The organism is Streptomyces sp. NRRL F-5755 (assembly GCF_001279365.1).
GTDB classification, from domain to species: domain Bacteria; phylum Actinomycetota; class Actinomycetes; order Streptomycetales; family Streptomycetaceae; genus Streptomyces; species Streptomyces rimosus.
Window position 1 is genome coordinate 1 of record NZ_LGCW01000184.1, and the last position, 56,062, is coordinate 56,062.

Here is a 56,062-nt window from a genome sequence, read left to right on the forward strand (position 1 = left end):
CAGCAACCCCCGCGCCGCCTCCCCCGCCTCGCCCGGAGTCCATCGGCCCCCCTTGTCGGCGGTGGGGCCGGGACGCCAGCCCTCCATGACCGTGATCCGGCCGCCTTCGGCGGCGAAGACGCGGCCGGTGACGCCTTCGGAGGCGGCGGAGCCGAGCCAGACGACGAGCGGGGAGACGTTCTCGGGGGCCATGGCGTCGAAGGTGCCGTCCGTCGGCGCGGCCATGGTCTCGGCGAAGGTGTGCTCGGTCATCCGGGTGCGGGCGGCCGGGGCGATGGCGTTGACCTGGACTCCGTACCGGCCCAGTTCGGCGGCGGCCACCAGGGTGAGGCCGAGAACGCCGGCCTTGGCGGCGGAGTAGTTCGCCTGGCCGACGCTGCCCGCTAGGCCCGCGCCGGAGCTGGTGTTGACCACGCGCGCCCGCGGTGTGCGGCCCGCCTTGGCCTCCGCGCGCCAGTGCGCGGCCGCGTGCCGGAGCGGCAGGAAGTGGCCCTTGAGGTGGACGCGCAGGACGGCGTCCCACTCGTCCTCGGTCAGGTTCACCAGCATCCGGTCGCGGACGAAGCCCGCGTTGTTGACCAGGGTGTCCAGGCGCCCGTACGTGCCGAGCGCGGTGGCGACGAGCGAGGCGGCGCCCGCGGGCGTGGCGATGTCCCCGCCGTGGGCGACCGCTTCGCCGCCCGCCGCGCGGATCTCCGCGGCGACCGATTCGGCGGGTCCGCCGGCCTCCGCCGCCGCGCTGCCGTCCGGCCGTACGCCCAAGTCGTTGACGACGACCCGCGCGCCCTCGGCCGCGAACGCCAGGGCGTGGGCGCGCCCGAGGCCCCGGCCCGCCCCGGTGACGACGACCACGCGCCCGGCGCACAGCCCCGCCCCGGCCGCTTCGTCCCGCACGTTCTCAGTCATCTGCGTCCTCCTGGTCGGTGGTTGCGGGCGTACGGGACGTGGGCGGCGGCCCGCTCGGAGTACCGGCGGCGCCCAGGAACGCCGGCCGTTCGCCCCCGCCGTGGACGGCGAGGCTGGCGCCGGTCACGTACCCGCACCGGTCCCCCGCCAGGAAGGCGCAGACCTCGCCGATCTCGTCGGGCGTCGCGAGCCGGCCGAGCGGGACGGTGCGGCCGACGGCAGCGACGCCCGCCGCGTCGCCGTAGTGCAGGTGGGAGCGTTCGGTGTGCACCATGCCGACGACGAGCGTGTTGACGCGGATGTGCGGTGCCCATTCGACGGCCAGGGTGCGGGCGAGGTTTTCCAGGCCCGCCTTGGCGGCTCCGTAGGCGGCGGTGCCGGGCGAGGGGCGGGTGCCGCTGACACTGCCGATCATGATGATGGAGCCGCCGGCCGGCTGGTCCGCCATGACGGCGCGGGCGGCGAGGGATGCGGTGAGCGGCGCGACGAGGTTCAACTCGATGATTCGGGCGGCCTGCTGCGGTGTGGAGTCGGCGAGGAGCCGGTACGGGGTGCCGCCCGCGTTGTTGACGAGGATGTCGAGACTGCCGTACCGGTCCCGTACGCGGGCGAAGCAGGCGGTGACCGCATCCGAGTCACGTACGTCCACCGGTTCGAAGGCGGCGGCGCGCCCGTCCGCCCCCTCGACCGGCCGTTGCGGCGGGCGGCGCGCGGCGGCGACGACCGTGGCGCCCGCCGCGAGCAGGGCCCTGGCAATGCCGGCGCCGACGCCCCGCGTGCCGCCCGTGACGACCGCGACGCGCCCCGACAGGTCGATGCCGATCGCCAAAAGGCCACCTCCGCCCTCCCGTTGCGGGCGCCGCGCTGCTACCTTCTCAGACACCCGGCACCTAACAAACGTTTGGTGGAAAGGTAGCTGATCCGCCCATGGGTGTCTCCACCGCCGTCACACTGTCCCGTCCCGGGAACGGCATCGCGCTCGTCACCGTCGACCGGCCGCCGGTCAACGCCCTGCCCGTACAGGGGTGGTTCGACCTCGCCGACGCGGTACGGGCGGCCGGCCGCGACCCCGGCACCCACTGCGTGGTACTCGCCGCCGCCGGGCGCGGGTTCAACGCCGGGGTGGACATCAAGGAGTTGCAGCGGACGCCGGGGCACGGCGCGCTGCTCGGCGTCAACCGCGGGTGCCACGCGGCGTTCGGGGCCGTGTACGACTGCGAGGTGCCGGTCGTCGCCGCCGTGCAGGGCCACTGCCTGGGCGGCGGGATCGGGCTGGTCGGCAACGCGGACGCGATCGTGGCGAGCGAGGACGCGACGTTCGGCCTGCCGGAACTGGACCGTGGCGCGCTCGGCGCGGCCACCCATCTCGCCCGGCTCGTCCCGCCGCACCTGATGCGCACCCTCTACTACACCTCGCGCACCGTGACCGCCGCCGAACTCCACCGGCACGGCTCGGTGTGGGAGGTGGTGCCGCGCGACGCGCTGCTGGCGGCGGCGCTGCGGCTGGCCGGGGAGATCGCCGCCAAGGACGGGTACCTGCTGCGGCTGGCCAAGGCCGCCATCAACGGCATCGACCCCGTCGATGTGCACCGCAGCTACCGCTTCGAGCAGGGCTTCACCTTCGAGGCCAGTCTCAGCGGAGTGGCGGACCGGCACCGGGACGCGTTCGGGAGCGGGACGCCGCGCCCGGCGGACCAGTCCGGCGCGGAAGCCGTCAACCCGCCCTCGAAGGAGCCGAGTTGATGGACAAAGTCATGACCGCCGACGACGTGGTGGCCCGGCTGGCGAGCGGGATGACGGTCGGCATCGGCGGCTGGGGCTCGCGGCGGAAGCCGATGGCGCTCGTACGGGCCCTGCTGCGGTCCCCGCTGACGGACCTCACCGTCGTCTCCTGCGGCGGCCCTGACGTGGGCCTGCTGGCCGCTGCCGGGAAGATCCGCCGGCTGGTCATGCCCTTCGTCACCCTGGACTCGATCCCGCTGGAGCCGCATTTCCGCGCGGCCCGCGAGCGCGGCGCCTTCGCGCTGACCGAGCTGGACGAGGCGATGTTCATGTGGGGGCTGACGGCGGCCGGACAGCGGCTGCCCTTCCTGCCGGTACGGGCCGGGCCGGGGTCCGACGTGCTGCGGGTCAACCCCCACATCCGTACGGTGACCTCGCCGTACGCGGACGGCGAGGAGCTTGCGGCCGTCCCCGCGCTACGGCTGGATGCGGCGCTGGTGCACCTCAACCGGGCGGATGCGCGCGGCAACGGGCAGTACCTGGGGCCCGATCCGTATTTCGACGACCTCTTCTGCGAGGCGGCGGACGCGGCGTACGTCTCGTGCGAGCGGATCGTGGACGGCGCGGAGCTGAACCGGGCGGGCGGCCCGCAGACGCTGCTGGTCAGCCGGATGTTCGTCAGCGGTGTCGTCGAGGCGCCGCACGGCGCGCACTTCACCTCGTGCGCGCCGGACTACGGGCGGGACGAGGCGTTCCAGCGGTCGTACGTACGGGCGGCGGCGGACCCGGACGCCTGGGCCGGGTTCGTCGAGCGCTTCCTGTCGGGCGACGAGGACGACTACCGGTCCGCGGTCGCCGCCTTCACCGAGGAGACCGCCGAAGAGACCGCCGGGGAGCGCTCATGACAGCCGGGTCCGGACCCAGGACCGCCACCCGCGCCGAGTGCTGTGTGGTGGCCTGCGCCGAAGTCTGGCGCGGCGCGGGCGAAGTGCTCGCCTCCCCCATGGGCACCGTGCCCGCCCTCGGCGCCCGGCTCGCGAAACGCACCTTCGCCCCCGAGCTCCTGCTGACGGACGGCGAGGCGCTGCTCGTCGGCGACGCGCCGGAGGCAGGGAACGGAGCGCCGGTGGCGGAGGGCTGGCTCCCCTACCGCCGCCATCTGGCGCTGGTCGCCACGGGCCGCCGGCACGTCATGATGGGCGCGAGCCAGATCGACCGGTACGGCAACCAGAACATCTCCTGCATCGGGGACTGGGCGCGCCCGTCCCGGCAGCTGCTCGGGGTGCGCGGCGCGCCCGTCAACACGCTCAACCACCCGACCAGTTACTGGGTGCCCCGGCACTCGCCCCGGACCTTCGTCGAGCGGGTCGACATGGTGTGCGGCGTCGGGTACGACCGGGCCGCGGCGGCCGGGCCGTCCGCCACCCGCTTCCACGATGTCCGGGAGGTCGTCAGCGACCTCGGTGTCTTCGACTTCGACACGCCGGACCGCACGATGCGCATCCGGTCGCTGCACCCCGGCGTACGAGTGGAGGACGTACGGGAGGCGACCGGGTTCGTGCTGCGCGTGCCGGACGGCGGGGTGCCCGGAACCAGGGCGCCGGACGCCGCCGAGCTGCGGCTGATCCGCGAGGTGCTCGATCCGGGCGGGCTGCGCGACCGGGAGGTGCCGCCGTGCGGGCCCTGACCACCGCGCTCACCGAGCTGACCGGCGTCCGGTACCCGATCGTGCAGACCGGCATGGGCTGGGTCGCCGGGCCGCGCCTGGTCTCCGCCACCGCCGAGGCCGGGGCGCTCGGCATCCTGGCCTCCGCCACCATGTCCACGGAGCGGCTGCGGGCCGCGGTCCGCGAGGTGGCGGCCCGTACGGACCGGCCGTTCGGCGTCAATCTGCGGGCGGACGCCGGGGACGCCGCGGAGCGGGTGCGGATCATCATCGAGGAGGGCGTACGGGTGGCCTCGTTCGCGCTGGCGCCCTCGCGGGAGCTGATCGCCCGGCTGAAGGACGCGGGCGTGGTCGTCCTCCCGACGGTGGGGGCGCGGCGGCACGCGGAGAAGGTCGCCGCGTGGGGCGCGGACGCGGTGGTCGTCCAGGGGGCCGAGGGCGGCGGGCACACCGGCGAGGTGGCCACCACCGTCCTGCTGCCGCAGGTCGTGGACGCGGTGGACATCCCGGTCGTGGCGGCCGGGGGCTTCCACGACGGGCGCGGGCTGGTGGCCGCGCTGGCCTTCGGCGCGGCGGGCGTGGCCATGGGCACGCGGTTCCTGCTCACCTCCGACAGCACCGTCCCGGCCGCGGTCAAGGCGCGCTACCTGGCCGCCTCGGTGCGGGACGTGACGGTGACGCGCAAGGTGGACGGGCTGCCGCACCGGATGCTGCGGACGGACCTGGTCGCCGCCCTCGAACGGTCCGGGCGTCCGGCGGCCCTGCTGCGGGCCGTGCGGCACGCGGCGGCGTTCCGGAAGCAGGCGGGCACGGGCTGGGCCCGTATGGTGCGCGACGGGCTGGCCATGAAGCGCGGCGCCGAGCTGACCTGGGGGCAGGTGCTGCTGGCCGCGAACACGCCGATGATGCTGCGGGCCGGGCTGGTGGAGGGCCGTACCGACGCCGGGGTGCTGGCGTCCGGTCAGGTGGCGGGGCTCATCGACGACCTGCCGTCGTGCGCGGAACTGGTCGAGCGTGTGATGGCCGAGGCGGCGGCGACGCTGGACCGGCTGGGGGCGGGCCGCCCGGCCTGAGGGGCGGGCCGCCCGGCCCGAGCAGGCCGCCGCCGGGACCCGTACCGTACGCGCCGACACGCCGCCACCGTCTCGAACACATGCCCCGAATATCGAACGGGACTCCGGCGGACTACGGTGGGGACGACCAGAAAGGTTGCCCGTGGTGCCGCCGCGGGCGGAGGTTTCCGTCGGGGGAGATCACATGCGCAAGTTCCTCGCCACGGCCGTCGCGGTGACGGCGCTCAGCACGACGCTCGGCCTGGCCACGGCGTCCCAGGCCGCCGCGGCCCCGCGGGCGCCGCAGTGCGCCAAGGTGATGAAGTACTTCACCAAGGACCACCAGCGGCTCGTCCGCCTGAAGAACCTCTGCAGGCAGCGCCCGGCCTGCTACACGATCGTCGTACCGGCCCGGCCGACCGTGAACGGCCGCCTCGCCAAGGGGCAGACGAAGGACGTCCGGTACGGCACGGACCGGGGCCCGCGCGCCCTGTATGTGAAGAACCGGGCCTGCTGACCCGGAGGCACCGCCGGGCCGGGGACGTCCCCGGTCCGGTTCACAGCCGTTCGATCACCGTCACATTGGCCTGCCCGCCGCCCTCGCACATCGTCTGGAGGCCGTAGCGCCCGCCGGTGCGCTCCAGCTCGTGCAGCAGCGTCGTCATCAGCCGGCACCCGGTCGCGCCGAGCGGGTGGCCGAGCGCGATGGCGCCGCCGTTGACGTTGACCCGCGCGGGATCGGCGCCGGTCTCCTTGAGCCAGGCCAGCACGACCGGCGCGAACGCCTCGTTGATCTCCACGAGGTCGATCGCGTCGATGCGCAGCCCGGTCTTCTTCAGGGCGTGCGCGGTGGCCGGGATCGGCGCGGTCAGCATCCGGATCGGGTCCTCGCCGCGTACGGACAGGTGATGGACGCGGGCGCGCGGTGTCAGGCCGTGCTCCCGTACGGCGCGCCCGCTCGCCAGCAGGAGGGCCGCCGCGCCGTCGGAGACCTGGGAGGAGACGGCGGCGGTGAGCCGCCCGCCGGGCACCACGGGCGGCAGGGCCGCCATCTTCGCCGCAGAGGTGTCGCGCCGCGGGCCCTCGTCGGCGATCACGTCCCCGTACGGGACCACCTCGCGCGCGAAGCGTCCCTCGTCGAGGGCGCGCACGGCCCGCCGGTGCGAGCGCAGCGCGTACTCCTCCATGTCCGTACGGGATATGCCCCACTGCTCAGCGATCAGCTCGGCGCCGTGGAACTGGTTCACGGGCCGGTCGCCGTAGCGGGCGCGCCAGCCCGCGCTGCCCGCGAACGGGCCCTCGGTCAGGCCGAGCGGTTCGGCGGCCCGGCGGCTCGCGAAGGCGATGGGGACCATCGACATGTTCTGGGTGCCGCCCGCGACCACCAGGTCCTGGGTGCCGGAGAGCACGCCCTGCGCGGCGAAGTGGACGGCCTGCTGGGAGGAGCCGCACTGCCGGTCCACGGTGACGCCCGGCACCTCCTCCGGCAGCCCGGCCGCCAGCCAGCTGGTCCGGGCGATGTCACCGGCCTGCGGGCCGACCGCGTCCAGGCAGCCGAAGACCACGTCGTCCACGGCGGCCGGGTCCACGCCCGTACGCGCCATCAGCGCTTCGAGCACATGGGCGCCGAGGTCGGCCGGGTGCGCGGCGGCGAGTGAGCCGCCGCGCCTGCCGACGGGGGTGCGCAGCGCGTCGATGATGTAAGCCTCGGCCATGCGGGCTCCTCGGTCGTCGGGGCGTGCGGAGCGTGCGCGGTGTTTCCCGGAGGTGCTGTGCGGTCAGTCCCGTACGGCGATGCCGTCCAGCACCATCGTCAGGTACTGGCGGGCGATCTCCTCCGGGCCGTGGTGGCCGCCCGGCCGGTACCAGCTCGCGGCGACCCAGACGGTGTCGCGGACGAACCGGTAGGTGAGCCGGACGTCCAGTTCGGGGCGGAAGACGCCCTCGGTGACGCCGCGCTCCAGCGTGCCGAGCCACGCCTTCTCGAACTTGCGCCGGGAGTCGGCGAGGTAGCCGAAGCGGGGGCGGGCGGCCAACTGCCGGGACTCGTTCTGGTAGATGGCGACGGCGGCGCGGTGCCGGTTGATCTCCCGGAAGGACTCGGTGACCAGGGCCTCGATGGTCTCCCGGGGGCCGAGCCCGGCCGCGAGCACCGCGTCGTAGCCGGCCCACAGCTCGTCCAGGAACGTGCTGAGGATCTCGTCCAGCATCGCTTCCTTGGAGTCGAAGTGGTAGTAGAGGCTGCCCGCGAGCAGCCCGGCCTCGTCCGCGATGCGGCGTACGGTCGTGGCGCTGTAGCCGTGTGCGGCGAACACCTCGGCCGCGGTGGCGAGCAGTTCGCGGCGGCGGGCGGGCGACGGGTTCACGGCGGACTTTCCCGCGGCGGGCTTCTTCTGGGACTTGCCGCCGGTCTTCCGGGGCTTGCTGTCGGTGGGCACCGGGCCATTGTCGCTCCCCGCTCACGCGCGCTGACTGCTGACCGGGACCGTCTCGCCGGTCATGTACGAGGCGTAGTCGCTGGCCAGGAAGACGATGACGTTGGCGACCTCCCACGGTTCCGCGGAGCGCCCGAACGCCTCCCGGGCGGCCAGCCCGGCCAGCAGTTCCTCGTCGGCGACCTTCGCCAGGTGCGGGTGGACGGCCAGGCTGGGCGAGACGGCGTTGACCCGGACCCCGTACGCGGCGGCCTCGACGGCGGCGCAGCGGGTCAGCGCCATCACCCCGGCCTTGGCGGCGGCGTAGTGCGCCTGGCCGCGCTGGGCCCGCCAGCCGACGACGGAGGCGTTGTTGACGATCACGCCGCCCCGGCCCGCGGTCCGCATCCGGCGCAGCGCGGCGCGGGTGCAGCGGAAGGTCCCGTTCAGCGTGACGTCGAGAACGGCGGTCCACTGCGCGTCGGTCATCGCCACCAGGTCGGCGCTGCCGCCGAGCCCGGCGTTGTTGACGACCACGTCCAGCCGCCCGTGCCGCCGCTCGACGCCGTCGAAGAGGGCGTTGACCTGGGTCTCGTCGGTGACGTCGCAGGGCAGCGCGGCGACTCGCGCGGCGCCGAACTCGGCGGCGAGCGCCGCCTCGGACTCCTTCAGGCGCCGGGCGTGCGCGTCGGAGAGGACCACGTCCGCGCCCTCCTCCAGGAGCCGGCGGGCGGTGGCGCCGCCGATGCCGGTGCCCGCCGCGGCGGTGACGACCGCGGTCCGGCCGGCGAGCAGGCCGTGTCCGGGGACGTACGGGGGTGGCTGGGGTGCCGGGTGCGCCGTCGGAGGCTTCTCGGGCGTCATGGCCGTACGCTAACCTACCTAACACTTGTTAGGGAACGGTCGCGGCGCAGCCGCGGCCCCCGGCGGGACCCGCGCCGGAGCCAGCCGCCACCGCGACGGGAGGCCGCTCGCCGATGGACCTCGAACTCGCCCCGCAGGACGAGGAGTTCCGGCAGGAGGCGCGGGACTGGCTGGCCGCCCACGTGCCCGCCGAACCGCTGCCTTCCCTGGAGACGGCCGAGGGCTTCGCCGCCCACCGGACCTGGGAGCGCGAGCTGCACGGCGGCCGCTGGTCGGCCGTGACCTGGCCGGAGGAGTACGGCGGGCGGGGCGCGTCGGTGCTGCAATGGCTGCTCTTCGAGGAGGAGTACTACGCGGCGCGCGCTCCGGGCCGGGTCTCCCAGAACGGCGTCAGCCTGCTCGCCCCCACCCTCTTCGCGCACGGCACGGACGAGCAGGTGGCGCGGGTGCTGCCGCCGATGGCGCGCGGGGAGACGGTCTGGGCGCAGGCGTGGTCGGAGCCCGGCGCCGGCTCCGATCTCGCCGCGCTGCGCTCGGCCGCCGTACGGACCGACGGCGGCTGGCTGCTGCGCGGGCACAAGACGTGGTCCTCCCGCGCCGCCTTCGCGGACCGGGCCTTCGGGCTGTTCCGCAGCCATCCCGGCGCGGACCGGCCGCACCACGGCCTGACGTATCTGATGTTCGACCTGTCCGCGCCCGGCGTGACGGTACGGCCCATCGGCCGCCTCGACGGCAAGCCCGCCTTCGCCGAACTCCTCCTGGAGGACGTGTTCGTGCCGGACGCGGACGTGATCGGCGAGCCCGGGCAGGGCTGGCGGGTGGCGATGAGCACGGCGGGCGACGAACGCGGGCTCACCCTGCGCAGCCCCGGGCGCTTCACGGCCGCCGCCGGCCGCCTCGCCGCCCTGTGGCGGGACACGGCCGACCCCGCGGACACGGCGCTGCGCGACCGGGTCGCCGACGCGGTGATCGGCGCCCGCGCCTATCAACTGGCCGCCTACGCCCAGGCGTCGCGGCTCGCGGCGGGCGGCGCTCCGGGGGCCGCGGGGACGCGAACCAGCACCCCTGGCGCGGCGGCGAGCCTCACCAAGGTCTTCTGGTCCGAACTCGACATCGCCTTGCACGAGACGGCACTCGACCTCCTCGGGCCGCGCGGCGAACTCGCCGACGCCGCCCCCGAGGCGCCGGACCACGGCAGCTGGGCCGACGGCTGGATCTTCGCGCTGGCGGGTCCGGTCTACGCCGGTACGAACGAGATCCAGCGCGACATCATCGCCGAGCGGCTGCTGGGCCTGCCGAAGGGGCGGCGCTGAGCGGGCCGCGCCGGTGAGAGGAGTGGGGATGCGGTTCCTGCTGGACGCGGAGCAGGCGGAGTTCGGCCGGACGCTCGGCCGCGTGCTGGCGGCGGCGGACACCCCGGCCGCCGTACGGGCCTGGGGCGCCGGTGACAGCGCCCCCGGGAGTGCGGTGTGGCGGCGGCTCGCCGGGGCCGGGGTGTTCGGGCTCGCCGTACCGGAGAAGTACGGGGGCGCGGGGTTCCTGCCCGTCGAACTGGTCGTCTCCTTCGTGGAGTTGGGGCGGTATGCCATACCCGGCCCGGTGGTGGAGACCGCTGCGGCGGCGGTGCTGCTGGAGCGGCTCGGTGACACGGGCGGCCCGGCCGGCGTCTGGCAGCCCGCGATCGCGGCCGGGGACGCGATGGTGTCGTACGCGGACCTGACCCGCGGGCCGTACGCCCTCGACGCGGCGACCGCCGATGCGACGTTCCTCGTCGACGGCGACACGCTGCGGGCGTCCGGCGGGAGCGGGCCGGTCCAGCCCTCGGTCGACCCGGCGCGGCGGCTGACCCGGTGCCCGGGCGGGGCCGTCCTGGCGAGCGGACCGGCCGTGCGGGTCGCCGCCGCGCGGGCCGACGACATCGCGCGGCTGCTCACGGCGGCCCAGGCGCTCGGCGTCGGCCGACGGCTGCTGGACGACACGGTGGCGTACGTGAAGCAGCGCACCCAGTTCGGCGTCGCCGTCGGCTCGTTCCAGGCGGTGAAGCACCGGCTGGCGGATGTGCTGCTGGCGCTGGAGTTCGCCGAGCCGCTGGTGTACGGGGCGGCAGTGGAGTCCGCGAGGGCTTCGCAGGCGGGAACGGCGGGTGCGGCGGATGCCGTGGGCGTCGGCATCGCGATGGCGAAGGTGGCAGCGGGCGAGGCGGCATATGCCGCGGCGCGGGCCGCGCTCCAGCTGCACGGAGCCCTCGGCTATACCGATGAGCTGGACCTCTCCCTGTGGATACGGAAGGCACGGGCCCTGCGAAACGCCTGGGGCACACCCGCGGAGTGCCGGGCCCGCGTCCTCGCCGACCACACCGCACCGGCCCGGTGACGGCGCAAATGTTTCACGAGTAAAACACCTGTTAAGCTTTTTGCCATGGGGAAGCATGCCAGGCCCACGGGAAAGCGCGCGGCGGCCACGTCCGGGAGCGGCGGCGCCGTACGCGCCCGGCCGCTGCCCATCAGGAGCACGGTGCTGCTGCGCCGCCCCGTGGACATCTGGCACAAGCCCGCGCTGAGCGCCGTCGTCGCGCTCGGCATCCCCGAGTTCACGCTGCTCGCGCTGGGGCGCATGGACCTGGTGCTCTACACCTCGGCCGGCGCGATGTGCGCCCTGTACGCGCACGGTCTGCCGTACGCCGCGCGGGCCCGCACCCTGATGTGGGTGGTGCTCGGCATGGTCGCGAGCCTCGGCGCCGCCCTGACGGCGGCCTCCCTGACCACCTCGGTCCCGTTGCTCGTCCTCCTCGCCTCGCTGGTCGCCGCCGTGCACAAGATGATGTGCGACGCGACGCGCGTCGGGCCGCCCGGAAACCTGATCTTCACCTTCATCTCGGCGTCCGCCTTCTTCGTTCCGCAGCGGATCGGGCAGGTGCCCTTCCACGTGGCGCTGGCGCTCGGCGCGGGCGGGCTCGCCTGGCTGGTGTGCATGGCGCCCGCGCTGGTCAGGCCGCGCGGCCCGGAGCGGATCGCGACGGCGCGGGCGCTGGAGGCCGCCGCCGGGCTGCTGCGCTCCGGCCCGGCCGCGGCGGACGCCCACGGCGGGCCCGACCGCGCCCGGCACGCCACCGCGGCCGCCGTGAACGCCGCCTGGCAGACGCTGTTCCAGGTGCCGGGCCGCACACCCGCCGCAGCAGCCGCCCGCGCAGGGCTGGAGCGGCTGCTCGTACGGGCCGAGTCGGCCCTCGCGGCCCCGGAGGCCGATACGGCGGAGGCCGAGCGTTATGCGGCGTGGGCCCGTGACCTGCGCCGGGGCCGCCCGCTGCCGGAGGTCACGCTCACCGGCGCGCAGGCCGGCGAGCTGGCGGGGATCACCGCCGAGCACGAACAGGCAGCAGGCGCTACGCCGCGCCGTCCCGCTCCCGGCCGCCCGCACGGCTTTCCCGCCGTGCTCCGCCGCCTCGCGCCCGGCTCACCGCTGCTGCCCATCGGCGCGCGGGTCGCCGCGGGCTGCGCGCTGGCGGGCTGGGCCTCGATGGCGGTCGGTGTCGGCCATCCGTACTGGGCCGTGGTCACCGCGGCCTCCATCTACCAGGCCAACACCACCCTGTCCTGGCAGCGGGCCCTCCAGCGCACCCTCGGCAACCTGCTCGGCCTGCTGCTCTTCACCGCGCTGCTGCCGGTGATCCACACCGGCCACCTGGCAATGATCCTGCTGGCGCTCACCTTCCAGTTCTGCGCGGAGGCGAGCATCACCCGCAACTACTGGCTGGGCTCGGTCTGGGTCACCCCGATGGCGCTGCTGCTGACCGAATTCGCACGCCAGCTGCCCGCCCGGACGCTGGTCACCGACCGCTGGATCGACACCGTCGTGGGCGCCGCCGTGGGTCTGGCCTGCTGCGTCCTGGTGACCAACCGCCGCGCGGCGGACCGCATCGAGATCGCGCTCGACCAAGTGGCCGCGGCCGAGGCGGCGGCCCTGCGGCTGCTGGACGGTGACGGCGGGCCGGGCGACGAGGACGTACCGGACGGTGACGGCATACCGGACGACGGGGCCCGCCGGATCGGCTGGGCGCGGGACCGGCTCGCCGCGAGCCTGATGGAGCTGCGGGAGGCGGTGGAGGTGTCGGCCGGCGAGTGGTGGCAGCGCGCCGTCCCCGAGGAGCGCGTCGCCCTGGCCGAGCAGCGGGGACACCGGACGCTGGCCCGGCTCGTCCGCCGGCTGTCCGCGCCGGCGCTGGCCGCGTAGCGCGTGTCCGCCGGACCGGGCCGCCCGCCGGGAGCCGCACCCCGGACCGCGCCGGTGCCGCCCGCGCCGCCCCGGACCGCTCGCGCGCCCGGCGCCAGGCAGAATGGCCGGGCGCGGCGCGGCGCGGGGCCCGGACGGCGGCCCGTGGTCCGCCGTGCGCGACACAGGATGCCGACGGGGGCCGGGAGAGCCCGGGAAGAAGAGGTGCGCGCGTGACCGAGGACATCGTCGCGGGGGTGCTGCGCCAGTGGCAGCAGGTCCATCCGGGGCTGGACACCGGCCCGATGGCGGTGATCGGACGGCTCAACCGCTGTTCCGCGCTGTTGCAGCAGGCGGCCGACGCGCCGCTGCGGCGGGAGGGCCTGACCCGCCCGGAGTTCGACATCCTCGGGACGCTGCGGCGGATGGACCGCGAGCTGACGCCGGGCCGGATCGCGCGCGAGACGTTCGCCTCCGGGGCCGCGGTCACCAAGCGGGTACGGCAGTTGGAATCGCGCGGGCTGCTCGCGCGGCGCCCCGACGAGCGGGACCGGCGCGTCTCGCACCTCTCGCTCACCGACACGGGACGCGCGGTCATCGACCGGCTGCTGCCCGAGCAACTGCGCTACGAGGCCGGTCTGCTGGAGGGCATCGACGCCCGGCGGCAGGCCGAACTGTCGCAGGGGCTGAGCGAGTTGCTGGTACTGCTGGAGGGGCGGCTCGGCAGCCTGCTGGACTGACGGCGGCCGGGGGCGGGGCCGGGCGGTGCGCCGCCGTACGCCGGACGGGCGACGCCGCGTTCCCGGTGCCCGGGTGCGGGGAGGTATACGGAGCGGCGGGCGGTCCGCCGGAGTGGCGCGGCGGCCGTTCGCCCGGCGCCTCCCGGGCAACGCGCGCGGGCTGCGCAATGATGCGTTGCGTGAACGGCTCCGCAGGTGCCCGCAGGCCGGCGCCGGTCCCGAACACGGCCGAGGGAGGAACGCCGCAGTGTCCGAGCGCATGCCGCGCCCCACGAGGGGCGGTCAGCCGCGGCTCGCGGCCACCGCCGGGCGGGGACCGCCGGGGCACGGCCCCTGCCGTCCGCCCACCGCCCGCCCCGTCGCCCGGCGACCCGCTTCCTGAGGCAGCGTATGACTTCCCAATTCGACGGTATGGCCGCTCTGCACGAGCGCAGCATCGACGAGCTGCCCTTCAGACGGCACATCGAGATGCCCTCCGTCCTCGCCGCGGCGGGCGGCGTCGAGGGATGCCGGGTCCTGGACCTCGGCTGCGGTTCGGGGCTCTACGCCCGCTTCTTCGCCCGCAACGGCGCGGGCGGCGTGCTCGGCGTCGACCGCTCCCCCGGGCTGATCGCGCACGCCCGGCACCGCGAGGAGGTCGAGCCCCTGGGCGTGCGCTACCTGGTCCACGACGAAGCGACGACGGACACCCTCACCGGCGCGTTCGACCTGGCCGTGTCCGTCTACGCGCTGTCGTACGCCGCCACCCCGGCCGCGCTCACCCGCCTGTGCGCCGCCGCCCGCGCCACCCTCGCCCCCGGCGGCCGTTTCGTGGCCGCCACGCTCAACCCGGACTTCGCGACGGTCCCCCACTACTACCGGCCCTACGGTTTCGACCTCACCGTGGCCGACCCGCACCTGCGCGACGGCGACCCCGTCGGCCTGCACGGCCGTGCCGACGGGGAGAGCTTCCAGGTGACCGCCTACTACTGGTCCCGCGAGGCGCACGAACGGGCGCTGACGGAGGCCGGGTTCACCGATGTCGCCTGGCAGTCCCCGCGCACCGCCGCCGACGGCAGCGCGTCCCTGTTCGCGCGCTACCTGGCGGCGCCGCACGTCCTGGCCGTGTCCGCGCGGGTGCCCGGGGACTCCTCCCGGCGGTAACCGGGGTCACGGCTCCAGCCGGGCGATGCGCCCGTCCTCCCCCGCCGCCCAGCAGCCGGAATCCGGCGCGCAGTCGACGGTGTCGTACGAGCCGTCGTCGATGGCGTACCAGCGGCGCCCGCCGTCGAACGTCACGTCGCTGCCCGTCGGCCCGACGGCGAGGGCGGCCCGCGTGGAGCGGGGGAACCAGGCCACGCCGGACCGGTAGCGCTTCGGGGGCCGGACGGATGCCTGCCAGGACGCGCCGCCGTCCGCGCTCACCGCGGCGGCCTTGGGCGAGGGCTTGCCGGTCCGGTAGTCGCCGCCGACCGCGAGGCCGTGCGTACGGTCGCGGAAGGCCAGCCCGAAGATCCCGCGCGCCGGGTCGCCCGCCGGGACCGGCGTCTGTGACACGGTCCAGCTGCGCCCGCGGTCGGGCGAGTACAGCACCCGGCTGCGGGCCGCGCCGCCGGTGGCGAACCACGCGTCGTGGTCACCCGAGCTGACCAGGCACTGCCCGCTGGCCGCGAACGACGCCTCGCCCGGCTGGGCCGGGGGCATGCCGCGGGTGGGCAGCACCCGCCAATTGCGGCCGCCGTCGACGGTGGACAGGATGCGGTACGTCCCGTCGACGGGGTCGGCGAGCGCGATGCCGTGGCTGCTGTCGAAGAACGTCATGCAGTCGTAGAAGGCCCGCGGATCGGTGTTGCGGAAGCTCTCGGTCCAGGTGGCGCCGCCGTCGTCGGTACGGAAGACCCGGGACGCCTCGCCCTCGCCGGCCGCCAGGACCACGGCGTGCCGCGCGTCGAACGCCTCGATGTCGCGGAACTCCAGCTTGCCCGCGCCCGGCGGGGACACGTCGCGCCAGTGGTCGCCGCCGTCGCGGGTGCGCAGCACGGTGCCGCCGGTGCCGGCGACCCAGGCGGTGTGGCGGCTGACGGCGGCCAGGCCCCGGAAGCGGGCGTCGCTGCCGCTGTCCTTCAGGTCCCAGCCGCCGCGCAGCGCGGCGACCGCGGCCGGTCGAGCGGCGTCCTGCGCGGCGGCTGCCGCCCGTGCCGCGGTGCGCTGCGGCTGTGCGGACACGGGAGCGGTGCTCGCGGCACCGAGCGCCACCGCGCAGGCCGCCGCCCACAGCATGTGCTTCCGTCTCATCCGTCCCGGCTGTCCTGACTGTCCCGGCTTCCCCATGACCCTCATGGGGCTGGAAGCTAGCCCAGCCCGGACCCCCCGTCCAGGGACACCGGGCAACGGCTGCCCGAACTCTCGCCTCGCGTGCTCCGCCCGGCCCTCCTACTGTGCTGCACAGGGGGTGCGGAACGCCCGGAAGCGACGTACGAGGAGGTCGCGATGGACCGGCAGGAAGTGCGCCCGTGAACGCGCCGGCCCCGGTGACGGTGACCGACGACCGCGCCGCCCACCGCTTCGAGGCCCGGCTCGGCGGCGAACTGGCGGGCGTGGCCGCCTATCTGCGCGCCGAGGGGCTGCTCGCCCTCGTCCACACCGAGGTGGACCCGGTGTACGAGGGCAACGGCGTCGGTTCGGCGCTGACCCGGCACGCGCTGGACACGGCGCGGGCGGACGGGCTGCGGGTGCTGGCCGTGTGCCCGTTCGTCGCGGGCTGGATGGAGCGGCATCCCGAGTACCGGGACCTGGCGTACGAGAACCGCAGCAAGGTCACGGACTGAGTCCGGCGGTCGGGCCCGCGGATCAGGCGGCGCGGCAGACCCAGACCGGAATCCAGCCCCACCAGGCCCAGTGGCAGTGCCCGGGCGGGGACGGGTCGGGGGTCGGGGTGGGCGTCGGGGTCGGCGTGGGAGTGGGCGTCGGCCGGCCCGTGGGGCCGGTGGTGGGTTCCGGCGTGGGCCCGGTGGGCTCGACGGTCGGCGCGGACTCCGTCGGCCGAGGGCTCGGCGTCGGCCGTGGGCTCGGCCCGGCGCTCGTGGCCGAGCCGGTCGGCCCCGGGGCCGGTCCCGGCCGCCCGGTCGCGGTCGGTGCGGGATCTTCCGGAGCGGCCGGCGGCACCGTCGGCGCGCTCGCCGTACCGCGCTCGGCCGGTTCGGGATCGGCGCCCGTGGGCGGCGTGGGGCCGAGGGCCGTCGGTACGGAAGTCGCCGACCGGTCCGCCCCGGGCGCGGCCCGGCCGGGCCCGGCGCCCGGCTGCGCGTCGCCGCCACCACCGGGCCGCGACGTCGCCGCTGCCGCCCGTTCGGCCGGAGCCCCCGCGTCGCCACTGGTCAGCACGGCGCCCGCGGCCACCGCCACCCCGGCGATCACCGCCACGCCGACCCCCGCCACGGCGGCGCCGGCCGGCCCGGCCTGACCGAACTGGCCGCGCAGCAGATGCCGTACGGCCGTACGTACGGAGGTGAGCGCACCGCTGCCCGCCGCGTGCCCGCCACCGGCCGTGGCGGTCCCTGCCCCGGCCGCCGCCAGCGGCACCAGGAACTTCGCCGAGCCGCCCGCCAGCAGCACCAGCAGCGCGGGGCCGGTGAGCGCGGGCAGCCGGTCGTTGGCCCGGGTCAGCAGCGCCCGGCGGGTCCGGCAGTCGGCGCAGTCGGTGAGGTGACCGGCGACCGCGTCGGTCTGCTTGGCGGTGGTCTCGCCCCGTACGTACGCGGGCAGCCGCTCCCAGTACCGTTCGCAGGCCGGGTCGTCCGGTGTGCCGGGCACCGTGCCGAGGAATGCCTGCCGCAGCCCCTCCCTGGCCCGGTGCAGCAGCACGGCCGTGGCGCCCCTGCCCGCTCCGATGGCCTCGCCGACCGCCTCCAGCGGCTGGTCCTCGGCCTCCGCCAGCCACAGCGCCGTCACCCAGCGCCGGGGCAGCTGCTCCATGACGCGGGCGAGAAGGTCGACGTAGGCGATGCGCTGCGCCGGGTCGGCGGACTCGGCCGCCGGTCCGGTCACCGGCCACGCGTGCCCGCCGTCCTCGGGGTCCTGCGGTATCTCCCGGGCGGCCGCCGCGCCGACGGTCGCGGCGAGGTGCCGGACGGTGGTGCGCAGGTAGGCGGGCACGTTGTCGATGTGGTGTCCGGACCGGATGCGGCGCCAGACCCGGAAGTGCGCCTCGGCGACCAGGTCCTCCGCGAGCCAGGCGCTGGTCGTCAGCGACCGCGCGTACCCGACCAGGCGCGGGTGCTCGCGCTCGTAGAGCCGGGCGTAGTCGTCCGCTGCCGACGCCTCGGACACCGCGGATGTCTCGGACATGTACCAACAACCCCTGACGTGTCACCACCGTCCCGGGCCGCAAGCTCGGACGGGGACGTTCCGGTTCCGGCAGCCTCGCATGGGTTTCGTGAGCGTAAGGACCGAATATCCGCTCCGCCAGGCGTTCGTGACGGACCTCACGCGGCCGTCCGGTCACCTCGCGTCATCTCCGGGGCGTCCTACCGGTCATAGAGAGGCAAGGACCTGTCCGCACCAGCATCGAGGAGCCGGCGATGCCCCATGTCATCGACCAAGCCGTCCACGCCCGTCTCATCGCGACCGTGCCCCGGTCGCGCCGGGTTCCCGCCCGGCTGCGCTACGACAGCGGCGACCCGTTCGCCGTGCGGGTCGTCTTCCCGCCGGTGGCGTCGCTGGACGGGATCGAGGTGGTGTGGACGTTCGCCCGCGACCTGCTGGCGGCGGGCCTGCGGGAGCCGTCCGGCCGGGGCGATGTGCACATCTGGCCGTGCGGCCCGGAGTACACGATGCTGGAGTTCCACACCGCCGACGGCCTGGCCATGGTCCAGTTCCAGGCCCGCGACCTGCGCGGGTTCCTGATGCGGTCGTACGGCGTGGTGCCCCTCGGCCGCGAGGGCCGTTACCTGGACGTCGAGGGCGACCTCGCCGCCCTGCTCCGCGAGGCGTAGGACCCGCCTCCGGGCGCGGCGGTCCTGCCTCCCCCGCCTCCCCTTCAGCCGCGCCCGAAGAGGCTGTTCAGCTCCCCGTATTCGAGTCCGCCGGCCAGCGTCGCGTACGTGCCGGCGGTCAGGATCTCCCGGGCGGCTCCGCGTACCAGGGCGTGCGCGGCCTGGGCGATGCCCGCGCCGACGCTGACCCGTGCGACGCCCAGCGCGCCCAGTTCGGCGACGGACGGTGCGCCGGGGCCCGCCATGACGTTCAGCGGGGCCACGACCCCCTCGGCCAGCGCCCGTACGGTCCCGGGGCGCACGGCTCCCGGGACGAAGATCCCGTCGGCTCCGGCCTCCACATAGACGGACGCCCGCTCCAGTGTGTCCTTCAGCCGTGCCTCCTCGTCGGGACCGGCCGCCGTCAGGTACGTGTCGATCCGGGCGTTGAGGAACAGCGGCACGCCCGCCGCGTCGGCCGCCCGGCGGGCGGCGGCGAGCCGGGCCGCCTGCTCGGGAGCGGGCCGCAGCGGCGCCGCCCCGCCATGGGTGGCGTCCTCGATGTTGACGCCGACGGCGCCCGCCGCGAGCACCCCGCGGACCGTCTCGGCGACCTCCTCGGGCCCGTCCCCGTACCCGCCCTCGATGTCCGCGGTGACCGGGACCTGGACGGCGGCGGCGATCCGGGCGATCAGCTCCAGCGCCCGGTCCCGGCCGAGCCGGTCGCCGTCCGCGGCGCCCAGGCCCCAGGCGGCGCCCGCGCTGGTGGTGGCGACGGCCGGGGCGCCCGCGTCCTCGATGAGGCGGGCGCTCGCGGTGTCCCAGGCGTTCGGGAGCACCAGGGGCGCGCCATGCTGCCGGGCGCTGTCGTGCAGGGCGCGGAAGGCACGGGCCTTGTCCAGGAGAGCGGGGTTCGCGGTGGGTTCGTACGGGCTTGCCGTGTGTGTCATGCCATCAGTCCAGCAGCAGCCGGGGCGCGGTACCGGCGAGTTTCCGACATATACGTACCCGGGCGTTCGTACCGGGTGATTTCCGTACCGCTCCGTCGCCGCTTGACTTCGAGTGCTCTCCAACATGAAGAGTTGGTCCCGTTCCCGATCACGGCACTCTTCCCCAGGAGCATCACCATGCGCACCACCACGCTCGGCAGCACCGGCCCCGAGGTCGGCGTCATCGGACTCGGCTGCATGGGCATGACCCATGCCTACGACCCGGACGGCCGGGACGACGCCACCTCGGTCGAGGTGATCCGGCAGGCGATCGATCTCGGTGTGACGCTGATCGACACAGCCGATGTCTACGGCCCGTACACCAACGAGGAGCTGGTGGGCCGGGCGCTGGCGGGCGGGTACCGGGAGCGGGTGGTGCTGGCGACGAAGGTGGGGCTGGAGACCGGGGAGGTCACGCCGGAGAACACCAGCGGGCTGGTGCGCAACGGCCGGCCCGAGCACATCCGCCGCTCCATCGACGCGAGCCTGCGCCGCCTGGGCACCGACCACGTGGACCTCTACCAGCTGCACCGGGTGGACCCGGAGGTGCCGGTCGAGGAGAGCTGGGGCGCGCTGGCCGAGGCGGCGCAGGCGGGCAAGGCGCGGCACATCGGCCTGTCGGAGCCGACCGTCGAGGAGATACGGCGGGCCCAGGCGATGCACCCGGTCGCCTCCGTGCAGTCCGAACTGTCGCTGTGGACCCGGGACGTGCTCGACGGGGTCCTGCCGTACTGCGAGGAGCAGGGCATCGCCTTCCTGCCGTTCTCGCCGCTCGGCCGCGGCTTCCTGACCGGCAGCATCACCTCGTTCGAGGAGCTGGCGGAGGACGACTTCCGGCGCCGGCTGCCGCGCTTCCAGCAGGAGGCGCTGAAGGCCAACCTGGACCTGGTGGCCAAGGTCCGCGCCATCGCCGGGCAGTACGGCGCCTCCCCCGCGCAGGTGGCGCTGGCCTGGGTACTCGCCCAGGGCCGGTTCGTCGTGCCGATCCCCGGCACCAAGACGCCCAAGTACCTGGTGGACAACGCGGGCGCGGCGGATCTGGTCCTGCCGCCCGAGGCGCTGGCCGAACTCGACGCGCTCCCGGCGGCCGCGGGCACCCGCTACTGAGCCCCGGCGTCATCCGCCGGGAGCCCCGGTCACTCCCACACCGCGGTCAGCTCCAGCGCCGCGTCGCGCACGTCGGGCACCGGATGGCGGCGCAGCAGCCGCAGGCGGGCGCGCCAGGGGGCTGCCCATTCGGTGCGGGTGCCGCCGAAGGCGGTGAGGGCGACGGCGAACAGGCCCGCCGCGTGTCCGCCGTCCTCGGTCAGGGCACGGGCGGCGGTCTCGGCCGCCGTGGTGCGGTCCGGGGCGTGCTCGCCCTTGAGGCGGCGGAGGAGGGTGTCGGCGGTGCGCCGGGCGAGTGCGGGCCGGTCCGTGTGGAGCCGGGCGAGGCGGGTGAGTTGGGCGGTCATCTGCTCGGCGCCGGCGTCGAGGTCCAGGGCGCAGGACAGAACGCGGACGGCGTACGGGACGAAGTCCGGGCAACCGGCGAGGAGTTGGCCGACCGCCAGGGCACTGGTCCGTAGCGCGGGCTCCCGAAGGCGGCATGCGTCCAGCCGGCCGGTGAGGTATCCGAGCCGCTGCCGCGCGGGGCGGTCGCGGCGGGATTCCGCGTCGGGTGTGCCGGGCCGGGCATCGGCGGCGGCCAGCAGCCGTGCGGCGCGGGCCAGCGGGTCTTCCGCCGTGGCGGACCCGTGCGGTACGGGGCCGCCGGGGCCGTGGCCCGGCAGCGGGCCTTCCGCGGCGAGCACGAGGAGCGCGTCGGCGGCTTCCTGCCAGGTGGCGCGGTTGTCCAGGTCGGTGAGGACCAGCACCAGCAGGCCCGCCGCGTCCGGCGCCCAGCGGGACCAGGCGCCCAGGGCCCGGTACGCCTCCCCCGCCAGCTCGGCGTCGTCCGTCTCGCACACGGCGCGGACCAGCCCGGCGTAGCGGGCGCGATGCTGCTCCGGCAGGTCCAGCGGCCGTACGCGCAGCACCGCCTGGCGGTCCCCGCGCGGGCCGCGCGCCGCTTCCGACAGCAGGCCCCAGGCGCCCTCGTCGGCGAGCAGTCCGGTCGCGGCCGTCGCACAGGCGGCGCGCACGTCGCGGTGCTGTTCCGGCTGGTGGTAGGCCCGTACCAGCAGTTCGGCGGCGTCCGGCACGGGCAGCCGGGCCGCGGCCAGCCGGGCGGCCTCCTTCTTGCTCGTCACCTTGGGCTGCGGCCCGGCGGCATTCCGGCCGGGCGCGGTCTCGCCGGGGACGAGCATGGCACGGAGCGCCGTCGCCAGGCGGGAAGGGGCCGTGTACCGCGCCGCGGTGCCCGCCGCGCACACCGCGACCCGGGCCCGGTCGCCGCCCGCGTGCGTGAGGAGTTCCGGCAGGGCTTCGTCCGGCCGGTCGGTCCGCGCCAGGGCGGCGAGGGCCGCTTCCGCCAGTGGCACGTCCGGGTGCGTGACGCAGCGGCGTACGAGGGCGGTGCCGCGGCCGGGGAGGCGGGCGGCGTCGGCGATCGCGGCGGCGCGTTCGTACGGGCGCAGCCGTGTATCGGCGACGGCGCGCTCCAACAGCCGTGCGGCGGCGCCCTGTTGGCGGGCCGTCCAGCGGTGGGCGCGGCCGGCCACCGGCGGTGTCCAGTGGGTGGCGGGGGTCAGGAACCGGCCGTACGGAGGGGTGCCGAGGACCAGGTGCAGCAGGTCCGTGCGGCGGCGCGTGATGAGGTCGAGTACGGGCAGCAGCACGGCTGCCGAGGCGTCCAGTTCCAGGATTTCGGCGAGCCGTGCGTCGCGTGGGGCAGGCGGCTCCAGCCACAGGCCGACGGCCGTGCGGACTGCCCCGTCCCCGCCCGTGCGGACGGCGCGGCGCAGCAGGTCCTGAAGGCCGGGCACACCGTGGGCGCGGCGGCCGAGCGCATACGTGAGCGCGAACGCCGGCCCGAAGTCGGCGCGTTCGGCCCGCGCCTCCAGCCAGGGGCGGAGGGCCGCGAAGACCTGGTGTTCCTGGCCGTGACGGAGGGTGCGGTCGAGGCGGCCAAGGGTGGTGCCGGTGCTCCCGGCGAGGCGGGTGAGGGTGCGCAGCGCCCAGCCGGTCAGCTCCCGCTGTCCGGACGCCGCGTGCTCGCGCAGCAGCGAAACGGCGAGGCGGCTCAGCGCGTCGCGGGTGGCGGCCGAGGCGTCGCGGGCCTCGTCGGCATCCGTGGCGAGGCGTTCCAGGGCGTCCGCGGCGGCGTCGGTGAACAGCGCCGGGCGGACCTCGGCGAGCGCGTCGAGCGCGGTCCGGCGCACCGGATCCTGCTCATTGCGCAGCCGGGTGAGCCCGTCGGCGAGCAGGGCGGTGATCTCGTCCGGGTCGCCGGACCGGGCCGCGTTGCCGATCAGCAGCGGGTAGGCGGTGGCCCGGTCCTCGGCGGCGGGGCGGCGGACGGCGGCGAGCAGGTCCGCGCGGGCCTCCGCGACGGGCAGGTACGCGACGGCCTCCAGGACGGCGGACCAGTGGGCGCCGTCCTCGCGCAGCAGCGCCGCCGCCCGGCGGGCTTCCGCTTCGCGGCGCGCCCGGGGCAGCGCGTCGAGGACGGGCGCGTACGGCAGGACGCGGCCGGTGCCCAGGCCGGCCGTCACCGCGTCGTGGAACGCGCCGCGCCGGGCGGGCGGCAGCGCCCGCAGCAGCCCGGCCAGCGCCATGTCGTCGCCGCGCAACGCCCGCCCCAGCTCGACGAGTTCGGGTGGATCGGCCCGTACGATACGGCGCAGCGCGGAGCGCCCGAACCGTACCGTCCGCGCGGCGTCGCGCCCGGGTTCGAGGAGCAGGCGGAGCGTACGGCCGGGGTCGGCGGCGACCAGTACGTCCAGTCGCAGCAGCAGGGGGCCGGCGAGCGGGCCGCGGCACAGCCGTTCCAGGAGATCGAGCACGCGGTGCGGTTCGCGGTCGGCGGCCACCGTGACGCAGGCCGCGTACCGCTGCCACCAGACGGCGCGCGACGCCTGCGACATCGGCGTCAACTGCCGCTCCGCCTCGGCCAGTACGGCCGCCGGATGCCGCTTGGCCAGGGCACGCGAGGACGCCGCGGCGGCGTGGAACAGCTCGGGCAGCAGCCGCGCGACCGCCTCGGGGCCGCAGCCGGGGAGCAGCCCGGCGGCCTCGGCGTCGCCCCACCGCTCACGCAGCCGCCCGATCAGCCGCTCCGCGAGGGCGGGGCGGCCCCCGGCGACGACCGCCCGGGTCAGCCGCCGCCGCACGTCGGCGGGGGCGTCCGCGTACGCCGCCTCGACGGCCGCGTCCGGCAGCGCTCCGGTGCGTACGGCGCGGAGCGCGTGCGCGCGGACCATGGCGTCGGGGTCGGTGAGGCGGGCGGCGAGGTAGGCGTCGTCACCGGCCACCCGGGCGGCGAAGGCCGCCAGCCGGCGTTCGTACGGACCGCGCGTGTCCCATTCGGCGAGGAGCCCGGCGAGTGTGCCGCGCCCGGCCGCTTCCCGGGCGCGGGCCGCCAGTTCGGCCATGCGCCGGGGGTACGGGAGCGGTTCGAGGGCGGCGAGCAGGGTGTCGGCGTGGGCGGCGGCCGGGTGTCCGGCGTCCGCCGCCTGGTCGTGCGGGTCCGAGGCCATGGGCAGCATCCTCCCTGGCCGTCCCCACCTGCGGTAACCGTTTTCCCGTGGGCGCCCGACCGGCCGCGCGCCGTCGTGTCAGCGCGCGCCCGCCCCGTCGAAGAGCTGGGACAGGTGCATGTCCAGGAGCCGGACGGCCTTTTCGGGAGTGTGCACGTCCAGCAGGATGTACGTCGAGAGCCCGTCGGCCAGGCAGATCAGCACCATCGCCTCGTCGTCGGCGTCCCGCTCCGCCCGCACCTCCCCCTGCTTCATCGCCTTCCGCAGCTGGTCGGCGAAGAGGTCGCGCAGTGCGGGGATGCCCTCCTGGGCGCCGGTGCGCAGCGACGGATCGTGCACGGCCCGGTGGAAGTGGGCCACGCCGACCAGGAAGCCGGTACGGCTCTGCTCGTCCAGGGGCAGCATCCCCACGAGGCAGGCGCGCACGATGTCGTAGGGCGTCGGTTCCCTGCCCAGGGCCTCGATGCTCTCGCGGATGCGCTGCTGGGCGAGGCTCTCGATGTAGCGCAGCGCGAAGAGCAGCATCTCGTCCTTGGTGCGGAAGTAGTGCTGGAGCCGGCCCAGGGACATGCCGGCCTCGGCGGCCACGTCCCGCAGGCTCGCGCCCTCCAGTCCCCGGGTGCTCGCGATCCGCCACAGCGCCTCGGAGATCTCCCGCCGCCGCGCCTCGTGGTCCACCTTCTTCGGCACCTGGCCTCGCCTTCTTTTTTACAAGTCGCTCGTACCGTTATAACGTACCGCTACCCAATACACATGACTTGCCAAGAACGGGGAGCCCACCATGTCCGCACCCGCCACGCCCCTGCTGCGGCCGCCCCGCAACCGGGTCGATCCGCGCGCCCGCCGCTGGTGGACCGTCCAGGCGCTGCTGACGGTCAGCGGTCCCGCACTGCTCACCGCGCTCGCCCTGGCCGTCTGCTCGGTACTGTTCTTCCCGGGCGCCCTGCCCTGGCTCGGACCGCTCCTGCTCGTCGTCCTGGTGCTGCCCGCGATCGGCTACCAGCTGGTCATGCCGCGCCGGCGGTACGCGGTGCACGCCTGGGAGCTGGGCGGCCGGGCGGTCTACGCGGCGAACGGCTGGTTCTGGCAGAAGCGGCGGATCGCGCCGCTGTCGCGGGTGCAGACCGTGGACACCGTGCGCGGCCCGCTCCAGCAGCGCTTCGGGCTGGCGACGGTCACCGTCACCACCGCCTCCACCGCCGGCGACGTGAAGATAGCCGGGCTGTCCGACGCGGACGCCGAGGAGCTGTCGCGCCGCATCGGCGAGGCCGCGCAGGCCGTGCCGGGTGATGCCGCGTGACCGCCACGGCACCGCATGCGCCCGGCGCACCGGCCCGGTGGCACCGGCTGGACCGCCGCACCCTCCTGGTGCACTGCGGCTGGCTGGCCGCGCCGCTCGGCTCCTGGGCGCTGACCGCACTGGCCACCGGCGGCCGGATCACGCCCGGCGCCTGGATCACCCTGACCGCCATCGCGGGCAGCTTCGCGGTCCTCACCGTGATCGGCCTGATCCGCTGGGCCCGTACCGACTACCGCGTCACCCACGACTCCTTCGAGGTGCGCAGCGGGGTGCTGACCCGGCGGCTGCGTTCCGTACCGCTGCACCGCATCCGTACGGTCGATCTGACCGCCTCGCCGCTGCACCGCCTGTTCGGCGTCACCGTCCTGCGGGCCGGTACGGCGGGCTCCTCGGGCGGCGGCGCCGAACTGTCCCTGGAAGCGCTGACGACGGCCGACGCGGAGCGGCTGCGGGCCACGCTGATGGCCCGCGCCGACGCCGCCGCGGCGGCAGAGGACCCGGTCGTCTCCCGCATCAACTGGCGCTGGCTGCGCTACGCGCCGCTCACCTTCTGGGTGATCGGCGGCGTCTTCGCCGCTGCCGGCGGTGTCTACCGCGTCCTGGACGGCGCCGGTATCGAGCCGTGGAAACTGGGCATCGTCCGCAGCGCGTTCGACGAGTTCGGCGCCAGAGCGCTCTGGGTCACGATTCCGCTCGCGCTGCTGGCCGTCCTCGTCCTCGGCACGCTCGGCGCCCTCGCCCTCTACGTCGAGGGCTGGTGGAACTTCCGCCTCGAATGGACCGACGCGCACACGCTGCGGGTACGCCGCGGCCTGTTCACCACGCGGTCGGTGACCATCGAGCGGGCCCGGCTGCGCGGTGCGGTCCTGCGCGAGCCGCTGCTGCTGCGGGCGGGCGGCGGCGCCACCGTCCGCGCGGTCGCGGGCGGGCTGGGCAACAAGGAGGAGAACCGCAAGCGCAGCGTCATCCTGCCGCCCGCGCCGCGCACCGAGGCGGTGCGCACGGCCTCCGGGACGCTGCGCGCCGCATTCCCCGACGCCGGGCTGCGCGCCCATCCGAAGGCGGCGCTGCGACGGCGCCGTACGCGCGGGCTGCTGCTCGTCACACTCCCGGGCACCCTGATCCTGGCGTTCCTGGGCCTGCTGCTGACGCCCGTACTGCTGCACTGCGCCTGGGCGTTCGCGCTGGTGTCGGTGCCGGTGGTGCTGTGGCTGGCCCGGGACGCGTACCGCAATCTGGGGCACGGCATCCAGGGGCGCTACCTCGTCGCGCGTTCCGGCACGTTCAGCCGGGACACCGTCGCGCTCCAGCGCGAGGCCATCGCGGCCTGGACGTTCTCCACCACCCCGTTCAGCAGGCGGACCGGTCTGGTCACCCTCACCGCGGCGGTCGCCGCGGGCGAGGACGGTTACCACGTCCGGGATCTCGCGGCGGACGACGCGCCGGCTCTGGCGGTGGCCGCGGGGCCCGGCATTCTGGAGGAATTCCTCGACCGCGGCGACCACGGCGACCACGTCCCGGCGTACGGCCACGGGAATTCCGGCCCGGGACGGCATCGCAAACCCGTGTCAACCCACACGTTGCACCGGAACCCTGACGACCTGGACATGACATAAATCACACCCCTGTCACGTGCACGGCGCGGGCGGGCACACCGTCCTACTAGGCGTAAGCCTTGTCCCGTTCCGACAGCCGTAAGGGAGCAGCCGCGGTGCCCAGTGTCATCGACCAAGCCGTCCAGGTACGTCTCATCGCGACCGCCCCCGGCTCGCACACGGTGCCCGCGGTCCTCCACTACCACCGGGCCGATCCGCTCGCGGTGCGGATCTCCTTCCCGCCGGAGATCTCCCTGGACGGCGCCGCGGTCGACTGGGCCTTCGCGCGCGAACTGCTCGCCGAGGGGCTGCGGACCCCGGCCGGCACCGGTGACGTGCGGGTGCGGCCGCTGGGTCAGGAGCGCACGGTGCTGGAGTTCCACGTCGAGGACGGCGTCGCGATGGTCCAGGTCCGCACCGACGATCTGCGCCGCTTCCTGGACCGTACGTACCGGTCCGTGCCCGCGGGCCACGAGCAGCAGCACATGGACGTCGACAGCGGCCTGGCGGAACTGCTCGGCGACGCGTGAAAGCCGTGAAAGCGGTGCCGGGCCCCGGCTTCCCGGGGGCCCCGGCACCGCTTCGCCGTCCGCTTCAGCGCTGCGGGAACCCGAATCCGTACCCCTGCTGCTTCATCCACGGCAGCAGCCGCTTGAGCGCCCCGACCGTCTGGCTGCGGTCGCCGCCGCCGTCGTGGAAGAGGACGGTCGGGCCGTTGCGCAGCTCCCGCTTCACCGTGCGCACGATCGCGTCGGTGCCCGGCCGCTCGAAGTCCTTGCTGTCCACGTTCCAGCCCAGCGGCCGCATGCCCCGCTCCGCGGCCACCTTCCTGCTGTACGGGGTGAACGCGCCGCCCGGCGCCCGGTAGTACTCCACCTTCGGGCCGCCCGCCGCCTGCTCGATCATCTGCTGCGCCGGGACTATCTGCTGCGACTGGTAGCTCTCCGGCCGGTGGTCCATGCCGGTGTTGTGGCTCATGGTGTGGTCGCACAGCTTGTGCCCGGCCGCCGCCACCTGCTTCACGAGGTCCGGATGCGCCTTCGCCGACGGGCCGATCATGCAGAAGGTGGCCTTGACGCCGTGCTGCTTCAGCACGGACAGCACCTTCGGGGTCCAGACCGGGTCGGGGCCGTCGTCGATGGTGATGTTCAGGCTCTTTCCGGGCCGGTCGGAGGCGTGCACGATGCTGGAGTCGACCGGGGCCGCCGCCCGCGCCTGCTCGGTGGGCTCGGCATGCGCCTCGGAGGTGGCGCCGGACTGCCCGAAGGTCAGATAGCCCGCCACACCCAGCGACGCCGCCGCCACCGCGGCTCCCCCGATGATCCCGCTCCGCCTGACGTGCCGTGCCATGGTGTATCCCGTCCCTACTGCCGTGCGCGGGCCACCGCGGACATGCGTACGGGCGCCACCGTCGGCGCCGTACGATTCCCCCTGCGGTGCGCTCGCGCGCTTACTGCCTTGCATCACGACAGATGCGAAGAAGTAAGGGCAGGATCCGCCTGTTACCGATCCATCATGAAACTTATTGATACTGGTCCCATGCCCCGAGTACTTCTCATCGAGGACGACGCCGCGGTGCGCGACGGCGTGAGCCTCGCGCTCCGCCGCCGCGGCCACGAGGTGACGGCCGCGGCCAGCGGCGAGGACGGCCTCGACCTGCTCCCCGCCTTCCGCCCCGACATCGTGCTGCTGGACCTGATGCTCCCGGGCAAGGACGGCTTCGAGGTCTGCCGGCGCATCCGCGCCGACCGCCAGCTGCCGATCATCATGCTCACCGCCCGCGGCGACGACCTCGACGTGGTACTCGGGCTGGAGGCCGGCGCCGACGACTACATCGTCAAACCCGCCCGCGGCGAAGTACTGGAAGCCCGCATCCGCGCGGTGCTGCGGCGCACCGCGCTGCCCGCCGACGGCACCGCCGGCCCCGCCGAGCCCGGCCCCGCCCCCGTGGAGACCTACGGCGAACTGGCCGTGGACCGCGCCGGGCTCGTCGTCACCAAGGGCGGCGCCGACCTGCCGCTGGCCCCCTCGGAGATGAAGCTCCTGCTGTTCCTGTCCGCGACGCCCGGACAGGTCTTCAGCCGCCAGCAGCTGCTGGAGCACGTGTGGGAGCACAGCTACCACGGCGACGCGCGCCTGGTGGACGCGTGTGTGATGCGGCTGCGCAACAAGATCGAGGACACTCCGCGCAGCCCCCGGTACGTCCAGACCGTGCGCGGCTTCGGCTACCGCTTCGGCCCCCTGTGAAGCGCCCCCGGCCGGCGGGCGGCACCCGGCGCACGCTGCTGCCGCGTTCGCTGCCGCGCGGCCTGCGGGCCCGGCTCGTCGTCGCGTTCCTGCTGGTCGCCGCGGTCAGCGCGCTGACCACCGCGGCGCTGACCTACCGCGAGGCCCGCAACGCCATCCTCCAGCGCTCCCAGGACACCGCGATCCAGGACCTCAGGGGACAGGTCAATTCGCTCGCGCCGGACCTCGCGGTGCCGCCCACCCGGGAGGACCTGGAGGAGTTCGCCCGGCAGCTGGACCGCTCCGGCCGGGCCCGGGACTGGGACGTCAACGTGCGGTACGAGGGCGTCGCCGATCACGTGCGCAGCTGGCGCCGCCCGGTGGAGGTCCCCGAGGAGCTGCGGGAGTCCGTCGAGAAGCGGCATGTGACCGCATTCCAGCGGGTGGCCGACCGCAACGGCGACCCGTGGCTGCTGATCGGCATGCCGGTGCTCCAGTCGCAGGACGGGAGCCGCAAGGCGTCCCCGCTGTCCGTCTACGCCCAGCTTCCGCTGCGCGCCGAGGAGGCCAACGTCGAGGCGCTGGTGAGCGCCGCGCAGCGCGGTGCCCTGCCGGTGCTCGGGCTGGCCGTGATCCCGGCCCTGCTGGCGGCCCGCGGGGTGCTGCGCCCGGTGCGCGGGCTGCGGCAGGCCGCCGGGCGGATCGCCGAGGGCAAGCTGGAGACCCGGCTGGAGGTCAAGGGCGCCGACGAGCTGGCCGATCTGTCCAGGACGTTCAACGACATGGCCGCCAAGCTGGAGGAGAGCGTCGCGGACCTGCGGCGCATGGAGGCCAACGCGCGGCGGTTCGCCGCCGATGTCTCGCACGAGCTGCGCACGCCGCTGGCGGCGATGAGCGCCGTCACCGACGTGCTCGACGAGGACGCCGACGCGCTCGACCCGGACACCGCCTCCGCGGTCCGTCTGATCAGCCAGGAGACCGGCAAGCTGGCGCGGATGGTGGAGGACCTGATGGAGGTCTCCCGCTTCGACGCCGGGGCCGCGGCGCTGCACCTGGACGAGGTGGACGTCGCCGAGACGATCCGCAAGACGCTCCAGGCCCGCGCCTGGCAGGACCGGGTGGGCACCGAACTGCCGGACGGCGTTCGGGCGCGGCTGGACCCGCGGCGGCTGGACGTCGTGGTGGCCAACCTGGTCGGCAACGCGCTGCACCACGGCGGGGAGCCGGTACGGGTGCTGCTGCGGGCGCCGGAGCCGGGCGACGGGCGGCTGGTGATCCGGATCGTGGACAGCGGCCCCGGCATCGATCCCGAGGTGCTTCCGCACGTCTTCGACCGCTTCTACAAGGCGGACTCCGCGCGCGCCCGCTCCGAGGGCAGCGGGCTGGGCCTGGCCATCGCCATGGAGAACGTGCGGCTGCACGGCGGGACCATCCGGGCCGCCAACTGCCCTGAGGGCGGCGCGGTGTTCACCCTGGAACTGCCGCTGCCCGAGCAGGGCGCGGGCGGTGGTACGGAGCCGCCCGAAGCCTCCGGTGCGGCCGGGGAACCGGTGGACGCGCCCGTGGACGCCGCGGACCGTACGGAGAGCGGCGCGGACGACGGCGGCGACCGCTTGGCGAAGGCCCCGGCGGACGGGCCGCGCGGACGAGGGCCGGCCGCGCCGGCCGGGAAGGCGGACCAGACGTGAACATGCCGAACTCCGCACGCGCCCGGCGGATCGCGCTGGCCGGAGCACTGGCCGGCGTGCTGGGCGGACTGTCCGCGAGCACCCTCACCGGCTGCGGCATCGCGCCCACCGGCGTGATCGACGCGGGCGAACCGGCGTACGGCGTCAAGGCGCCCGGCAAGCCGGTGCCCGACGTGCAGCTGTACTTCCTCGGCCCGGCCGGGCTGCGCGCCGCCAGCCGCCCCGCGAAGGCGGCGGTCGGCCCGGAAGAGGCGATCCGGCTCCTGATGGAGGGCCCCAACGAGGCCGAACGGCAGCGCGGGCTCAGCAACGTCCTGCCGGTGCTGCCCGGCCGGATCACCGCGGACGTACGCGACGACGAGGTCACCCTCCGCCTGCCGATGAACGCCAAGCGCCTCGACACCCCCTCGATGAGCCAGCTGGTGTGCACCGCCGCCAACGCCTCGGTGCCCGGCAGCCGGCACCCCGCGGAAGTCCGGGTGACCCTGGTCGGCGACGGCGTCAAGGTCGGCCCGATGGTGTGCGGCGGCACCAATGCCTTCCCGCTCATCCAGGCCGGCCCGTCGCCCTCCGCCACCCCGGCGGGCTGACGCCGCCCCGCCCGTTTCCCCTACGATCACCCGCGGACATGGGGGGCGTTGGCGGGCCGGGGACATCGGGAGGCGGGCGCGGATGGCCGGTACAGGGGTGTACGACCAGGGGTACGACTACGTCGTCGTCGGCGCCGGCTCCGCGGGCTGTGTGCTCGCGGCCCGGCTGTCCGAGGACCCGTCGGTGCGCGTCGCGCTGGTGGAGGCGGGCGGCCCGGACCGCAAACAGGAGGTCCGCGTCCCGGCGGCCTTCCCCAAGCTCTTCCGGACGCCCTACGACTGGAACTTCACCACCACGCCCCAGGCGGGCCTGCACGGACGCGAACTGTACTGGCCGCGCGGCCGGACCCTGGGCGGCTCCTCCTCGCTCAACGCGATGATGTGGGTGCGCGGCCACCGCGCCGACTACGACGGCTGGGCCGAGACGGCCGGCAAGGAGTGGTCCTGGGACGGGGTGGCCCGCTACTTCCGGCGCGCGGAACGCTGGGCCGGACCGCCCGGCGGCCGGGTGCACGGCACGACGGGGCCGCTGTGGATCTCCCCGGCGCGCGACGCCCACCCGCTGACCGGCGCCTTCCTCGACGCGTGTACGGAGGCCGGACTGCCGCGGCTCGCGGAGCTGAACGGTCCCGACCACAGCGGCTGCGCGCCCACCCCGCTCAACCAGCGGCGCGGACGCCGGTGGAGCGCCGCCGACGGCTATCTGCGCCCGGCGCTGCGCCGTGCGAACCTGCGGGTGGTCACGGGCCAGGAGGTCCGCCGGGTGCTCTTCGAGGACGGCCGGGCGTACGGTGTCGAGCTGCCCGGCGGGCGGCTGCGGGCCCGCCGCGAGGTCGTCCTGTGCGCGGGCGCGATCGGCTCCCCGCAGCTGCTGCTGCGCTCCGGTGTGGGCGACGCCGACCAGCTGGCGGAGGCCGGTGTCGCGCCGGTGGCCGAACTGCCCGCGGTGGGCCGCCACCTCCAGGACCACCTGTCCGTACCGGTCCTGATGCGCACCGCGCTCCCCCGTACCCTCACCGGCGCCGACACCCCCGCGAACATCGCGCGCTACCTGCTGTCCCGCCGCGGCCCGCTCACCTCCAACATCGGGGAGGCCGTCGCCTTCCTGCGCAGCTCCGAGGACCTGCCGGTACCGGACCTGGAGCTGATCTTCGCGCCGGTCCCGTTCGTCCACCACGGCCTGGAGCCGCCGGCCGAGCACGGTGTCACCATCGGCGTGATCCTGCTGCGGCCGGAGAGCCGCGGCCGGATCACCCTGGGCGACGGCCCGGACGCGCCGCCGCGCATCGACCCGGGCTATCTCACGTCCGACGCCGACCTGCGGCGGCTGCTGGCCGGGGTCCGCTTCGCCGAGCGGCTGTACGGGACGAAGGCGCTGGCCCCGCACGTCACGAAGCCGCTGGAGCCGTGGCCGGGCGAGCAGGACGACAAGACGGCCGGGGAGACCGTCCGCGCCCTCGCCGAAACCCTCTACCACCCGGTGGGCACCTGCCGGATGGGCACCGGCGAGGACACCGTGACCGACCCGTGCCTGCGGGTGCGCGGCGTCACCGGACTGCGCGTCGCGGACGCCTCGGTCATGCCGGCCATCACCCGCGGGCACACCCACGCCCCCACCGTGATGATCGCCGAGCGGGCCGCCGACCTGCTGCGCGCCTGACGTGCGCCGCCGCCCGGCGTGTACATGCGCGATCTTCCGGAAAGCCGGACACTGGACCACCCGGGGGCACACCCGGGGACGGCACAGGGAGTGACACCCGCGTACCACGCGTAACGGTTTCCGGAGGGAAGACGGAACGGACGACGGGAGGGCCCGATGACGCAATCCGTGCTCCGCGAACGAACCCGGCGGGGGTTCGGCCGCCTCGTGGACCGCTACCTGGACATGCCCGAGCCGGTCACCTTCGACATCGAATGCGTCCGTGACCTGCGCATTCCCATGCGGGACGGCACCGTGCTGCTCGCCGACCGCTACCGGCCGCGCGGCGCCGGGCCACTGCCGGTGGTGCTGCTGCGCACCCCGTACGGCAAGCACAAGCCGGACATCAAACTGTTCGCGGGCGTGCTGGCCCGGCGCGGCTTCCAGGTCGTGGCGCAGAACGTGCGCGGCGTCTTCGGCTCCGGCGGCGAGTTCCACGCCTTCGTGCACGAGAAGGAGGACGGGCTGGCCACCGCTGCGTGGCTGCGCGAGCGGGCGTGGTGCGACGGCCGGCTGGCCACCGCGGGCGCCAGCTACCTCGGGCACACCGAGTGGGCGATCGGCCCGTACCTGGACCCGCCGCTGGAGGCGATGTGCCTGGGCATCACCACCTCCGCCTTCCCCGCGGCCTTCTATCCCGGCGGGGTGCTGGCGCTGCACAACATGCTGGTGTGGTCCTCCGCCACGGGCACCCAGGAGGAGGCGCCGCTCGGCGGGCTGCTGCCCAATCCGCTGCACGACCGGCGGGTCCAGCGCGCGATGCGGACGCTGCCCGTCGGCGAATCCGACCTGGCCGCGATCGGGCGGCCGGAGCGCTTCCTGCGCGAGGTCAGCGCGCACGCGGAGCCGGACGACACGTACTGGGCGCCCATCGACCACAGTGCGGCGGCGCTGGACATGGCCACGCCGACCAGTATGGTCACCGGCTGGTGGGACATCTTCCTGCCGTGGCAGCTGCGGGACTTCGCGGCGCTGACCGCCGCCGGGCGCCGCTCGCGGATCACGATCGGGCCGTGGGCCCACGACCGCAACGCGCTCAAGGCCACCCTCACCGACCATGTGTCGTGGCTCAGCGCGCAGCTGGCCGGCGATGTGACGCAGCTGCACCAGTCCCCGGTCCGCCTCTACCTCCAACGGGCGGGCCGCTGGCTCGACTTCGACCGGTGGCCGCCGCCGCAGTCCGTACCGACGCCGCTGCGCCTCCAGCCGTCCGGCGGGCTCGACTGGCCGGAGCCGCCGGACAGCACGCCCGACCGCTTCACGTACCACGGCGCCGATCCGACCCCGTCGACCGGCGGGCCGCTGCTGCTGCCGGGCGAGGTCCGGCAGCAGGACAACACGGCCGTCGAACAGCGGCCCGACGTGCTGGTCTTCACCGGCCGGCCGCTCCCCCGCGACCTGGACCTGATCGGCCCGGTGTCGGCCGAGGTGCACGTGCGTACGGACTCCGGGCACGGCGATGTATTCGTACGGCTCTGCGACGTGGACCGGGCCGGGATCTCCCGCAATGTCACCGACGGGATACTGCGCCTGCGCCCCGGCGCGCCGCCCGCGGACGCCGACGGCGTGGTGACGGCCCGGGTGGAGATGCACCCGACGGGCTACCGGTTCCTGCGCGGGCACAGCCTGCGGGTGCAGGTGGCGGGCGGTGCGTTCCCCCGGTACGCGCGCCACCACGGGACCGGTGCGCCGGCCGCCACCGCCGTCGCCTGCCGCCCGATACGGTTCGAGGTCTTCCACGAGCCGGGCCGCCCCTCCGCGGTGGTCCTGCCGCTGATGACCGCGCCGGGTCCGCCCGGCGGGAGTGAACCGGCCTGAGCGCGGTACTCGTCGTCGCGTCCGCGCGCCGCGCGGCCGGCACCGGCGACGGTGCCCCGCCGAGGGCCCTCGGGGCCGAGGAGATGCCATGGGACTGGTCAAAGCGGCCGTCATCGTGCTCGACTGCGCCGAGCCGGAGAAACTGGCGGACTTCTACGCCGACTTCCTGGAAGGCGAGATCCGCACCGAGCACCTGCCCGACCGGGTGGAGGTCGTCGCCAACGGCACCCACATGTCCTTCCGCCGCGATCTGAACATGACGCCGCCGACCTGGCCGCGCCCCGACAGCTCGCTCCAAGCCCATCTGGACCTGCTGGTGGACGAGGCGGACATGGACGCGGCGGAGCGCAAGGCGGTCAGCCTCGGCGCACGCCCGCTGGACACCAAGGACGACACCGGCCCCCGCGAGGTACGGGTCTACTCCGACCCGGCCGGACACCCCTTCTCGCTGCGCTGCTCACTCCGATCGGGCCCGAAGACCGACTGACCCCGCACCGCCCGCCCCGTGCGCCGCCGCTTCAGCCGATGTCCGGTCGACGCGGGCCCACCGTGATGACCACATACCCCTCGCCCGGACCCGGCGGACGGGTCCAGGAACGGGTGGTGAAAGAGTGCAGCCACCCGCGGTCGAGGGCCAGGCGGGGCAGCGTGACACCGAACGCCGCGGCGACGGCGGCCAGGGCACCGGCCTCGCCGTGCCGTTCCGCGTACCGGTCGCCGTCCCGCACCTCGGGGAAGAGGCGCTCCGGCAGCAGCGATTCCGGTATCTCCCCGGAACGCTCGCACCGCTCGCCGAAGACCGTGAACGCATACCGCTGTGTGCCGTGCTCCGCGACGGACAGGTGGAACAGCGCTCCCCTGTCGAATCTGTCGGGTGCGGCCCAGACCACCACGGCACGGCCGTGCCGGGACGCGGTGACGGCCGGGGAGACGAACCGCGTCTCGTCGAACGGCTGCGGATCGCCGTCGAACGCGAAGCTCCAGCCGTCCCCGGCCCGGCCGACCACGGCCACCGCCTTGTCGTCGTACGAGGAGGACATCCCGCCCGGATTCAGGGCCCGGCGCGCGTCCCACCGTGTCATCGGCTCTTCCAGCGTCGCGCCCTCCTCGGCGCCGAGGAGGGCGGGCAGCGCCGCGGGCTCCACGCCCTCCACGAGCAGAAAGCGGTACTCCCGGTGCCCACCGTCCGCCTCCGCGAGCCACGCGAGCCCTCCCGGGTCCACGTCGACCGCTGCCGCGACGGCCCCGGTCGCCTCCTCGCCCCGGGGCGTGGCCAGCAGCGTCCGGCACCGCTCCGGTGTGAGCACGGGGCCGAGCAGCGGATCGGCGGCGAGTCCGACCGGTGCGAGATGGTCGGGCTCCAGCGGCTGCCATGCGGGCAGCGCGGCGAGCAGCGTCCGCCAGGCCGCGTCCGTATCGCCCCAGCGGGCCTGCTCCCGGGCCTGCCGCACGGCGTCGCCGAACGGTCCGGGCGCGTGCTCCAGTTCCCCGGCCGGTCCGCCGGGGTCGCGGCGGTACCGGTCTCCGAGCAGCCAGGTGATCTGGTTCCGCAGTGCCCCGGCCCGGGGTCTGCCGAACTCCTGCGCCTCCGCGAGCACCGCCTCGGCCCGCTCGTACGCGCCCCGCAGCGCGTCCCGCCGGGCCTCTTCCACCCGCCGGTCCCATTCCCGCGTCGTGGCGTTCACGAAATCCGGCCGGTCCGCCCGCAACTGGTGGAATTCCCGGTAGGCGTCCTGCATGAACTCCCAGAAGGACGCGTGCCGTTCGGGAGGGGCGGCCCGCCATGGGGCCCAGGTGTAGACCGCCCATTCGCCGTGCTCGTCCACGTCCTCCGGGTCGAGCATGACGTCCACGGCGTCGGACTCCACGGCCAGTTCGAGGGCGCGGGTCCAGACCGTGGCCTCCAGGATCTCCTGGCGCGTCGCGTCCTCGGTCAGGTTCTCCTGGAAGATCTCGGCGAGCCCCGCGTCGTCCTCGTGCCAGCGGGCTTCCGCCGTGCCCGCCAGCAGCCACACGAACCCGCCCGCGTGCCGCCAGCCGTCGCTGACCTCCAGGAACGTGCGGTACGACGGTGGCAGCCGGTGCCCCAGACGCTCTTCGAGAGCGGCTATGCGCTCGGGCGCCGCGGGCGCGAAGCCCAGCCAGCGGGCGCGGTGGGCCTCGGCGTCGTCCCCGTCGTCCAGGTCATCGGGCTCGTAGGCATCCGCCCACTCCCCGCTCCACCGTGTGAGGAAGCCCTGCCAGTCGTGATCCGCGCCCGCTGTCCCAGTCATGTGTGCGATCGTCGCACCCGGCACTGACAACGCCCCTTCAGCCGGCTCCCAGCCGCAGCCGCAGGAACCGCGGCCGGTAGAGCCCGACGTCGCCGTTGAGCTGGGCGTCGGAGGGGGTGCCCGGCGGGCCGAGCCAGTTGATGTCGTAGCTGAGCAGGAGGTGGCCGGGGGTGCTGAACTCCGGGTGGGCCTGCGGGTTGTACGCGGCGACGCGGTGCTGCCCGGTGGGGTCGGCCGGGCGGGGCGGGGTGATGCGTCCGGTCGGGCCGTGCCAGGGTCCCTGGGCCGAGCACGACCAGTAGGTGGTGATGGACGACAGGGCGTTGCCGGGCTCCCCGGGCGTGTCCATGGACAGCAGCACCCAGGTGGCGCCGTCCCGTACGACGGTGAAGGAGCTGCCCACACCGCGCCCCTTGCCCGCGCGAATCACAGGCGTGGCCCGGCCGGCGTGCGGCTGCCAGTCCCGCCCGTCCCAGTACTGCCAGGCCCCGGCCTGCCCGAGCTGACCGGTGGGCACCCGTGCCAGGTAGGCGTTGGAGGTGGGGCGCGACGGCCCGTCGTCGCCGCCGTAGACGTACGTCCACGCGCCGTCCTGTACGGAAGCGGTGCCGTACAGGACGCGGCGCGCGGGGTCGGGTACGGAGGTCTGGTCGACGACCGGCGTGATGCCCTCCAGCCACAGGCCGGGCAGGGAGAGCGTGGCGACCTCGGTCGCGCGGGGGACGCCGAAGATCCACGGGTTCCGGCCCGGCGCGCGGTTCCACAGCAGGACCCGGACGACCTGTTCGGGTGAACCGGGTGTACGGGGTTCCACGTGCGCTTGCACGGGCCAGCGCCAGCCGTCCGGCAGGTCGGGGAAGAATGGGCCCGAGCCGCCCGCGCCGGTCAGGGTGCGCTCCAGACGGCCCGAACGGTCCATGACGACGAGCGAGTTGTGGATCAGGGCCGGGGTGCGGCCGGTATCGGAGGAGCGCCAGTGGTGCGGCTGTCCGAAGGGGTTGGGCGGCGGCTGGACGCGGTCGGTGAAGGTGTCGGAGAACAACCACAGGGTGCGGCCGTCGGGCAGCCGGACGGAGTGGGTGCCGTCGCCTGCGGTCCAGTCGTCCACCCGGGTGTTGTCGTTGCCGTAACGGGTGAACTCCTGGGTGAAGCCGGATTCGGCCGACCAGGAGGCCACCTTGCGCGCGGTGCACGCCGGGCCGGGGCGCTCGGGGAGTGCGAGGAGCAGCACGACGCCGGCGATCAGGGCGAGCGCCGCCGCCACGGCGACGGTCCGCCTCACCGGCACGCGCATGTCCCTCCTCGTCACAGTGGCGCGCCGCCCACCGTACAGAACCCGCCTCGGCGAGGGCCGCGAACCATCCCGACCTGCCAAGAATGCGGCGAACCGCCCACCACGGATGTCTACCGACGGGTAGCAACACCGCCGGAAGGGCGATCGTAGAGCTTCCCAACGGAGCAATCCCAGGTCAACGAGGGCAAGGTCACAGCCCGTGGCCCTGCTGCGGCTAACGACCGTTCGCCTAGCCTGCTGCCATGACCGCCCAGTCCCCCGAACTTCCTCTGGCCGCCGCGTTCCCGGACGCGGACCGCGAGCAGTGGCAGCGCCTGGTCGAAGGCGTCCTGCGCAAGTCGGGCGCCGCGGAGGCGACCGGCACCGCCGCCGAAGACGCGCTGGCCACCGCCCTTGAGGACGGCATCCAGATCCGTCCGCTGTACACCGCCGAGGACGCGCCCGAAGCCGCCGACGCCACCGGCCGCCCCGGCTTCCCGCCGTTCGTACGGGCCGGCCGCGCCACCGGCAGCACCGTCGCGGGCTGGGACGTACGGCAGCGGCACGCGGACACCGATCCGCGGCGCGCCAACGAGGCGGTCCTCGCCGACCTGGAGAACGGCGTCACGTCGCTGTGGCTGGCCGTCGGCGACGGCGGCGTGCCGGTGGCGGAGCTGGCCACCGCGCTGGACGGGGTCTACCTGGACCTCGCGGCCGTCGCCCTGGACGCGGGCGCGGACTTCGCCGGGGCGGCCGACGCGTGGTTCCGTCTCTGCGACGACAAGGGCGTGGCCCTCTCGGAGACCGCGGGCACTCTGGGCGCCGACCCGCTGGGCGTGCTGGCCCGTATCGGCCGCGCGGACGACCTGGCCGGGCGCCTGGAGGCGGCGGCCGGGCTGGCCCGGCGGTGCGCCGACGAGGCGCCCCGCACGCGCGCGCTGGCCGTGGACGCGCTGCCGTACCACGAGGCGGGCGGCTCGACCGCCGAGGAGCTGGGCTGCTCGCTGGCCACCGGCGTGGCCTACCTGCGGGAGCTGACCGCGGCGGGCCTCGGCGTGGACGCCGCCTGCGCGCAGCTGGAGTTCCGGTACGCGGCCACCGCCGACCAGTTCCTGACGATCGCCAAGCTGCGGGCCGCCCGGCGGCTGTGGTCGCGGGTCGCCGAGGTGTGCGGCGCCTCCCCCGCGGCTCGCGCGCAGCGTCAGCACGCGGTGACGTCCACGGTCATGATGACCCGTCGGGACCCGTGGGTGAACATGCTGCGCACCACCGTGGCGGGCCTCTCGGCGGGCCTGGGCGGCGCCGACGCCGTCACCGTCCTGCCGTTCGACGCGGCGCTCGGGCTGCCGGACGCGTTCGCCCGCCGTATCGCCCGCAACACCCAGTCGATCCTGCTGGAGGAGTCGCACCTGTCGAAGGTGATCGACCCGGCGGGCGGCTCCTGGTACGTGGAGCGGCTGACCGACGAGCTGGCCCGCGCCGCGTGGGGCTGGTTCCAGGAGATCGAGGCCGCGGGCGGGCAGGCCGCGGCGCTCGGCTCCGGGATGGTCGGCGAGCGGCTGGCCGCGACCTGGCGCAAGCGGTCCGAGGCCCTGGCGCACCGCCGTGAACCGGTCACCGGCGTCAGCGAGTTCCCGTTCCTGGCCGAGGCGCCGGTGGAGCGCGAGCCCGCGCCCGTACCGGCCGGCGGCGGGCTGCCGCGGGTGCGCCGGGACGAGGCGTACGAGGCGCTGCGCGCCCGCTCGGACGCACACCTGGCGGCCACCGGCAGCCGCCCGAAGGCGTTCCTCGCGGCGCTCGGCCCGGCCGCCGTGCACACCGCGCGTGCCACCTTCGCCTCCAACCTCCTCCAGGCGGGCGGCATCGAGCCGGTGCACGATCCGGTGTCGGTGGACGCGGAGTCGGCGGCGGAGGCGTTCCGGGCCAGTGGCGCGGGCATCGCCTGCCTGTGTTCGAGCGACGCGCTGTACGCCGAGCAGGCCGCCGGGGTCGCCGCGGCGCTCAAGGCCGCGGGCGCACGTCAGGTGCTGCTGGCCGGGAAACCGGGCGAGCAGCGGGAAGCATATGTACGAGCCGGAGTGGACGCGTTCGTCTTCGCGGGCTGCGACGCGGTCGAGGTGCTGACCTCGGCCCTGGATGTCATGGAGGTGGCGTGATGGAGCACGCGACAGGGCAGGCGGGCGCCATCCCGGACTTCAGCACGGTCGAGCTGGGCGAGCCGCAGGCTCCGGAGGGCGACGCGGCGCAGTGGACGGCCGCCGTCCAGGAGGCCACCGGCAAGGGCGTCGACGACCTGGTGTGGGAGACGCCCGAGGGCATCGAGGTCAAGCCGCTGTACACCGGCGAGGACCTGGCCGGGCTGGACTTCCTGCGTACGTACCCGGGCATCACGCCGTATCTGCGCGGCCCGTACCCGACCATGTACGTCAACCAGCCCTGGACCATCCGGCAGTACGCGGGCTTCTCCACCGCCGAGGAGTCCAACGCCTTCTACCGGCGCAACCTGGCGGCCGGTCAGAAGGGCCTGTCCGTCGCCTTCGACCTGCCGACCCACCGCGGCTACGACAGCGACCACCCGCGGGTGACCGGCGACGTCGGCATGGCGGGCGTGGCCATCGACTCGATCTACGACATGCGGCAGCTCTTCTCCGGCATCCCGCTGGACAGGATGACCGTGTCGATGACGATGAACGGCGCGGTGCTGCCCGTCCTCGCCCTGTACATCGTGGCCGCCGAGGAGCAGGGCGTACCGCCCGAGAAGCTGGCCGGGACCATCCAGAACGACATCCTCAAGGAGTTCATGGTCCGCAACACCTACATCTATCCGCCGCGCCCCTCGATGCGGATCATCTCCGACATCTTCGCGTACACCTCGCAGAAGATGCCGCGCTACAACTCCATCTCCATCTCCGGCTACCACATCCAGGAAGCGGGCGCGACGGCCGACCTGGAACTGGCGTACACCCTCGCGGACGGCGTGGAGTACCTGAAGGCGGGCATCGACGCGGGGATGGACGTGGACTCCTTCGCGCCGCGGCTCTCCTTCTTCTGGGCGATCGGCATGAACTTCTTCATGGAGATCGCCAAGCTGCGGGCCGCCCGGCTGCTGTGGGCCAAGCTGGTCCGGCGCTTCGACCCGAAGAACCCCAAGTCCCTTTCCCTGCGCACCCATTCGCAGACCTCCGGCTGGTCGCTGACCGCACAGGACGTGTTCAACAACGTCACGCGCACGTGTGTGGAGGCGATGGCCGCGACGCAGGGCCACACCCAGTCGCTGCACACCAACGCGCTGGACGAGGCCCTGGCGCTGCCCACCGACTTCTCCGCCCGTATCGCCCGCAACACGCAGCTCTTCCTCCAGCAGGAGTCGGGCACCTGCCGGGTCATCGACCCCTGGGGCGGCAGCGCGTACGTCGAGAAGCTGACCCACGACCTGGCGCGCCGGGCCTGGCAGCACATCGAGGAGGTCGAGGCGGCCGGCGGCATGGCCAAGGCCATCGACGCGGGCATTCCGAAGCTGCGCGTGGAGGAGGCCGCGGCCCGTACGCAGGCGCGGATCGACTCGGGGCGGCAGGCGCTGATCGGCGTCAACAAGTACCGGGTGGACACCGACGAGCAGATCGACGTGCTGAAGGTCGACAACTCCGCCGTGCGCGCGCAGCAGATCGACAAGCTGCGGCGGCTGCGCGAGGAGCGCGACGAGACGGCCTGCCAGGACGCGCTGCGCGCGCTGACCGCCGCCGCCGAGGCCGGCCCGGGCCAGGGCCTGGAGGGCAACCTGCTGGCACTGGCCGTGAACGCGGCCCGCGCGATGGCGACGGTCGGTGAGATCTCCGACGCACTGGAGAAGGTCTACGGGCGCCACTCCGGGCAGATCCGTACGATCTCCGGTGTGTACCGAGACGAAGCGGGCCCGTCCTCCGGCGTGGACCGGACCCGGGACCTGGTGGCCGAGTTCGAACGGGCCGAGGGGCGCCGGCCGCGCATCCTGGTCGCCAAGATGGGCCAGGACGGCCACGACCGCGGCCAGAAGGTGATCGCGACGGCCTTCGCCGACCTGGGCTTCGACGTGGACGTCGGCCCGCTGTTCCAGACGCCGGCGGAGGTCGCCCGGCAGGCGGTGGAGGCGGACGTGCACATCGTCGGCGTCTCCTCGCTGGCCGCCGGACATCTGACGCTGGTGCCCGCGCTGCGCGAGGAGCTGGCGGCGCAGGACCGGGAGGACATCATGATCGTGGTGGGCGGGGTGATCCCGCCGGGCGACATCCCCGCGCTGCACGAGGCGGGCGCCGCGGCCGTCTTCCCGCCCGGTACGGTGATCCCCGATGCCGCGTACGACCTGGTCAAGGACCTCGCCGGGGTCCTGGGCCACGACCTGTGAGCCACTGCGCCGATGCCTGAGACACCCCGGCCCCGAGCGGCCCGCAAGCGACCGACGATCGACATCGACCAGTACGCGGCGGGCGTGCGCGAGGGCTCCCGGGCCTGGATCGCGCGCGCCATCACGCTCGTGGAGTCCACCCGGGCCGACCACCGGGCGCTGGCGCAGCGGCTGCTGGTCGAACTGCTGCCGTACGCCGGCACGGCCCGGCGGGTGGGCATCAGCGGAGTGCCCGGGGTCGGCAAGTCGACGTTCATCGACGCGCTGGGCTCCCAGCTGACGGAGGCCGGGCACCGGGTCGCCGTGCTCGCCGTCGACCCGTCGTCCAGCCGTACCGGCGGCTCCATCCTGGGCGACAAGACGCGGATGGCGCGGCTCGCCGCGGACCCGGCGGCGTTCGTACGGCCCTCCCCCACCTCGGGCACGCTCGGCGGGGTGGCGCGGGCGACGCGGGAGTCCATCGTCGTGATGGAGGCCGCGGGTTACGACGTGGTGCTCGTCGAGACGGTGGGCGTCGGCCAGTCGGAGACGGCCGTCGCCAACATGGTCGACACGTTCCTGCTGCTCACCCTCGCCCGGACCGGCGACCAGCTCCAGGGCATCAAGAAGGGCGTGCTGGAGCTGGCCGACCTGGTGTCGGTCAACAAGGCGGACGGGCCGCACGAGCGGGACGCGAAGTCGGCGGCCCGGGAGCTGTCCGGCGCGCTGCGCCTGCTCCAGCCGCCGGACGCGGCCTGGACCCCGCCGGTCCTGACGTGCAGCGCCCGCGAGGGCACCGGTCTGGACACGGTGTGGGACCGCGTCGAGCAGCACCGCAAACTGCTGGAGTCCACCGGGGCGCTGGCGGACAAGCGGCGCGAGCAGCAGGTCGACTGGACGTGGTCGATGGTCCGCGAGCAGCTGCTGAACCGGCTCCGGGACCACCCCGGGGTGCGGGACGTGGCTCCGGAGGTGGAACGGGAGGTACGGGCGGGCACGCTGACGGCGACGCTCGCGGCGGAACGCATCCTGGACGCGTTCGGGATGCCGGGCGGCGGCGAGCTGTAGGACGCCGGTTCCTCACGCCGGGGACATCACCTCGTACAGGTTCCCGGCGTCGTCCTTGAAGAAGAGGCCGCGCGGGCACAGCGGGTGGTCGGTGCTGCCGTTGTCCGGGTGGGCGGGTTCGCTGCCGTAGGGAATTCCGGCTTCCCGTATACGGGCGAGGATCGCGTCGAAGGTGGCCGGGTCCACGTCGAACGCGAGGTGGTGGCCCTCCGGTTCCGGCACCGCCATGAAGTCGAGGGTCAGCTGATCGTTGACGCGGACCGGCGCGAAGTGCCCGTCGCGGCCGGCCGGCAACAGTTCCTCCAGCCCCATGACCGAGGCGAAGAACCGGGCCGCCGCGCGGTGGTCGGCGGCGGGCACGATGGTGTGGTTGAGCGTGACGGGCACGGGCCCTCCCCTGGGGTTGCTGAGGCGCACCACCGTACGGAGTGAGTACTCACTCCGTCAATGCCCGGCCCCCGAAATGCGCGACCGCCGCCGCCTCGAACCTCCGCTCCGCCACCGAGGCATAGGTGTCCGCGCGCCGCACCAGACACAGCGTGCGGCGGCAGCCCGGTACGTCCAGGCGCAGCCAGCGGACCGGCGCCTCGGCCGACTCGTTGCGGGCGATCTCCGGGATGAGCCCGATGCCGAGCCCGGCGCCGATCATGAACTGGGTCGCGGCCGGCTCGTCGCCCTCGCAGGTGATGACGGGGCTGCGGCCCGCCGCCGCGAACAGCCGGTCCAGCAGTTCACGCTGCCAGTGCCCGCGGCGGGTGGTGACGAACGGCTCGTCCGCGACCTCGTCCAGGCCGACGCGCTCGCGCCCGGCCAGCCGGTGGCCGACCGGCACGGCCAGCAGCACGTCCTCCTCCCTGAGCACCACCGACCGCAGCCCGGCGCCGCTCAGGGGCTGCGAGGCGATGCACAGGTCCACCTCGCGGTCCCGGAGCTGACGGGCCATCACCTCCGCCGTCGACTGATGGAGCCGGATCTCGACTCCGGGGTGCGCGGCCCGGAAGGCGGACAGCAGCGAGGTGAGCGTCAGCAGCGTCTCGGCGGCGACCACGACCCGCCCCTGGTCCAGGCCCGCGGCGTCCGCCAGTTCGCGCCGCGCGTCGTCCAGCTCGCCGAGCGCGCGCTCGACGCGGCGCAGGAAGGCGGCGCCGTACCGGTTGAGGCGGATCGACCGCCCCTGCCGGTCGAAGAGCGGCACGCCCAGCTCCGCCTCCAGCCGGGCGACCGTCCGGCTCACCGCGGGCTGTGCGACCCGCAGTTCGGCCGCCGCCCGGCTGATGTGCTCGTGCCGGGCCACCATCCGGAACGTCCGCAGGGCCGTCAGGTCCACGCCGGCCCCCGCTCAGACGGTGAGGCCGCCGTCGACGGGCAGGACCGCGCCCGTCACGTACGAGGCCCGGTCGCTGAGCAGCCACGCGGCGGCCTGCGCCACCTCTTCGGGGGCGGCCGCGCGGCGCAGCGGGGTGCGGGAGGTGAGCCGGTCGAGGAGGCCGGGTTCGCGGGCGGCCCAGTCCTCGATCATGGCGGTCATGGTGGTTCCGGGGGCGACGGCGTTGACGCGGATGCCCTGCGGGCCGTACTCGACGGCGGCGGTCTGGGTGAGGCTGTTCACGGCCCGCTTGGAGGCGCCGTACAGGCTCATCCCGGCGGACGGCTTGAGGCTGCCGACGCTGCTGTTGTTGACGATCGCGCCGGTGCCGGCGGTGGCGAGGATCGCCCGTATCTCGGCGGCCATCGCCAGCCAGACGCCCCGGTGGTTGACGGCGGTGATCCGGTCGAACTCCGCCACGGGGATCTCGGCCAGCGGGGCGTGCGCGATGCCCATGCCCGCGTTGTTGAACGCGCCGTCCAGGCGGCCGTGGCGCTCGACGGCCGTGTCCACCACCCGCTGTACGGCGTCCGCGTCCGCGAGGTCGGCGACGACGTGCTCGGCGCTGCCGCCCGCCGCGCGTATCTCCTCGGTGACGGCGGCCAGTTCCGGTTCGGTCCGCGCGGTCAGCACGACCGCGGCGCCCTCCCGCGCGAACAGCCGCGCCGCGGCGGCGCCGATGCCCCGCCCCGCCCCGGTGATCAGCAGAACCTTGCCGTCCAGCAACCGCCCGCCGTCCGTACCCGGTTGTTGCGTACCCGTCGTCTGTGTCATGCCGATCATTGTGCAGGAGGCCGCGGGAACGCTCCGCCGTGGCCGTGGTCTGCGCCGTGGCCTCCGTGTCCGTCGTGCCCGGGTACGGTGCCGTCGGGCTTGGCGATGAGGAGGAGCCCCGCCAAGCCCATGTCGGAGTGGCTCTGGACCTGGCAGTGGTACCTCCAGGCTCCGGCATCCGCGCCCTCGCCCGCGACGAACTGGAAACCGAAGGAGCCGGCGGGGCCGGTGATCTTGTTGTCGATGGGTCGTCGCCCCACCGGACACCGACACGCCCCCGCCGCGCACCTCCGCGACCACCGAGGGGCAGCGCAACTCGGACGGCGACCACACCGGGCGCGCCACCGTGACGGTCACCGCCACCGGCGCCGGTTCCGGTGTCGCCGCGACCGAGTACTCGCTCGACGGCCGCCGGTACGCGTCCGGCCGCATCGGCCTCCAGGTGCGCGGGGCGTCCGACGCGAGCTCGTACCGGCGGCACGGTGGTTGGCGCGCACGGGGCGGCGGGTGCGGGTGCCGCCGCCCCGTTCCGGCATCAGCGGATGTTGACGTCGATGCAGGCGTAGAAGGCGTTGGCGGTGTCCGCGACGTTCCAGACGGCGAGCACCTTCTGCTTGCCCTTGATGCCCTGGAAGTTCACGTTGTGGGTGACCGTGGCCGGCGGCTTGGCCCCGTGGTCGTTGATTTCGGCGATCTTGCGGCCGCCGATGAAGTACTGCCAGGTGCTGGTGCGGTGCTGGGCCGTCAGCCGCCAGGTGAAGTTCTGGGAGCCGCCCACCGAGGTGGCCTTCCAGCCCTTGCTGTCGTCGTCGAGCTCCCGGAACCGGGCGTTGCCGCCGCTGCAGCTCTTGAGGCCCTTGGGGCCCTCGACGCTCTGCGGCTCCCACTTGATGTCTCCGCAGGAGACGGTGCCCGCCGCACACTGGGCCTGGCGGCTGGCCGGGGCGTTCACATAGCCGTGCGCGCTGGCCGAGCCGGCCGGCAGGGTCACGACGAGCAGCGGGGCCAGCGCGGCGCCGACGGCGGTGGCGATCTTTCTCTTCTGGTGCATGTCGACTCCTTCACGGTGGAGGCCCGGCCCGGGACAGACGTCTGCCGGCGCTGTCGCGCCGTACGTCCGGTTCGGGTGGACCTCGCTGGTGGGGGTGGGTGACGCGAAGGTGTGGTGCACGACGCGCGGGGACCGCTGCCGCCCCGGTGGTGCGGTGCCGACTGGGTGGGGAGGACCGGATTCCCGTGCGCCAATTGGTCTAGACTTTACCGATCGGCAGGCCCCGGTCAAGAGGTCGGACTTCAACTTCTTATACCCCGGGCGTCACTTGAGCCCCAGAAGGAACTACCCCGTTCAGACCTTGGGAATGTCGAAATACCGGTTCATGTTGGCCGCCAGCCCCAGATCGCCGGACACCTTGATCTTGCGGGTGAGCACCATCGTCACCGGACTGCCGTTGCCCGACACCAGCCGCAGGAACTCCGCGTCGCCCATCCGCAGCGTCAGCCGGGGCTCGGCCGCGCCCGTGCCTTCGCGGACCGTGCAGACCCCGTCCGCGAGCGTGGTCTCGTAGACCGCCTCCCGCTCGCCGGTGATCCGCCAGCGGATCACCGCGCGCAGCTCCCCCGCCTCCTCGGGCCGGAACTGCCGCTCCATCCGCCCGAAGATCTCACCGAGCACCCGGTCCCGCAGCTCACCGCGCGCGAGGTCGGTGATCTCCCGGGCCGACAGCCCCTTCACGATCCGCGCGAACTCCTGCGGCGTGACGCTCGCGAAGTCCAGCTCGGCCAGCAGCGACCTGACGTCTCGGGCCACGGCACTCTCCTCATGACGGAAATCCACTTCCAGCATGGTGCACGCCCGGCATACCGGACCGCCGCCCGGGGCCGCCCTCCGGCGCGTCCCGGCTTCCCCACCCGCCACATCCGGCCGCCGGGGCACCGCTTCGCGCCGTTCCCGCGCGGCGGGCGGCCCGCAAGGGGTTGGCGGCGCACGTACCGGTTACCCGTTGGCCTGTGCACCGCGCGGAGGCGGCCGTTCCGACGTACGCGCCTCCCCTCCCCCCGCAGCGCACCGGACCAGCGGCCGCGGCCTCCGCACGGCGCGCCGGCGGGAGGTGGGGCACCGGGAACAAGGAGCACCGCCATGTCCGGAAACCGGAGCGTCCGCCGCGTCACGCTGGCCGCCGCCCTGTCGGCCCTCGCCGTCACCGCGCCCGCCGGAGCCGGCGCCGCCGCGCCCGCCCCCGCGCCGGCCGGCGACCAGGCCGAGGTCCCCGCCCGCAGCGGCAGTACGGAATCGGCCGTCGACCGGGTCGCCGACTTCTACGGCAGCTATCTCGACGTCGTGCACGACCAGGGCCGCGGCACGCTGGCGGAAGCGCTGCGCGTCCACTATCTGACCCCCGAGCTGCGGGCGCACCTGGCGAACTGGGAGCGGCGCGAGCACGCGGACGGCGTGCTGCGCGCCCAGGACGCCCCGCGGGCCTGGCGCGTCACGTACAACGACAGCGCCATGGGCCGCGCCTGGACCCGCGTCCGCCTCACCTTCGGCAGCGCCGAGCACCCGCGCCACACCCATCTGCTCGTCACCTGCGACCTCAATACTCTGCGGATCACGGACATCCAGCCGGACACCGGGAAGTAGCCGCACGGCCGCCCCCGCCTGCCCGTACGCGCACGGCCGTCCCCGCCTGCCCGTACGCGCACGGCAGCCGCGCCGGGCCGCGCTTGTGCAGCGCGGACCCGGCGCGGCGTCCCCCGTCCGGCCGGTTTCCCCCGTTCGGCCGTCGTCCCCCGTCGGACGGTGTCAGCAGTTCAGGTAGGCGACGTGGATCCAGACCCCGGTGCGGCCGCCCCACAGGTCCCCCATGATCCAGTTGCCCTGCTGCCCGCGCGCGTTCAGCTTCTGGCCGGCGTTGACCTTCCCGAGGACCGGGAAGTTCTCGCCGGGCCCGCCGCGGAAGTTGACCCCGTTGTCGTTGACGGTGCACACCTGGGCGGCGGCCTTCTGCGCGGCGTGCGACGGCGCGGCGGAGCGCTCCGGCTGCGCGGCGGCGTGGGCGGCGCCGGTGGTGGCGAGGAGGCTGCCGGCCGCTGCGGTCGCGACGGCCAGCTTGGCGATGGTCCTGGTGACTGCGGTCCTGCGCATGGTGCGTGTCCTTCCCGTGCTGCTTTCCCCGTGGTGTGCGGTGGGCGCTGCCGTTGCCGTGCAGCTCCCTGCCTTACGAGATCCACCGTGCGCCGCGATGGGCCGCAGCGGTACCTGACGTCTGTCAGGACCGGAACAACACCGCAGGTCACAGGGGTGTCAACGGGAGTACCGGGCGAGCTGGCGGGCCACCCTGTCCACGTAGTCGCGGGTGCGGGCCGGCACGCCGCCGGTGTCCAGGACGACCCGGCTGCTGGTGCGGTAGCCCGCCGCGACCAGCTCGGGCAGGCCGTCGCGCAGCCCGCCCGCCTTGAACTGCTGGGCGAGCCAGCACAGGTAGGAGCCCATGGAGGCGATGGCGTCGGGCGGCGACCAGTAGTCCTTGCGGCCGTCGTGGTCGCCGTCCACGGCCCAGGCGTGGAAGACGCGCGGGGTCCACATCGCGATGCCGTACTCGTCCTTGCGCCGCGCGTGCGGGTCGAAGCCGCTCTCCGTCTTGAGCATGGCGGCGATCAGAGCGGGCGTCACCTCCTGCTCCGCGCAGCGCTCGGCGGCCCGGGTGATGTACGGGCGCAGGGCGCGCGGTACGTCGGAGTCCTCCGGCAGCGCCCCGGCGATGCCCCCGGCGGACGGCGAGGCGGAGGCCGAGGCGGGCGATGACGCGCCGGCGGCTGCCGGGCCCGACCTGCTGTCGGAGGTGAGCAGCACACCGGCGCTCCCGGCCAGGGCGAGGAGCAGCGCGGCACCGGCGGCCGGCAGCGCCGGACGGCGTGCGGCACGGCGCCGTACGCCGGGCGCGTCGCACAACCGCCGTACGCGCCGGGGCAGCTCCGCTGCGGTGTGCCGGGCTCGCGACGCGTGGTCGGGCAGCAGGCAGTCACCGATCAATTCCCGCCACCCCGGCGGCAGTTGCCCGTCCAGCCGGAGCGGCGCGCCGCCGTGCGCGTACGTCTGCGCGGCGAGGGCGCGGGCCCGTGCCGTACGGCCGGGGAAGGGGTGCCGGCCGCCGGTGAGCACCTGGTGGGCCAGCACGCCGTACGCCCAGATGTCGGCCGTGGGGCGCACCGTCGCGCCGCGCTGCCCGGTGCGCTGCGACCACCACTCGGGCGGTACGTGGTCGAGCGAGCCGAGCGGCGGTACGTACGCGTGGCTGCCCTCCAGTTCGGCGGCGAGGCCGAAGTCGGCGAGCCATGCCGTGCCGTCCGGCGCGAGAAGGATGTTGGCCGGTTTCAGGTCCCCGTGCACCCAGCCGCGCCCGTGGAGGTGGGCCAGCCCGTCGGCGACCTCCCGCAGGAGCCGCGGCCCGTCCCGCAACGGGACCCCGGCCGCGTCGGCGAGCAGGTCCCGCAGGCTGCGCTCGGCCCGGTCCATGACGAGGGCGGTGAGCCCGTCCAGTCCGGGGTGGTCCGGGTCGTCGATGGTGAGTGCCGCGTGGGTCCGTACGAGGTGCGGATGGTCGGCCTCCAGGCTGAAGCGGACCTCCCGGCGGACCAGTTCGTCCATCCAGGCGCGCTGGCCCGGCGCGAGCAGGTCGGTGCGCAGGATCTTGACGGCGGCCTGGCGGCCGTCGGCGGTGTGCTCGGCGGCGTACACGCTGCCCCAGCTGCCCGCCCCGATGGGCCCGCCCAGCCGCCAGTCGCCGATCCGGTAGCCGGGCCGGATGCCGGGCGGCGGGGTGGCACTCGCTCCGTCCATCGCGCGCCCCTCAGACCGCCCGGCGCCTCACCGCCGGCCTCCGGGGGCCAGCAGGGCGAGGTGCTCCTCGCGGATCAGATCGAAGCGCAGCGCGAAGGTGACGAGTTCGTCGCGCTTGCCGCCGCCGCGGGCGTCCGGCTCCGCCGGGCCGCCGGCGCGCAGCCGCAGCTTCACCGAGGTCAGGTAGTCGATGTGGTAGTTGACTGCGGAGCGGGTCAGCCCGCGGCACGCCTCCAGCGGGCGCAGCCGCTCCAGCACGTCGCCGACGCCCGGCACCGCGCCGCTGGAGGCATCGCGCAGGCGCGGCTCGCACAGGGCGAGGAGCACGAGGAAGTACTTCGAGGTCGGGTCGAGCGCGAAGGGGCTCATCGTCGGCTCGCCCACCCCGTCGTACGGTGCGCCGTCCAGGTACGCGTGTTCCGGCGCGAACACCTTGAAGGACGCCTCGCCCCGCGTCGCGGGCAGCAGCACCCGGGAGAACTCGAACGGCACCGGAGCCCCGAGCCGCCCCGGCGCGACCTTGATGTGCTCCCCGGCGCCCTCCATGTTCTCCACGACGCAGGTCACCGCGCGGCTGAAATTGGACAGCCGCCAGTAGTCCTCCGCGGCGGTGAGCTGCCCCGCCAGCCGTGAGACGCCCGGGTCGGACAGGGGGACGGCCACCGGCGCGCCCGGCGCGCCGCGCCCGAAATCCGCGGTGTCCCCCGGTCCCAGCCGCAGCAACCGCGGCCCACCACGCCCTTCGCCCTCCCCTTCGGGCAGTTGCACGATCACGGTGTCCATGGCTCTTCCCCCGTTTCCGCCGTTCCCGCACCGGCACGTCCACCCGTACCACGCGCCGCCCCGGCATCCGGCTCCTGGAGGGCGGTGGTTCCGGCCGATCCCGGGCGGTGCGGGCGGGGGCTGCCCACACCCGGCGGTCCGGACCGGACCTGACGCCATGCCGGATGCTTCGCCGCAGGTCAGCTCCCTGTCCCGCTGGTGGGATAGGTTCGGTCGACAGTCCGTTCGCCCAGGAGGTTGTCCGTATGCCCATCGTCGTCGCCACGATCAGGACGAAGCCCGGCGAGCTGGAGACGGCTCTCGACGTCTTCCGTTCGCACGCGCCGGCCGTCCATCAGGAGGAGGGCTGCCTGCTGTACGCGGTGCACGCGGGCGAGGACCGGGTGGTGGTCGTGGAGAACTGGGCGGACCAGGCAGCGCTGGACGCCCACTCCCGGGGCGCGGCGCTCGCGGAGATCGCGAACGGGGTCAGCGGGCTGCTCGCGGCACCGATGGATGTGGCCGTGCTGGACGCGGTGCCGATGGGCGACCCGGGCAAATCCACGCTTTGAGCACATCCGGCGAGATGGCATCGGCAAAAGACAGGCAAACACTCCGTCAATTCCTCGCCATTGAAAACCTGTCATTTCGGACGATGCGCAATTTCCGCGCGCGGCCGGCGGTCCGCAATACGCGGCCGCGGCCGCGCGTATACCTTCCCGGCGGCCCCGCCCCCCGTTAACCGGCCATTCTCGCGAGCCGCCGAGGGCCGCCCAGCAGCAGCCTGACCTGCCGCTTCCCGTACCCGAATTGCGGGCGCGCGAGGCCGCCGCACGCGCGAACGCCCGCGGCGTCCCGCCATTGTTGGCCAGATATCCCCGCCTCGGTAAAAGGCCCGCCAACGCACGTTCGCGCCAACTTGGAACCCTTGATCGACGGCCGTTAGCATGGAAATGGTTGTCCGGGGCAACTAACGACCCGTCATGCCCCGGGATCTAGGAGGAATCACCTATGCCCGACACCGCGCACGACTTCCGCACCTACGTGGAGGAGAACCTCGACGCGCTGGGGGCCGACCCCGGGCGCGTGGCGCTGGTGCACCAAGGGCGACGCGTCACCGCGGGTGAGTTCCGCGCCCTCGTCCACCGCATGGCCCGCGCGATGCGGAAGCAGGGCATCGACCGCGGCCGGACCGTCACACTGCTCAGCGGCAACCTGCCCGAGACCGTCGCCGCCCGCTACGCCGCCAACCTCATCGGCTGCCGGGTCAACCACCTCTACAACAAGCTCTCGGCCGACGTGCAGGCCACCATCGTCAAGGACGTGGAGACCGCCGCGCTGATCGTCGACCCCCGGTTCGACGAGCGCGCCGCCGAGCTGACCGCGCTGGCCCCGGTGCCGACCGTACTGACCCTGGGCCCCGCGAAGACCGGCACCGACCTGCTGGAACTGGCCTCCGCCGAGAGCGACGAGCCGGTGCCGAGCGGCGCCCGGCCCGAGGACATCTGCACCATCCGCCACACCGGCGGCACCACCGGCCACCCCAAGGGCATCTGCACCACCTACGGGCAGGTCCGCACCTTCGTCGCCGACAACGACGAGGACGCGGGCGACGCCAAGGTGCTGTGGGAGCGCCCCGCCGACCAGGAGGGCAACCGGCTGCTGGTGTGCACCACGCTGGCGCACGCGGCCGGCATGATGGCCGACGTCACGCTGCGCGAGCACGGGCTCGTGGTGCTCCTGGAGGACTTCGACCCGGCCGAGGTGCTGGCGACGATCGAGCGGGAGAAGATCACCCACCTGTTCCTGCTGCCGCCGCTGCTCTACCGGCTCACCGACCACCCGGACGCCGCCACCACCGACACCTCCAGCCTGCGCTGCCTGACCTACGGCGGCTGCCAGTCCTCGCCCGCCCGCATCGCCGACGCCATCCGCCGCTTCGGCCCGGTGCTGGTGCAGTTCTACGGGCAGAACGAGGCCGGCGGCATCAGCGTGCTGCCCGCCGAGGACCACGACCCGGACAACCTGGAGCGGCTGCGCTCGGCCGGCCGCGTCCTGCCCAACGTCGAGGTCGCGGTGCGCGACGAGAACGGCCGCGACCTGCCGCGCGGTGAGCACGGCGAGATCTGCATCCGTTCGGCGAGCATCATGCAGGGCTACTGGAAGCAGCCCGGGCTGACCGCCGAGGTGCTGCGCGACGGCTGGCTGCACACCGGCGACATCGGCTTCCTGGACGCCGACGACTACCTGACCATCGTCGACCGGATCAAGGACATGATCGTCGTGGTGGGCGGCCATGTGTACACCACCGAGCTGGAGGACCTGCTCAACTCGCACCCCGGCGTCCTGCAGAGCGCCGTCTTCGGTGTGCGGGACGAGGACCGGATGGAGCAGGTGTACGCGACCGTGGTGCTCGCCGACGGCGCGGACGTCGACGCGGACCAGCTGCGCGCGATGGTGCGCGAGGCGCGCGGCGCGATGTACGAGCCGGCCCACATCGAATTCGTCGAGCAGCTGCCGCTGACGGACGCCGGCAAGCCGGACAAGAAGCAGCTGCGCGCGCAGGCGACCCGTACGGCCGTCTGACGCCACGGAGCACGCCCGGACCGGCCCGCCGCCTCACCGAGGCGCGGGCCGGTCCGTCGTACGTGGCGGGCCTGCCCGGACGAGCGGGACCGCCACCCGGAGCAGCGCGCCATGCGGGCCCGCCCCGCCCCGCCTACGCTCGGTACGGTCACCGTCACCAAGGGCTGTCCGGCCGGGCCGCCCGTCCACGAGCACAGGCACGGAGGCTCGCCCATGCCGGAGCTGTTCATCGGGGGTCAGTGGACCGCCGCGGCCGACGGGGAGGTGCGCGAGATCCGCTGCCCGGCGGACGGCACACCGGTCGCCACCGTCGACGAGGCGGGCGCCGCGGACGCGGCCGCCGCCGTCACCGCGGCCCGCGCGGCGTTCGACGACGGGCCGTGGCCGCGCACCCCGGCCGCGGAGCGCGGGCGGCTGCTGCTGCGCGTCGCCGACCTGCTGGAGCGCGACAAGGACACGTACGCGCGGGCCGAGTCGCTGGACACCGGCAAGCGGTTCGTGGAGAGCCAGTACGACATGGACGACATCGCGAACTGCTTCCGCTACTTCGGCGATCTCGTGGCGTCCGGCAACGACGGGCGGGTGGTGGACACCGGGCAGCCCGAGGTCGACAGCCGGGTGGTGTACGAGCCGGTCGGCGTCTGCTCGCTGATCACCCCGTGGAACTACCCGCTGCTGCAGACCGCCTGGAAGGTGGCCCCGGCCGTCGGCGCGGGCGACACATTCGTCCTCAAGCCCAGCGAACTGACCCCGCACACCGCGATCCTGCTGATGCGGACGCTGGCCGAGGCGGGGCTGCCGGACGGGGTGGCCAACCTGGTGCTCGGCGCCGGCGGCGCGGTCGGCGCGCCGCTGACCACCGACGAGCGGGTGGATCTGGTGTCCTTCACGGGCGGGCTGGTCACCGGGCGGCGCATCATGGCCGCCGCCGCGCCCACCGTGAAGAAGATCGCGCTGGAGCTGGGCGGCAAGAACCCCAACCTGGTCTTCGCCGACACCGACTTCGACACCGCCGTGGACTACGCGCTGATGGCGGTGTTCCTGCACTCCGGGCAGGTCTGCTCGGCGGGCGCGCGGCTGCTGGTCGACGACGAACTGCACGACGACTTCGTGGACGAGATCGTGCGCCGGGCGCGCGCGATCCGGCTGGGCGGACCCTTCGACGAGGACGCGCGCAGCGGGCCGCTGATCTCCGCCGAGCACCGCGACAAGGTGGAGAAGTACGTGGCGGCGGGGCTGGCCGAGGGTGCGGTGCTGCGCTGCGGCGGCGAGCGCCCGGACGACCCGCGCCTGCGGAACGGCTTCTTCTATCTGCCGACCGTGCTGGACGAGTGCTCCCCCGGGATGTCCGTGATCCGTGACGAATCGTTCGGCCCGGTGCTGACCGTGGAGCGGTTCCGCACCGAGGAGGAGGCGGTGGCGCTCGCCAACGACACCGTCTACGGGCTGGCCGCGGGCGTCTGGACGCAGAGCGTGGAACGTTCGCACCGGGTGGCCGCCCGGCTGCGGGCCGGCACCGTGTGGATCAACGACTTCCACCCGTACGTACCGCAGGCCGAGTGGGGCGGCATGAAGCAGTCCGGCGTCGGACGGGAGCTGGGCCCGGCCGGGCTGGCGGAGTACCAGGAGGCCAAGCACATCTGGCGCAACACCGCGCCCCGGCCGCAGCGGTGGTTCGAGTGAGCGGCGCCGGGCCCGCGGCGGGCGGGACGGC

Annotated in this window: 51 protein-coding genes and 1 pseudogene (1 of these 52 cut by a window edge); 30 read left to right on the plus strand and 22 right to left on the minus strand. The window is 74.6% G+C overall.

All coding sequences use genetic code 11. The annotated features are described in order from the left end of the window. Together ADK86_RS16780 and ADK86_RS16785 are read right to left on the minus strand one after the other, a co-directional pair. Positions 1-906: SDR family oxidoreductase (locus ADK86_RS16780; protein WP_053697297.1), on the minus strand; the 906-nt coding region annotated here is incomplete at its 3' end. Next, positions 899-1,735: an SDR family oxidoreductase gene (locus ADK86_RS16785; protein ID WP_053697298.1), complete on the minus strand. Its 837-nt coding sequence runs from the start codon at positions 1,733-1,735 to the stop codon at positions 899-901. The genes ADK86_RS16785 and ADK86_RS16780, both read right to left, overlap by 8 nt. A 98-nt stretch (positions 1,736-1,833) precedes the next feature. Here ADK86_RS16785 and ADK86_RS16790 point away from each other — a divergent pair, with 98 nt between their 5' ends. The 5 genes from ADK86_RS16790 (at position 1,834) to ADK86_RS16810 (ending at position 5,863) form a co-directional block, all read left to right on the plus strand. Next, a complete protein-coding gene (locus ADK86_RS16790) occupies positions 1,834-2,649 on the plus strand; it encodes an enoyl-CoA hydratase family protein (protein ID WP_053697299.1) in 816 nt (271 codons plus the stop codon). Beyond that, positions 2,649-3,533, plus strand: a complete 885-nt coding sequence (locus tag ADK86_RS16795; RefSeq protein ID WP_053697300.1) for a CoA transferase subunit A — start codon at positions 2,649-2,651, stop codon at positions 3,531-3,533. The genes ADK86_RS16790 and ADK86_RS16795 overlap by 1 nt, the downstream gene beginning before the upstream one ends. Continuing rightward, positions 3,530-4,315, plus strand: a complete 786-nt coding sequence (locus tag ADK86_RS16800) for a CoA-transferase subunit beta (protein ID WP_053697301.1) — start codon at positions 3,530-3,532, stop codon at positions 4,313-4,315. The genes ADK86_RS16795 and ADK86_RS16800 overlap by 4 nt, the downstream gene beginning before the upstream one ends. After that, positions 4,312-5,367, plus strand: coding sequence for an NAD(P)H-dependent flavin oxidoreductase (locus tag ADK86_RS16805; protein WP_053697351.1), 1,056 nt, complete (start codon positions 4,312-4,314; stop codon positions 5,365-5,367). Before ADK86_RS16800 ends, ADK86_RS16805 begins: the two co-directional genes overlap by 4 nt. Positions 5,368-5,551: 184 nt before the next feature. Then, entirely contained in the window at positions 5,552-5,863 is a 312-nt protein-coding gene (locus ADK86_RS16810) for a hypothetical protein (protein WP_030593378.1), read from the plus strand. Between the two features lie 40 nt (positions 5,864-5,903). On the opposite strand, the gene ADK86_RS16815 is transcribed toward ADK86_RS16810, so the two are convergent. The 3 genes from ADK86_RS16815 to ADK86_RS16825 form a co-directional block, all read right to left on the minus strand. Next, positions 5,904-7,061 carry an acetyl-CoA C-acetyltransferase gene (locus ADK86_RS16815; RefSeq protein WP_053697302.1) on the minus strand — a complete coding sequence of 386 codons (1,158 nt, stop codon included), beginning with the start codon at positions 7,059-7,061 and terminating at the stop codon, positions 5,904-5,906. Positions 7,062-7,124: 63 nt separating this feature from the next. Further along, on the minus strand, positions 7,125-7,712 hold the full coding sequence (locus ADK86_RS16820) for a TetR/AcrR family transcriptional regulator (protein WP_053697352.1): 588 nt from the start codon (positions 7,710-7,712) through the stop codon (positions 7,125-7,127). A gap of 93 nt (positions 7,713-7,805) precedes the next feature. After that, positions 7,806-8,624: an SDR family oxidoreductase gene (locus tag ADK86_RS16825; protein ID WP_053697303.1), complete on the minus strand. Its 819-nt coding sequence runs from the start codon at positions 8,622-8,624 to the stop codon at positions 7,806-7,808. 113 nt (positions 8,625-8,737) lie between these two features. Here ADK86_RS16825 and ADK86_RS16830 point away from each other — a divergent pair, with 113 nt between their 5' ends. The 5 genes from ADK86_RS16830 to ADK86_RS16850 all read left to right on the plus strand — a co-directional run bounded on the left by ADK86_RS16830 (position 8,738) and on the right by ADK86_RS16850 (position 14,716). Further along, complete coding sequence (locus ADK86_RS16830) at positions 8,738-9,937, plus strand: acyl-CoA dehydrogenase family protein (protein WP_053697304.1); 1,200 nt, start codon at positions 8,738-8,740, stop codon at positions 9,935-9,937. 28 nt (positions 9,938-9,965) lie between these two features. Continuing rightward, the gene (locus ADK86_RS16835; protein ID WP_053697305.1) at positions 9,966-10,997 is read left to right on the plus strand and encodes an acyl-CoA dehydrogenase; all 1,032 of its coding nucleotides are present in this window, start codon (positions 9,966-9,968) and stop codon (positions 10,995-10,997) included. Between the two features lie 45 nt (positions 10,998-11,042). After that, positions 11,043-12,854, plus strand: coding sequence for an FUSC family protein (locus ADK86_RS16840; protein WP_053697306.1), 1,812 nt, complete (start codon positions 11,043-11,045; stop codon positions 12,852-12,854). Between the two features lie 212 nt (positions 12,855-13,066). After that, positions 13,067-13,573: a MarR family winged helix-turn-helix transcriptional regulator gene (locus ADK86_RS16845; RefSeq protein WP_053697307.1), complete on the plus strand. Its 507-nt coding sequence runs from the start codon at positions 13,067-13,069 to the stop codon at positions 13,571-13,573. A 390-nt stretch (positions 13,574-13,963) separates the two neighbouring features. After that, positions 13,964-14,716 (plus strand): class I SAM-dependent methyltransferase, encoded by a 753-nt coding sequence (locus ADK86_RS16850; RefSeq protein WP_053697308.1) that lies wholly within the window; start codon positions 13,964-13,966, stop codon positions 14,714-14,716. Between the two features lie 6 nt (positions 14,717-14,722). Here ADK86_RS16850 and ADK86_RS16855 read toward each other — a convergent pair whose 3' ends face one another. After that, the gene (locus ADK86_RS16855) at positions 14,723-15,847 is read right to left on the minus strand and encodes an oxidoreductase (RefSeq protein WP_234345897.1); all 1,125 of its coding nucleotides are present in this window, start codon (positions 15,845-15,847) and stop codon (positions 14,723-14,725) included. Between the two features lie 218 nt (positions 15,848-16,065). On the opposite strand from ADK86_RS16855, the gene ADK86_RS16860 reads away from it, so the two are divergent. Further along, positions 16,066-16,380, plus strand: coding sequence for a GNAT family N-acetyltransferase (locus tag ADK86_RS16860; protein ID WP_053697309.1), 315 nt, complete (start codon positions 16,066-16,068; stop codon positions 16,378-16,380). A 22-nt stretch (positions 16,381-16,402) separates the two neighbouring features. Here the strand turns inward: ADK86_RS16860 and ADK86_RS45195 are convergent, their stop codons facing one another. Continuing rightward, entirely contained in the window at positions 16,403-17,899 is a 1,497-nt protein-coding gene (locus ADK86_RS45195) for a sigma factor (protein ID WP_053697310.1), read from the minus strand. Between the two features lie 233 nt (positions 17,900-18,132). Between ADK86_RS45195 and ADK86_RS16870 the strand changes: the two genes are divergently transcribed. Continuing rightward, complete coding sequence (locus tag ADK86_RS16870) at positions 18,133-18,546, plus strand: SsgA family sporulation/cell division regulator (protein ID WP_030593409.1); 414 nt, start codon at positions 18,133-18,135, stop codon at positions 18,544-18,546. Positions 18,547-18,590: 44 nt separating this feature from the next. Here ADK86_RS16870 and ADK86_RS16875 read toward each other — a convergent pair whose 3' ends face one another. Next, a complete protein-coding gene (locus ADK86_RS16875) occupies positions 18,591-19,475 on the minus strand; it encodes an isocitrate lyase/PEP mutase family protein (RefSeq protein WP_053697311.1) in 885 nt (294 codons plus the stop codon). Between the two features lie 177 nt (positions 19,476-19,652). On the opposite strand from ADK86_RS16875, the gene ADK86_RS16880 reads away from it, so the two are divergent. Beyond that, positions 19,653-20,621 carry an aldo/keto reductase gene (locus ADK86_RS16880; RefSeq protein ID WP_053697312.1) on the plus strand — a complete coding sequence of 323 codons (969 nt, stop codon included), beginning with the start codon at positions 19,653-19,655 and terminating at the stop codon, positions 20,619-20,621. A gap of 29 nt (positions 20,622-20,650) precedes the next feature. Here ADK86_RS16880 and ADK86_RS16885 read toward each other — a convergent pair whose 3' ends face one another. Continuing rightward, complete coding sequence (locus ADK86_RS16885) at positions 20,651-24,133, minus strand: hypothetical protein (RefSeq protein WP_053697313.1); 3,483 nt, start codon at positions 24,131-24,133, stop codon at positions 20,651-20,653. A gap of 78 nt (positions 24,134-24,211) precedes the next feature. Further along, positions 24,212-24,823 (minus strand): TetR/AcrR family transcriptional regulator, encoded by a 612-nt coding sequence (locus tag ADK86_RS16890; protein ID WP_053697314.1) that lies wholly within the window; start codon positions 24,821-24,823, stop codon positions 24,212-24,214. Positions 24,824-24,914: 91 nt separating this feature from the next. Here ADK86_RS16890 and ADK86_RS16895 point away from each other — a divergent pair, with 91 nt between their 5' ends. The 3 genes from ADK86_RS16895 (at position 24,915) to ADK86_RS16905 (ending at position 27,558) form a co-directional block, all read left to right on the plus strand. Further along, complete coding sequence (locus ADK86_RS16895) at positions 24,915-25,433, plus strand: PH domain-containing protein (RefSeq protein ID WP_053697315.1); 519 nt, start codon at positions 24,915-24,917, stop codon at positions 25,431-25,433. Beyond that, positions 25,430-27,049 (plus strand): PH domain-containing protein, encoded by a 1,620-nt coding sequence (locus tag ADK86_RS16900; protein WP_053697316.1) that lies wholly within the window; start codon positions 25,430-25,432, stop codon positions 27,047-27,049. The genes ADK86_RS16895 and ADK86_RS16900 overlap by 4 nt, the downstream gene beginning before the upstream one ends. A 95-nt stretch (positions 27,050-27,144) precedes the next feature. Next, positions 27,145-27,558 carry an SsgA family sporulation/cell division regulator gene (locus ADK86_RS16905; RefSeq protein WP_053697317.1) on the plus strand — a complete coding sequence of 138 codons (414 nt, stop codon included), beginning with the start codon at positions 27,145-27,147 and terminating at the stop codon, positions 27,556-27,558. A 64-nt stretch (positions 27,559-27,622) separates the two neighbouring features. On the opposite strand, the gene ADK86_RS16910 is transcribed toward ADK86_RS16905, so the two are convergent. Further along, positions 27,623-28,378 carry a polysaccharide deacetylase family protein gene (locus ADK86_RS16910; RefSeq protein WP_053697318.1) on the minus strand — a complete coding sequence of 252 codons (756 nt, stop codon included), beginning with the start codon at positions 28,376-28,378 and terminating at the stop codon, positions 27,623-27,625. A 189-nt stretch (positions 28,379-28,567) separates the two neighbouring features. On the opposite strand from ADK86_RS16910, the gene ADK86_RS16915 reads away from it, so the two are divergent. From ADK86_RS16915 to ADK86_RS16940, 6 genes are all read left to right on the plus strand, one after another. Continuing rightward, positions 28,568-29,275, plus strand: coding sequence for a response regulator transcription factor (locus ADK86_RS16915; protein ID WP_003983685.1), 708 nt, complete (start codon positions 28,568-28,570; stop codon positions 29,273-29,275). Continuing rightward, on the plus strand, positions 29,272-30,942 hold the full coding sequence (locus ADK86_RS16920; RefSeq protein WP_053697319.1) for a sensor histidine kinase: 1,671 nt from the start codon (positions 29,272-29,274) through the stop codon (positions 30,940-30,942). Before ADK86_RS16915 ends, ADK86_RS16920 begins: the two co-directional genes overlap by 4 nt. A 2-nt stretch (positions 30,943-30,944) precedes the next feature. Continuing rightward, positions 30,945-31,532, plus strand: coding sequence for a GerMN domain-containing protein (locus ADK86_RS16925; protein ID WP_063789021.1), 588 nt, complete (start codon positions 30,945-30,947; stop codon positions 31,530-31,532). A gap of 82 nt (positions 31,533-31,614) precedes the next feature. Then, a complete protein-coding gene (locus tag ADK86_RS16930; RefSeq protein ID WP_053697321.1) occupies positions 31,615-33,192 on the plus strand; it encodes a GMC family oxidoreductase in 1,578 nt (525 codons plus the stop codon). 156 nt (positions 33,193-33,348) lie between these two features. Continuing rightward, entirely contained in the window at positions 33,349-35,049 is a 1,701-nt protein-coding gene (locus ADK86_RS16935; RefSeq protein WP_053697322.1) for a CocE/NonD family hydrolase, read from the plus strand. 88 nt (positions 35,050-35,137) lie between these two features. After that, positions 35,138-35,536 carry a VOC family protein gene (locus ADK86_RS16940; protein WP_053697323.1) on the plus strand — a complete coding sequence of 133 codons (399 nt, stop codon included), beginning with the start codon at positions 35,138-35,140 and terminating at the stop codon, positions 35,534-35,536. 31 nt (positions 35,537-35,567) lie between these two features. On the opposite strand, the gene ADK86_RS16945 is transcribed toward ADK86_RS16940, so the two are convergent. Together ADK86_RS16945 and ADK86_RS16950 are read right to left on the minus strand one after the other, a co-directional pair. Continuing rightward, positions 35,568-37,322: an SMI1/KNR4 family protein gene (locus ADK86_RS16945; RefSeq protein WP_053697324.1), complete on the minus strand. Its 1,755-nt coding sequence runs from the start codon at positions 37,320-37,322 to the stop codon at positions 35,568-35,570. Between the two features lie 37 nt (positions 37,323-37,359). Continuing rightward, positions 37,360-38,616: a DUF4185 domain-containing protein gene (locus tag ADK86_RS16950; protein WP_053697325.1), complete on the minus strand. Its 1,257-nt coding sequence runs from the start codon at positions 38,614-38,616 to the stop codon at positions 37,360-37,362. Positions 38,617-38,858: 242 nt separating this feature from the next. On the opposite strand from ADK86_RS16950, the gene ADK86_RS16955 reads away from it, so the two are divergent. The 3 genes from ADK86_RS16955 to meaB are packed head-to-tail and all read left to right on the plus strand — an operon-like array spanning position 38,859 to position 44,023. Further along, positions 38,859-40,751: a methylmalonyl-CoA mutase family protein gene (locus ADK86_RS16955; protein ID WP_053697326.1), complete on the plus strand. Its 1,893-nt coding sequence runs from the start codon at positions 38,859-38,861 to the stop codon at positions 40,749-40,751. Continuing rightward, on the plus strand, positions 40,751-42,976 hold the full coding sequence (gene scpA / locus ADK86_RS16960; protein WP_053697327.1) for a methylmalonyl-CoA mutase: 2,226 nt from the start codon (positions 40,751-40,753) through the stop codon (positions 42,974-42,976). Before ADK86_RS16955 ends, scpA begins: the two co-directional genes overlap by 1 nt. Positions 42,977-42,988: 12 nt before the next feature. Further along, a complete protein-coding gene (meaB, locus tag ADK86_RS16965; protein ID WP_053697328.1) occupies positions 42,989-44,023 on the plus strand; it encodes a methylmalonyl Co-A mutase-associated GTPase MeaB in 1,035 nt (344 codons plus the stop codon). A gap of 12 nt (positions 44,024-44,035) precedes the next feature. Here meaB and ADK86_RS16970 read toward each other — a convergent pair whose 3' ends face one another. The 6 genes and pseudogenes from ADK86_RS16970 to ADK86_RS16995 form a co-directional block, all read right to left on the minus strand. Next, complete coding sequence (locus ADK86_RS16970; protein WP_053697329.1) at positions 44,036-44,410, minus strand: VOC family protein; 375 nt, start codon at positions 44,408-44,410, stop codon at positions 44,036-44,038. Positions 44,411-44,459: 49 nt separating this feature from the next. After that, positions 44,460-45,350, minus strand: coding sequence for a LysR family transcriptional regulator (locus ADK86_RS16975; protein ID WP_053697330.1), 891 nt, complete (start codon positions 45,348-45,350; stop codon positions 44,460-44,462). A gap of 12 nt (positions 45,351-45,362) precedes the next feature. After that, positions 45,363-46,163, minus strand: coding sequence for an SDR family NAD(P)-dependent oxidoreductase (locus ADK86_RS16980; RefSeq protein ID WP_053697354.1), 801 nt, complete (start codon positions 46,161-46,163; stop codon positions 45,363-45,365). Positions 46,164-46,168: 5 nt separating this feature from the next. Further along, positions 46,169-46,408 (minus strand): annotated as a pseudogene (locus ADK86_RS16985) (multicopper oxidase domain-containing protein); the annotation flags it as partial. A 290-nt stretch (positions 46,409-46,698) separates the two neighbouring features. After that, positions 46,699-47,214: a lytic polysaccharide monooxygenase auxiliary activity family 9 protein gene (locus ADK86_RS16990; protein WP_030593473.1), complete on the minus strand. Its 516-nt coding sequence runs from the start codon at positions 47,212-47,214 to the stop codon at positions 46,699-46,701. Positions 47,215-47,508: 294 nt separating this feature from the next. Beyond that, positions 47,509-47,970 carry an SCP2 sterol-binding domain-containing protein gene (locus tag ADK86_RS16995; RefSeq protein WP_234345898.1) on the minus strand — a complete coding sequence of 154 codons (462 nt, stop codon included), beginning with the start codon at positions 47,968-47,970 and terminating at the stop codon, positions 47,509-47,511. A 330-nt stretch (positions 47,971-48,300) separates the two neighbouring features. Here ADK86_RS16995 and ADK86_RS17000 point away from each other — a divergent pair, with 330 nt between their 5' ends. Then, entirely contained in the window at positions 48,301-48,801 is a 501-nt protein-coding gene (locus ADK86_RS17000; RefSeq protein WP_063789017.1) for a hypothetical protein, read from the plus strand. A 162-nt stretch (positions 48,802-48,963) separates the two neighbouring features. On the opposite strand, the gene ADK86_RS17005 is transcribed toward ADK86_RS17000, so the two are convergent. The 3 genes from ADK86_RS17005 to ADK86_RS17015 form a co-directional block, all read right to left on the minus strand. After that, positions 48,964-49,305, minus strand: coding sequence for an SH3 domain-containing protein (locus tag ADK86_RS17005; RefSeq protein ID WP_053697333.1), 342 nt, complete (start codon positions 49,303-49,305; stop codon positions 48,964-48,966). Positions 49,306-49,464: 159 nt separating this feature from the next. Then, a complete protein-coding gene (locus tag ADK86_RS17010; protein WP_053697334.1) occupies positions 49,465-51,000 on the minus strand; it encodes a protein kinase domain-containing protein in 1,536 nt (511 codons plus the stop codon). A 27-nt stretch (positions 51,001-51,027) separates the two neighbouring features. Further along, complete coding sequence (locus tag ADK86_RS17015; protein WP_053697335.1) at positions 51,028-51,783, minus strand: hypothetical protein; 756 nt, start codon at positions 51,781-51,783, stop codon at positions 51,028-51,030. Positions 51,784-52,028: 245 nt separating this feature from the next. Here ADK86_RS17015 and ADK86_RS17020 point away from each other — a divergent pair, with 245 nt between their 5' ends. From ADK86_RS17020 to ADK86_RS17035, 4 genes are all read left to right on the plus strand, one after another. After that, positions 52,029-52,334, plus strand: coding sequence for a putative quinol monooxygenase (locus ADK86_RS17020; RefSeq protein ID WP_053697336.1), 306 nt, complete (start codon positions 52,029-52,031; stop codon positions 52,332-52,334). Positions 52,335-52,773: 439 nt separating this feature from the next. After that, complete coding sequence (locus ADK86_RS17025; protein ID WP_053697337.1) at positions 52,774-54,348, plus strand: AMP-binding protein; 1,575 nt, start codon at positions 52,774-52,776, stop codon at positions 54,346-54,348. 213 nt (positions 54,349-54,561) lie between these two features. Beyond that, positions 54,562-56,031: an aldehyde dehydrogenase family protein gene (locus ADK86_RS17030; protein WP_053697338.1), complete on the plus strand. Its 1,470-nt coding sequence runs from the start codon at positions 54,562-54,564 to the stop codon at positions 56,029-56,031. Then, positions 56,028-56,062 carry the 5' end (the start) of an APC family permease gene (locus ADK86_RS17035; protein WP_053697339.1) on the plus strand. It continues 1,603 nt past the right edge of the window, so only the first 35 of its 1,638 coding nucleotides appear in the window; the start codon lies at positions 56,028-56,030; the stop codon falls past the right edge of the window. The genes ADK86_RS17030 and ADK86_RS17035 overlap by 4 nt, the downstream gene beginning before the upstream one ends.

Coding starts and splice junctions, on each gene's coding strand:
- ADK86_RS16790 (WP_053697299.1), top strand. CDS start 1,834: ATGGGTGTCTCCACCGCCGTCACACTGTCCCGTCCCGGGAACGGCATC.
- ADK86_RS16795 (WP_053697300.1), top strand. CDS start 2,649: ATGGACAAAGTCATGACCGCCGACGACGTGGTGGCCCGGCTGGCGAGC.
- ADK86_RS16800 (WP_053697301.1), top strand. CDS start 3,530: ATGACAGCCGGGTCCGGACCCAGGACCGCCACCCGCGCCGAGTGCTGT.
- ADK86_RS16810 (WP_030593378.1), top strand. CDS start 5,552: ATGCGCAAGTTCCTCGCCACGGCCGTCGCGGTGACGGCGCTCAGCACG.
- ADK86_RS16815 (WP_053697302.1), bottom strand. CDS start 7,061: ATGGCCGAGGCTTACATCATCGACGCGCTGCGCACCCCCGTCGGCAGG.
- ADK86_RS16825 (WP_053697303.1), bottom strand. CDS start 8,624: ATGACGCCCGAGAAGCCTCCGACGGCGCACCCGGCACCCCAGCCACCC.
- ADK86_RS16830 (WP_053697304.1), top strand. CDS start 8,738: ATGGACCTCGAACTCGCCCCGCAGGACGAGGAGTTCCGGCAGGAGGCG.
- ADK86_RS16835 (WP_053697305.1), top strand. CDS start 9,966: ATGCGGTTCCTGCTGGACGCGGAGCAGGCGGAGTTCGGCCGGACGCTC.
- ADK86_RS16840 (WP_053697306.1), top strand. CDS start 11,043: ATGGGGAAGCATGCCAGGCCCACGGGAAAGCGCGCGGCGGCCACGTCC.
- ADK86_RS16850 (WP_053697308.1), top strand. CDS start 13,964: ATGACTTCCCAATTCGACGGTATGGCCGCTCTGCACGAGCGCAGCATC.
- ADK86_RS16855 (WP_234345897.1), bottom strand. CDS start 15,847: ATGAGACGGAAGCACATGCTGTGGGCGGCGGCCTGCGCGGTGGCGCTC.
- ADK86_RS45195 (WP_053697310.1), bottom strand. CDS start 17,899: ATGTCCGAGACATCCGCGGTGTCCGAGGCGTCGGCAGCGGACGACTAC.
- ADK86_RS16870 (WP_030593409.1), top strand. CDS start 18,133: ATGCCCCATGTCATCGACCAAGCCGTCCACGCCCGTCTCATCGCGACC.
- ADK86_RS16875 (WP_053697311.1), bottom strand. CDS start 19,475: ATGACACACACGGCAAGCCCGTACGAACCCACCGCGAACCCCGCTCTC.
- ADK86_RS16880 (WP_053697312.1), top strand. CDS start 19,653: ATGCGCACCACCACGCTCGGCAGCACCGGCCCCGAGGTCGGCGTCATC.
- ADK86_RS16885 (WP_053697313.1), bottom strand. CDS start 24,133: ATGGCCTCGGACCCGCACGACCAGGCGGCGGACGCCGGACACCCGGCC.
- ADK86_RS16895 (WP_053697315.1), top strand. CDS start 24,915: ATGTCCGCACCCGCCACGCCCCTGCTGCGGCCGCCCCGCAACCGGGTC.
- ADK86_RS16910 (WP_053697318.1), bottom strand. CDS start 28,378: ATGGCACGGCACGTCAGGCGGAGCGGGATCATCGGGGGAGCCGCGGTG.
- ADK86_RS16915 (WP_003983685.1), top strand. CDS start 28,568: ATGCCCCGAGTACTTCTCATCGAGGACGACGCCGCGGTGCGCGACGGC.
- ADK86_RS16925 (WP_063789021.1), top strand. CDS start 30,945: ATGCCGAACTCCGCACGCGCCCGGCGGATCGCGCTGGCCGGAGCACTG.
- ADK86_RS16930 (WP_053697321.1), top strand. CDS start 31,615: ATGGCCGGTACAGGGGTGTACGACCAGGGGTACGACTACGTCGTCGTC.
- ADK86_RS16935 (WP_053697322.1), top strand. CDS start 33,349: ATGACGCAATCCGTGCTCCGCGAACGAACCCGGCGGGGGTTCGGCCGC.
- ADK86_RS16940 (WP_053697323.1), top strand. CDS start 35,138: ATGGGACTGGTCAAAGCGGCCGTCATCGTGCTCGACTGCGCCGAGCCG.
- ADK86_RS16945 (WP_053697324.1), bottom strand. CDS start 37,322: ATGACTGGGACAGCGGGCGCGGATCACGACTGGCAGGGCTTCCTCACA.
- ADK86_RS16950 (WP_053697325.1), bottom strand. CDS start 38,616: ATGCGCGTGCCGGTGAGGCGGACCGTCGCCGTGGCGGCGGCGCTCGCC.
- ADK86_RS16955 (WP_053697326.1), top strand. CDS start 38,859: ATGACCGCCCAGTCCCCCGAACTTCCTCTGGCCGCCGCGTTCCCGGAC.
- scpA (WP_053697327.1), top strand. CDS start 40,751: ATGGAGCACGCGACAGGGCAGGCGGGCGCCATCCCGGACTTCAGCACG.
- meaB (WP_053697328.1), top strand. CDS start 42,989: ATGCCTGAGACACCCCGGCCCCGAGCGGCCCGCAAGCGACCGACGATC.
- ADK86_RS16980 (WP_053697354.1), bottom strand. CDS start 46,163: ATGACACAGACGACGGGTACGCAACAACCGGGTACGGACGGCGGGCGG.
- ADK86_RS16990 (WP_030593473.1), bottom strand. CDS start 47,214: ATGCACCAGAAGAGAAAGATCGCCACCGCCGTCGGCGCCGCGCTGGCC.
- ADK86_RS17000 (WP_063789017.1), top strand. CDS start 48,301: ATGTCCGGAAACCGGAGCGTCCGCCGCGTCACGCTGGCCGCCGCCCTG.
- ADK86_RS17005 (WP_053697333.1), bottom strand. CDS start 49,305: ATGCGCAGGACCGCAGTCACCAGGACCATCGCCAAGCTGGCCGTCGCG.
- ADK86_RS17010 (WP_053697334.1), bottom strand. CDS start 51,000: ATGGACGGAGCGAGTGCCACCCCGCCGCCCGGCATCCGGCCCGGCTAC.
- ADK86_RS17015 (WP_053697335.1), bottom strand. CDS start 51,783: ATGGACACCGTGATCGTGCAACTGCCCGAAGGGGAGGGCGAAGGGCGT.
- ADK86_RS17020 (WP_053697336.1), top strand. CDS start 52,029: ATGCCCATCGTCGTCGCCACGATCAGGACGAAGCCCGGCGAGCTGGAG.
- ADK86_RS17025 (WP_053697337.1), top strand. CDS start 52,774: ATGCCCGACACCGCGCACGACTTCCGCACCTACGTGGAGGAGAACCTC.
- ADK86_RS17030 (WP_053697338.1), top strand. CDS start 54,562: ATGCCGGAGCTGTTCATCGGGGGTCAGTGGACCGCCGCGGCCGACGGG.